The 54,139-nt window shown below is 74.1% G+C and carries 63 protein-coding genes and 1 riboswitch (2 of these 64 running past the window's edge); of the genes, 34 read left to right on the plus strand and 29 right to left on the minus strand.

Features of this window, described 5'->3' with window-relative positions; translation table 11 throughout:
* Positions 1–911 carry the 5' portion of an ROK family transcriptional regulator gene (locus ACN27B_RS24920; RefSeq protein ID WP_099160992.1) on the minus strand. It extends 307 nt beyond the left edge of the window, so the window shows 911 of its 1,218 coding nt (coding positions 1–911); its start codon is at positions 909–911; its stop codon lies off the left edge, out of view.
* A 78-nt stretch (positions 912–989) separates the two neighbouring features.
* Entirely contained in the window at positions 990–3,323 is a 2,334-nt protein-coding gene (locus tag ACN27B_RS24925; RefSeq protein ID WP_422741681.1) for a TIM-barrel domain-containing protein, read from the minus strand.
* Positions 3,324–3,437: 114 nt separating this feature from the next.
* On the opposite strand from ACN27B_RS24925, the gene ACN27B_RS24930 reads away from it, so the two are divergent.
* Positions 3,438–5,447 carry a beta-galactosidase gene (locus ACN27B_RS24930; protein WP_422741682.1) on the plus strand — a complete coding sequence of 670 codons (2,010 nt, stop codon included), beginning with the start codon at positions 3,438–3,440 and terminating at the stop codon, positions 5,445–5,447.
* A 13-nt stretch (positions 5,448–5,460) separates the two neighbouring features.
* Here the strand turns inward: ACN27B_RS24930 and ACN27B_RS24935 are convergent, their stop codons facing one another.
* Positions 5,461–6,111, minus strand: coding sequence for a LysE family translocator (locus ACN27B_RS24935; protein ID WP_091574462.1), 651 nt, complete (start codon positions 6,109–6,111; stop codon positions 5,461–5,463).
* 118 nt (positions 6,112–6,229) lie between these two features.
* Between ACN27B_RS24935 and ACN27B_RS24940 the strand changes: the two genes are divergently transcribed.
* Entirely contained in the window at positions 6,230–6,775 is a 546-nt protein-coding gene (locus ACN27B_RS24940) for a GNAT family N-acetyltransferase (RefSeq protein WP_422741683.1), read from the plus strand.
* 3 nt (positions 6,776–6,778) lie between these two features.
* On the opposite strand, the gene ACN27B_RS24945 is transcribed toward ACN27B_RS24940, so the two are convergent.
* The gene (locus ACN27B_RS24945; protein WP_091574460.1) at positions 6,779–7,174 is read right to left on the minus strand and encodes a YkvA family protein; all 396 of its coding nucleotides are present in this window, start codon (positions 7,172–7,174) and stop codon (positions 6,779–6,781) included.
* Positions 7,175–7,284: 110 nt separating this feature from the next.
* Between ACN27B_RS24945 and ACN27B_RS24950 the strand changes: the two genes are divergently transcribed.
* Both ACN27B_RS24950 and ACN27B_RS24955 read left to right on the plus strand, forming a co-directional pair.
* A complete protein-coding gene (locus ACN27B_RS24950; protein WP_422741684.1) occupies positions 7,285–7,812 on the plus strand; it encodes a DUF1992 domain-containing protein in 528 nt (175 codons plus the stop codon).
* Positions 7,813–7,866: 54 nt separating this feature from the next.
* Complete coding sequence (locus tag ACN27B_RS24955) at positions 7,867–8,223, plus strand: hypothetical protein (RefSeq protein ID WP_422741685.1); 357 nt, start codon at positions 7,867–7,869, stop codon at positions 8,221–8,223.
* A 22-nt stretch (positions 8,224–8,245) separates the two neighbouring features.
* On the opposite strand, the gene ACN27B_RS24960 is transcribed toward ACN27B_RS24955, so the two are convergent.
* The 4 genes from ACN27B_RS24960 to ACN27B_RS24975 all read right to left on the minus strand — a co-directional run bounded on the left by ACN27B_RS24960 (position 8,246) and on the right by ACN27B_RS24975 (position 10,597).
* Entirely contained in the window at positions 8,246–9,025 is a 780-nt protein-coding gene (locus ACN27B_RS24960; RefSeq protein WP_422741686.1) for a class I SAM-dependent methyltransferase, read from the minus strand.
* A 25-nt stretch (positions 9,026–9,050) separates the two neighbouring features.
* Complete coding sequence (locus ACN27B_RS24965) at positions 9,051–9,470, minus strand: nuclear transport factor 2 family protein (protein WP_422741687.1); 420 nt, start codon at positions 9,468–9,470, stop codon at positions 9,051–9,053.
* A 38-nt stretch (positions 9,471–9,508) separates the two neighbouring features.
* A complete protein-coding gene (locus ACN27B_RS24970) occupies positions 9,509–9,994 on the minus strand; it encodes a GNAT family N-acetyltransferase (protein WP_422741688.1) in 486 nt (161 codons plus the stop codon).
* Positions 9,995–10,057: 63 nt separating this feature from the next.
* The gene (locus ACN27B_RS24975; RefSeq protein ID WP_253866448.1) at positions 10,058–10,597 is read right to left on the minus strand and encodes a DUF1062 domain-containing protein; all 540 of its coding nucleotides are present in this window, start codon (positions 10,595–10,597) and stop codon (positions 10,058–10,060) included.
* A gap of 353 nt (positions 10,598–10,950) precedes the next feature.
* Here ACN27B_RS24975 and ACN27B_RS24980 point away from each other — a divergent pair, with 353 nt between their 5' ends.
* Positions 10,951–11,925: a phosphotransferase gene (locus ACN27B_RS24980; RefSeq protein WP_422741689.1), complete on the plus strand. Its 975-nt coding sequence runs from the start codon at positions 10,951–10,953 to the stop codon at positions 11,923–11,925.
* Positions 11,922–12,320 carry an NUDIX hydrolase gene (locus tag ACN27B_RS24985; RefSeq protein WP_422741690.1) on the plus strand — a complete coding sequence of 133 codons (399 nt, stop codon included), beginning with the start codon at positions 11,922–11,924 and terminating at the stop codon, positions 12,318–12,320. The genes ACN27B_RS24980 and ACN27B_RS24985 overlap by 4 nt, the downstream gene beginning before the upstream one ends.
* Positions 12,321–12,333: 13 nt before the next feature.
* Here ACN27B_RS24985 and ACN27B_RS24990 read toward each other — a convergent pair whose 3' ends face one another.
* From ACN27B_RS24990 to ACN27B_RS25010, 5 genes are all read right to left on the minus strand, one after another.
* Positions 12,334–12,792: an HNH endonuclease gene (locus ACN27B_RS24990; protein ID WP_422741691.1), complete on the minus strand. Its 459-nt coding sequence runs from the start codon at positions 12,790–12,792 to the stop codon at positions 12,334–12,336.
* 80 nt (positions 12,793–12,872) lie between these two features.
* Positions 12,873–13,181, minus strand: coding sequence for a hypothetical protein (locus tag ACN27B_RS24995; RefSeq protein WP_091574451.1), 309 nt, complete (start codon positions 13,179–13,181; stop codon positions 12,873–12,875).
* 38 nt (positions 13,182–13,219) lie between these two features.
* Positions 13,220–14,689 carry a hypothetical protein gene (locus ACN27B_RS25000; RefSeq protein ID WP_422741692.1) on the minus strand — a complete coding sequence of 490 codons (1,470 nt, stop codon included), beginning with the start codon at positions 14,687–14,689 and terminating at the stop codon, positions 13,220–13,222.
* A gap of 67 nt (positions 14,690–14,756) precedes the next feature.
* A complete protein-coding gene (locus ACN27B_RS25005; RefSeq protein ID WP_422741693.1) occupies positions 14,757–15,575 on the minus strand; it encodes a TIGR04222 domain-containing membrane protein in 819 nt (272 codons plus the stop codon).
* A 24-nt stretch (positions 15,576–15,599) separates the two neighbouring features.
* Positions 15,600–17,141: an ArnT family glycosyltransferase gene (locus ACN27B_RS25010; RefSeq protein ID WP_422741694.1), complete on the minus strand. Its 1,542-nt coding sequence runs from the start codon at positions 17,139–17,141 to the stop codon at positions 15,600–15,602.
* A 106-nt stretch (positions 17,142–17,247) separates the two neighbouring features.
* On the opposite strand from ACN27B_RS25010, the gene ACN27B_RS25015 reads away from it, so the two are divergent.
* Together ACN27B_RS25015 and ACN27B_RS25020 are read left to right on the plus strand one after the other, a co-directional pair.
* Entirely contained in the window at positions 17,248–17,736 is a 489-nt protein-coding gene (locus ACN27B_RS25015; protein ID WP_422741695.1) for a GNAT family N-acetyltransferase, read from the plus strand.
* 27 nt (positions 17,737–17,763) lie between these two features.
* The gene (locus ACN27B_RS25020) at positions 17,764–18,159 is read left to right on the plus strand and encodes a cupin domain-containing protein (protein ID WP_099160979.1); all 396 of its coding nucleotides are present in this window, start codon (positions 17,764–17,766) and stop codon (positions 18,157–18,159) included.
* Positions 18,160–18,169: 10 nt separating this feature from the next.
* Here ACN27B_RS25020 and ACN27B_RS25025 read toward each other — a convergent pair whose 3' ends face one another.
* The gene (locus tag ACN27B_RS25025; protein WP_422741696.1) at positions 18,170–19,399 is read right to left on the minus strand and encodes an MFS transporter; all 1,230 of its coding nucleotides are present in this window, start codon (positions 19,397–19,399) and stop codon (positions 18,170–18,172) included.
* Between the two features lie 69 nt (positions 19,400–19,468).
* Here ACN27B_RS25025 and ACN27B_RS25030 point away from each other — a divergent pair, with 69 nt between their 5' ends.
* The 5 genes from ACN27B_RS25030 (at position 19,469) to ACN27B_RS25050 (ending at position 22,199) form a co-directional block, all read left to right on the plus strand.
* On the plus strand, positions 19,469–19,984 hold the full coding sequence (locus ACN27B_RS25030) for a MarR family winged helix-turn-helix transcriptional regulator (protein ID WP_216642334.1): 516 nt from the start codon (positions 19,469–19,471) through the stop codon (positions 19,982–19,984).
* A gap of 34 nt (positions 19,985–20,018) precedes the next feature.
* Positions 20,019–20,585, plus strand: coding sequence for a cysteine hydrolase family protein (locus ACN27B_RS25035; RefSeq protein ID WP_422741697.1), 567 nt, complete (start codon positions 20,019–20,021; stop codon positions 20,583–20,585).
* A gap of 74 nt (positions 20,586–20,659) precedes the next feature.
* Entirely contained in the window at positions 20,660–21,184 is a 525-nt protein-coding gene (locus ACN27B_RS25040) for a DUF2087 domain-containing protein (protein ID WP_099160975.1), read from the plus strand.
* The gene (locus ACN27B_RS25045; protein WP_422741698.1) at positions 21,181–21,690 is read left to right on the plus strand and encodes a GNAT family N-acetyltransferase; all 510 of its coding nucleotides are present in this window, start codon (positions 21,181–21,183) and stop codon (positions 21,688–21,690) included. The genes ACN27B_RS25040 and ACN27B_RS25045 overlap by 4 nt, the downstream gene beginning before the upstream one ends.
* Positions 21,691–21,764: 74 nt before the next feature.
* Positions 21,765–22,199: an Hsp20/alpha crystallin family protein gene (locus tag ACN27B_RS25050; protein WP_099160974.1), complete on the plus strand. Its 435-nt coding sequence runs from the start codon at positions 21,765–21,767 to the stop codon at positions 22,197–22,199.
* 7 nt (positions 22,200–22,206) lie between these two features.
* Here ACN27B_RS25050 and ACN27B_RS25055 read toward each other — a convergent pair whose 3' ends face one another.
* Positions 22,207–23,229 (minus strand): helix-turn-helix transcriptional regulator, encoded by a 1,023-nt coding sequence (locus tag ACN27B_RS25055; RefSeq protein ID WP_355526687.1) that lies wholly within the window; start codon positions 23,227–23,229, stop codon positions 22,207–22,209.
* An 81-nt stretch (positions 23,230–23,310) separates the two neighbouring features.
* Between ACN27B_RS25055 and ACN27B_RS25060 the strand changes: the two genes are divergently transcribed.
* Together ACN27B_RS25060 and ACN27B_RS25065 are read left to right on the plus strand one after the other, a co-directional pair.
* Complete coding sequence (locus ACN27B_RS25060; RefSeq protein WP_396822722.1) at positions 23,311–24,297, plus strand: tyrosine-type recombinase/integrase; 987 nt, start codon at positions 23,311–23,313, stop codon at positions 24,295–24,297.
* Between the two features lie 29 nt (positions 24,298–24,326).
* Positions 24,327–25,172 carry an LLM class flavin-dependent oxidoreductase gene (locus ACN27B_RS25065; protein WP_422741699.1) on the plus strand — a complete coding sequence of 282 codons (846 nt, stop codon included), beginning with the start codon at positions 24,327–24,329 and terminating at the stop codon, positions 25,170–25,172.
* Between the two features lie 4 nt (positions 25,173–25,176).
* Here ACN27B_RS25065 and ACN27B_RS25070 read toward each other — a convergent pair whose 3' ends face one another.
* Together ACN27B_RS25070 and ACN27B_RS25075 are read right to left on the minus strand one after the other, a co-directional pair.
* Positions 25,177–25,542: a VOC family protein gene (locus ACN27B_RS25070; protein WP_396822720.1), complete on the minus strand. Its 366-nt coding sequence runs from the start codon at positions 25,540–25,542 to the stop codon at positions 25,177–25,179.
* Positions 25,543–25,577: 35 nt separating this feature from the next.
* Positions 25,578–26,732 carry a PQQ-binding-like beta-propeller repeat protein gene (locus ACN27B_RS25075; RefSeq protein WP_422741700.1) on the minus strand — a complete coding sequence of 385 codons (1,155 nt, stop codon included), beginning with the start codon at positions 26,730–26,732 and terminating at the stop codon, positions 25,578–25,580.
* Between the two features lie 109 nt (positions 26,733–26,841).
* Between ACN27B_RS25075 and ACN27B_RS25080 the strand changes: the two genes are divergently transcribed.
* Entirely contained in the window at positions 26,842–27,300 is a 459-nt protein-coding gene (locus ACN27B_RS25080) for a hypothetical protein (protein WP_099160968.1), read from the plus strand.
* Here the strand turns inward: ACN27B_RS25080 and ACN27B_RS25085 are convergent, their stop codons facing one another.
* The 3 genes from ACN27B_RS25085 to ACN27B_RS25095 all read right to left on the minus strand — a co-directional run bounded on the left by ACN27B_RS25085 (position 27,301) and on the right by ACN27B_RS25095 (position 30,264).
* The gene (locus ACN27B_RS25085; protein ID WP_099160967.1) at positions 27,301–28,020 is read right to left on the minus strand and encodes a thymidine kinase; all 720 of its coding nucleotides are present in this window, start codon (positions 28,018–28,020) and stop codon (positions 27,301–27,303) included.
* A 67-nt stretch (positions 28,021–28,087) separates the two neighbouring features.
* Positions 28,088–29,479 carry an MFS transporter gene (locus tag ACN27B_RS25090; protein ID WP_422741701.1) on the minus strand — a complete coding sequence of 464 codons (1,392 nt, stop codon included), beginning with the start codon at positions 29,477–29,479 and terminating at the stop codon, positions 28,088–28,090.
* 17 nt (positions 29,480–29,496) lie between these two features.
* Positions 29,497–30,264 carry a glycerophosphodiester phosphodiesterase family protein gene (locus ACN27B_RS25095; RefSeq protein ID WP_099160965.1) on the minus strand — a complete coding sequence of 256 codons (768 nt, stop codon included), beginning with the start codon at positions 30,262–30,264 and terminating at the stop codon, positions 29,497–29,499.
* Positions 30,265–30,352: 88 nt separating this feature from the next.
* Here ACN27B_RS25095 and ACN27B_RS25100 point away from each other — a divergent pair, with 88 nt between their 5' ends.
* Positions 30,353–30,799, plus strand: a complete 447-nt coding sequence (locus ACN27B_RS25100) for a helix-turn-helix domain-containing protein (RefSeq protein ID WP_253866443.1) — start codon at positions 30,353–30,355, stop codon at positions 30,797–30,799.
* Positions 30,792–31,160, plus strand: coding sequence for a DUF4180 domain-containing protein (locus ACN27B_RS25105; protein ID WP_422741702.1), 369 nt, complete (start codon positions 30,792–30,794; stop codon positions 31,158–31,160). Before ACN27B_RS25100 ends, ACN27B_RS25105 begins: the two co-directional genes overlap by 8 nt.
* Positions 31,161–31,163: 3 nt before the next feature.
* On the opposite strand, the gene ACN27B_RS25110 is transcribed toward ACN27B_RS25105, so the two are convergent.
* Both ACN27B_RS25110 and ACN27B_RS25115 read right to left on the minus strand, forming a co-directional pair.
* The gene (locus ACN27B_RS25110) at positions 31,164–32,006 is read right to left on the minus strand and encodes an SDR family NAD(P)-dependent oxidoreductase (protein WP_357630141.1); all 843 of its coding nucleotides are present in this window, start codon (positions 32,004–32,006) and stop codon (positions 31,164–31,166) included.
* A gap of 42 nt (positions 32,007–32,048) precedes the next feature.
* On the minus strand, positions 32,049–32,819 hold the full coding sequence (locus ACN27B_RS25115) for a lysophospholipid acyltransferase family protein (RefSeq protein ID WP_099160962.1): 771 nt from the start codon (positions 32,817–32,819) through the stop codon (positions 32,049–32,051).
* 176 nt (positions 32,820–32,995) lie between these two features.
* On the opposite strand from ACN27B_RS25115, the gene ACN27B_RS25120 reads away from it, so the two are divergent.
* Positions 32,996–34,408 carry a cytochrome ubiquinol oxidase subunit I gene (locus ACN27B_RS25120; RefSeq protein WP_218012381.1) on the plus strand — a complete coding sequence of 471 codons (1,413 nt, stop codon included), beginning with the start codon at positions 32,996–32,998 and terminating at the stop codon, positions 34,406–34,408.
* Between the two features lie 13 nt (positions 34,409–34,421).
* Complete coding sequence (gene cydB / locus ACN27B_RS25125) at positions 34,422–35,420, plus strand: cytochrome d ubiquinol oxidase subunit II (RefSeq protein ID WP_422741703.1); 999 nt, start codon at positions 34,422–34,424, stop codon at positions 35,418–35,420.
* Between the two features lie 76 nt (positions 35,421–35,496).
* Here the strand turns inward: cydB and ACN27B_RS25130 are convergent, their stop codons facing one another.
* Both ACN27B_RS25130 and ACN27B_RS25135 read right to left on the minus strand, forming a co-directional pair.
* Entirely contained in the window at positions 35,497–36,186 is a 690-nt protein-coding gene (locus ACN27B_RS25130; RefSeq protein ID WP_099160959.1) for a hypothetical protein, read from the minus strand.
* 65 nt (positions 36,187–36,251) lie between these two features.
* Complete coding sequence (locus tag ACN27B_RS25135) at positions 36,252–36,716, minus strand: peroxiredoxin (RefSeq protein WP_422741704.1); 465 nt, start codon at positions 36,714–36,716, stop codon at positions 36,252–36,254.
* Between the two features lie 90 nt (positions 36,717–36,806).
* Here ACN27B_RS25135 and ACN27B_RS25140 point away from each other — a divergent pair, with 90 nt between their 5' ends.
* Positions 36,807–37,199, plus strand: a complete 393-nt coding sequence (locus ACN27B_RS25140; RefSeq protein WP_422741705.1) for a YciI family protein — start codon at positions 36,807–36,809, stop codon at positions 37,197–37,199.
* A 4-nt stretch (positions 37,200–37,203) separates the two neighbouring features.
* Entirely contained in the window at positions 37,204–38,439 is a 1,236-nt protein-coding gene (locus tag ACN27B_RS25145; RefSeq protein WP_422741706.1) for an RNA polymerase sigma factor, read from the plus strand.
* A 56-nt stretch (positions 38,440–38,495) separates the two neighbouring features.
* On the opposite strand, the gene ACN27B_RS25150 is transcribed toward ACN27B_RS25145, so the two are convergent.
* Positions 38,496–39,329, minus strand: a complete 834-nt coding sequence (locus tag ACN27B_RS25150; RefSeq protein ID WP_422741707.1) for a patatin-like phospholipase family protein — start codon at positions 39,327–39,329, stop codon at positions 38,496–38,498.
* 75 nt (positions 39,330–39,404) lie between these two features.
* On the opposite strand from ACN27B_RS25150, the gene ACN27B_RS25155 reads away from it, so the two are divergent.
* Complete coding sequence (locus tag ACN27B_RS25155; protein WP_422741708.1) at positions 39,405–40,133, plus strand: SDR family NAD(P)-dependent oxidoreductase; 729 nt, start codon at positions 39,405–39,407, stop codon at positions 40,131–40,133.
* 42 nt (positions 40,134–40,175) lie between these two features.
* On the opposite strand, the gene ACN27B_RS25160 is transcribed toward ACN27B_RS25155, so the two are convergent.
* Positions 40,176–40,301 (minus strand): MFS transporter small subunit, encoded by a 126-nt coding sequence (locus tag ACN27B_RS25160; RefSeq protein WP_255292581.1) that lies wholly within the window; start codon positions 40,299–40,301, stop codon positions 40,176–40,178.
* The gene (locus ACN27B_RS25165) at positions 40,298–41,716 is read right to left on the minus strand and encodes an OFA family MFS transporter (protein WP_099160954.1); all 1,419 of its coding nucleotides are present in this window, start codon (positions 41,714–41,716) and stop codon (positions 40,298–40,300) included. Before ACN27B_RS25165 ends, ACN27B_RS25160 begins: the two co-directional genes overlap by 4 nt.
* Positions 41,717–41,855: 139 nt before the next feature.
* Here ACN27B_RS25165 and pdxY point away from each other — a divergent pair, with 139 nt between their 5' ends.
* The 7 genes from pdxY (at position 41,856) to ACN27B_RS25200 (ending at position 48,397) form a co-directional block, all read left to right on the plus strand.
* Entirely contained in the window at positions 41,856–42,707 is an 852-nt protein-coding gene (pdxY, locus tag ACN27B_RS25170) for a pyridoxal kinase PdxY (protein ID WP_099160953.1), read from the plus strand.
* A gap of 240 nt (positions 42,708–42,947) precedes the next feature.
* Positions 42,948–43,475 carry a hypothetical protein gene (locus ACN27B_RS25175; protein ID WP_099160952.1) on the plus strand — a complete coding sequence of 176 codons (528 nt, stop codon included), beginning with the start codon at positions 42,948–42,950 and terminating at the stop codon, positions 43,473–43,475.
* A gap of 109 nt (positions 43,476–43,584) precedes the next feature.
* Complete coding sequence (locus tag ACN27B_RS25180; RefSeq protein ID WP_422741709.1) at positions 43,585–44,619, plus strand: hypothetical protein; 1,035 nt, start codon at positions 43,585–43,587, stop codon at positions 44,617–44,619.
* Between the two features lie 45 nt (positions 44,620–44,664).
* Positions 44,665–45,132 carry a helix-turn-helix transcriptional regulator gene (locus ACN27B_RS25185; protein ID WP_422741710.1) on the plus strand — a complete coding sequence of 156 codons (468 nt, stop codon included), beginning with the start codon at positions 44,665–44,667 and terminating at the stop codon, positions 45,130–45,132.
* A gap of 5 nt (positions 45,133–45,137) precedes the next feature.
* On the plus strand, positions 45,138–45,551 hold the full coding sequence (locus ACN27B_RS25190; protein ID WP_091577623.1) for a VOC family protein: 414 nt from the start codon (positions 45,138–45,140) through the stop codon (positions 45,549–45,551).
* 8 nt (positions 45,552–45,559) lie between these two features.
* On the plus strand, positions 45,560–46,009 hold the full coding sequence (locus tag ACN27B_RS25195) for a pyridoxamine 5'-phosphate oxidase family protein (RefSeq protein ID WP_422741711.1): 450 nt from the start codon (positions 45,560–45,562) through the stop codon (positions 46,007–46,009).
* 27 nt (positions 46,010–46,036) lie between these two features.
* On the plus strand, positions 46,037–48,397 hold the full coding sequence (locus tag ACN27B_RS25200) for an ATP-binding cassette domain-containing protein (RefSeq protein ID WP_422741712.1): 2,361 nt from the start codon (positions 46,037–46,039) through the stop codon (positions 48,395–48,397).
* A gap of 120 nt (positions 48,398–48,517) precedes the next feature.
* Here ACN27B_RS25200 and ACN27B_RS25205 read toward each other — a convergent pair whose 3' ends face one another.
* Positions 48,518–49,384: an aminoglycoside phosphotransferase family protein gene (locus ACN27B_RS25205; protein ID WP_422741713.1), complete on the minus strand. Its 867-nt coding sequence runs from the start codon at positions 49,382–49,384 to the stop codon at positions 48,518–48,520.
* A 97-nt stretch (positions 49,385–49,481) separates the two neighbouring features.
* Here ACN27B_RS25205 and ACN27B_RS25210 point away from each other — a divergent pair, with 97 nt between their 5' ends.
* The 3 genes from ACN27B_RS25210 (at position 49,482) to ACN27B_RS25220 (ending at position 52,662) form a co-directional block, all read left to right on the plus strand.
* The gene (locus ACN27B_RS25210) at positions 49,482–50,480 is read left to right on the plus strand and encodes a tyrosine-type recombinase/integrase (protein WP_099160947.1); all 999 of its coding nucleotides are present in this window, start codon (positions 49,482–49,484) and stop codon (positions 50,478–50,480) included.
* Positions 50,481–50,683: 203 nt separating this feature from the next.
* A complete protein-coding gene (locus ACN27B_RS25215) occupies positions 50,684–51,709 on the plus strand; it encodes a hypothetical protein (RefSeq protein ID WP_099160946.1) in 1,026 nt (341 codons plus the stop codon).
* Positions 51,707–51,788, plus strand: a riboswitch (ZMP/ZTP riboswitch). (Overlaps the previous gene by 3 nt.)
* A 13-nt stretch (positions 51,789–51,801) precedes the next feature.
* Positions 51,802–52,662, plus strand: a complete 861-nt coding sequence (locus tag ACN27B_RS25220; RefSeq protein WP_099160945.1) for a bifunctional 5,10-methylenetetrahydrofolate dehydrogenase/5,10-methenyltetrahydrofolate cyclohydrolase — start codon at positions 51,802–51,804, stop codon at positions 52,660–52,662.
* 1 nt (position 52,663) lies between these two features.
* Here the strand turns inward: ACN27B_RS25220 and ACN27B_RS25225 are convergent, their stop codons facing one another.
* Positions 52,664–53,443: an endonuclease/exonuclease/phosphatase family protein gene (locus tag ACN27B_RS25225; protein WP_091577620.1), complete on the minus strand. Its 780-nt coding sequence runs from the start codon at positions 53,441–53,443 to the stop codon at positions 52,664–52,666.
* 174 nt (positions 53,444–53,617) lie between these two features.
* Between ACN27B_RS25225 and ACN27B_RS25230 the strand changes: the two genes are divergently transcribed.
* A protein-coding gene (locus ACN27B_RS25230; protein ID WP_176558786.1) for a sulfite exporter TauE/SafE family protein crosses the window boundary here: on the plus strand, positions 53,618–54,139 show its 5' portion. It continues 255 nt past the right edge of the window; 522 of the gene's 777 nt are visible here — the first part of the coding sequence; its start codon is at positions 53,618–53,620; its stop codon lies beyond the right edge, outside the window.

The following is a 54,139-nucleotide window of genomic DNA, read 5'->3' on the forward strand; positions in this document are numbered from 1 at the left end:
TGGATCCGCTCGATCTCCGGCAGGTGGTCGGTGATCGGACCGTCCTGCGTGGCGTCCGGCAGCAGGCGGCGCACCACGGCGTCCACGCCGACGAGCGCGGCGAGACAACCCCGACGACCGCACCCGCACGCCGGCCCGTCCGGCAGCACCGGCAGGTGGCCGATCTCGCCGGCGAAGCCCCGGCCGCCACGCAGCAGCCGCCCGCCGCTGACCACCCCGGCGCCGACGGTCGGCCCGCCGGTGAGGTGCACCAGGTCGGCCGTGCCGGCGTACGGGCCGTGTCGCAGCTCGGCCGAGACGGCGAGGTTGGCGTCGGTGTCGACGCCGATCGGGAAACCCGGGTCGCGCAGGGCGCGACGCAGCGCGGCGGCGAGCGGCACATTGCGCCAGCCCAGTGCCGGCGCCGCCGGCACCACGCCGTCGCCGTCCACCGGGCCGGGCACGCCCACGGTGAGCCCCAGCACGGTGCGGCCCGCGCCGGTGACCCGGTTGATCGCCCGCCGGGCCAGCGCGGCGAGCGCCGCCACGGTCTCGTCCGGGCCGGCGGTGGCGGTGGCGAACGCCCGTCGCCAGGTGAGGACCCGTTCGCCGGCCAGGTCGACGGCGACCACGACCAGTTCGTCGGCGCCGATGCGCAGGCCGAGCCCGACGTAGCGGGAGCCGTCGAGCACGAGCATGGTCGCCGGGCGGCCCACCCGGTTCTCGGTCAGCCCGGTCTCGCGCAGCAGACCGTGCTCGATCAGCTCGCCGACCAGGCTGGAGACGGTGGCCTTGTTCAGCCCGGTGCGGGCGGCGACGTCGGCCCGGGAGCAGGGGGCGTGCAGCCGGACGTGCCGCAGCACCGCGGCCCGGTTGGCCACCCGTACGTCGCCCAGGTCGGCCGTCCGCGACGGCCGGTCGATGCTGATCACGAACTGCCCGCCTCCTGCGCCCGGCCCCGGTTTCGGCTACAGCTTAAACTAAATCGGCGACGGTCCGGACCGCCGGAGTCAGCCCCCGAACCACGGCTCGAACGCGGTCGCCGGCACGGTCTCGCCGTCGAGCACGATCCGGCGCGGCGAGTCCGCCCCGACCACCGAGACCCCGCGCACGTCCAGCGGACCGTCCACCCGCACGTGCAACGTGTCGCCGTCGCGGCTGGCGGTGACCGTGGTGTCGCCGGCCTCGTCGCGTACCACCGTGACGGCGTCGGCGCCGCCCCAGGCCACGAGCGTGACGTCGCGGAACGGCCCCTCGGCGACGGTGGGGGCGGCCGGGGTCACCGGGATCAGCGCCCCGCGTCGCACGTACAGCGGAAGGCGGTCGATCGGCACGCGTACCCGCAGGTGTCGGCCGCCGCTGTGGCCCTCCCCGGTGGTCGCGTCCAGCCAGTCGTCGCCGGCCGGCAGGTAGACGGCGCGTTCCCCGGACGGGTCGAGCACCGGCGCGACCAGCAGGTCGCGGCCGAGACGGTACTGCAGGTCGGTGGTCCAGGCGGTGGGGTCGTCCGGGGTGTCGACGAGCAGCGCGCGCAGCATCGGCGCGCCGGTGCGGGCCGCGTCCACGGCCGCCGACCAGAGGTACGGCAGCAGCCGGTACCGCAGCCGCAGCGCGGCCACCGCGTGCCGTTCCGCCTCGGGCGGGAAGTCCCAGGGCAGCCGGCTGGTGGTGCCGTGCAGGCGGACCAGTGGCGAGAGCGCGCCGAACTGGGTCCAGCGCACGTACAGGTCCGCAGCGGGGGTGCCGTGGAAGCCGCCGGTGTCATGGCTCCAGAACGGCACCCCGGACAGGCCGTGGGAGAGCCCGCCGCGCAGCGTGCTGGCCATTCCCGGCCAGGTGGCGTTGACGTCGCCGCTCCACTGGGCGCTGTGCCGCTGCCCGCCCAGGTACGACGAGCGCGCCCAGACCGTGCGGTGCCCGGCCACCTCCTCGGTGACGTCGGCGACCGCGTCGTTGAACAGCAGCGCGTACACGTTGTGCAGCTCGACGCCGGTCATGCCGTTGTGCGCCACGGCGTCGGCGGGCACCGCCTCGGCGAAGTCGGTCTTGAACACCGCGACGCCCTGCGCGAGCAGGGGGCGCAGCAGGCCCTGGAACCAGCGCACCGCCGCCGGGTTGGTGAGGTCCACGATGGCGCAGACCGGATAGCTGCCGTGCCAGGTGTCGGCGACGTACGTGGCGCCGTCCGGGCGGCGCAGGAAGTAGCCGGCGGCCTCGGCGTCGGCGTAGAGCGGGCTGTCGGTCATCAGGTAGGGGTTCATCCACAGGCACACCCGGAACCCCTGCTCGGCCAGGTCCTTGAGCATCGCGGCCGGGTCGGGGAAGGCCCGCTCGTCCCAGCGCAGCTCCGACCAGCGCCCGGCGACCTGCCAGTAGCAGTCCAGGTGCAGCACGTCGCAGGGGATGTCGCGCTCGCGGATCAGCCGGGCCCGCTCCAGCACCCGCTGCTGGCTGTCCGGGAAGAAGCCGGAGGAGATCCAGGCCCCGAACGCCCAGCGCGGCGGCAGGTAGGGCCGGCCGGTCAGCGCGTCCAGCCGGTCGAGCACCTGCGCCGGGGTGGGGCCGGCCAGCACGTAGTAGTCGAGCAGGTCGTCCGGGACGAGCACCTGCACGCTGCTGTGGGTGCTGGCGCAGACGTCGAACTGCACCGGCAGGCCGCTGTCGACGAGCACCCCGTAGCCGCGGTCGGAGAGGTAGAACGGCACGTTCTTGTGCGACCGGTCGGACTCGCCGCCGAAGGCGTCGAAGTTCCACATCAGCGGTCGCTGCCCGCGCTTGTCCAGCGGGGTGAACTTCTCCCCGAAGCCGACGAACCGCTCGTCGCCGGGGGCGACGAAGCTCTCGTGCCAGGCGGCCGGCTCACCGTCCACGGTCGAGCGCCCGAGTGGAAGGGTGCGTCGCCGGCCGCTGATGTCCCGGGTGCCGGTGTCGGCGGCCAGCAGCAGCCGGCCGTCCGGGGTGAGGAACCGCAGCCCCCACGGGTCGAGGCGTACCTCGGCGACCACCGCGCCGGCGTCCACGCGCGCGTACGCGTCGTCGACGCTGACCACGGCCGGGTGCGGGGCGGCCCGGACCAGGGGCAGCGCCCGCGCCGAGCGGCTGCGCACGGCGAGGTCGTCGGCGAGGCGTACCCGCAGGATGCCGTGGCCGGCGGCCTCCACCCGGGCGACCACGGTGCGGCCGGAGGCGCAGGTGGCGGCGAGCGTGACCCCGTGCGCGTCGGTGGTGGCCACCTCGGCCCGCAGCACGTCGTCGGCACCCTCCTCACCGGGGGCGCGCACCGGCAGGTCGGGCGGGTCGGCCACGAACGTCTCGAACGGGACCAGGGGCGGGCGGTACGGCATGGGCGTCTCCTCGCGGCGACACGGGCGGTTCCGCCAGTTTCTTTGGGATCACAACTAACTGTCAATGAGTCCTCGCATTGACTTTCGCTCTCACCTGTTCTTACTTTGGCTTGGATGACAACTAAAGGACTGTGGGCCGACGGTCGACTCCGGTACGGCGGCGACTGGAACCCGGAGCAGTGGCCTCAGGCGGTGTGGCGCGAGGACGTCGCGCTGATGCGCGCCGCCGGCGTCGACCTCGTCACCGTCGGCGTGTTCGCCTGGTCCCGCCTGGAGCCCGCACCCGGCCGCCACACCCTGGACTGGCTCGACCGGGTGCTGGACCTGCTGCACGACGCCGGCATCCGGGCCGCGCTCGCCACCCCCACCGCCTCGCCGCCGCCCTGGTTCTCCCTCGCCCACCCGGACGCGCTGCCGGTCACCGCCGACGGGGTACGCCTGCACCACGGCAGCCGGGACACCTACTGCGCCGCCGCGCCCGCCTACCGGACCGCCGCCCGGAGCATCACCGAGGTGCTGGCCGCCCGGTACGCCCACCACCCGGCGCTGGCACTGTGGCACGTGCACAACGAGTACGGCACCACCTGCCACTGCGCGCACGTCGAGACGGCGTTCCGCCGCTGGCTCACCGACCGGCACGGCGACCTCGACGCGCTCAACGACGCCTGGGTGACCAGCTTCTGGGGCCAGCACTACACCGACTGGGCGCAGGTCGCCCCGCCCCGCGCCACGCAGTACCTGGGCAACCCCGGGCAGCTGCTCGACTTCCGCCGGTTCTGGTCCGACACGCTGCTGTCCGCGTACACCGCGCAGCGGGACCTGCTGCGCGCGGCGAACCCGGCGGTGCCGGTCACCACCAACTACGCGCTCGGCGACTGGGTGCCCGTCGACCACGCCCGCTGGGCACGGGAGGTGGACCTGGTGGCCGTCGACCACTACCCGTCCCGCACCGACCGGGGCGCCGAGGAGCAGACCGCGCTCGCCGCCGACCTCGCGCGCGGCTGGGCCCGCCACGGGGCCGGCCGGCCCGTGCCGTGGCTGCTGATGGAGAGCGCGCCGAACCAGATCCACACCGCCCACCGCATGCACACCAAGGAACCGGGCCGGATGATCCGGCACAGCCTCGCGCACGTGGCCCGCGGCTCCGGCGGGGTGATGTTCTTCCAGTGGCGCGCGCCGGCCGGCGGCGCGGAACGGTTCCACTCCGCGGTGGTGTCGCACGTCGGCAAGGACACCCGGGTGTTCCGCGAGGTCACCCGGCTCGGCGCCATGCTCAACCGGCTCGCCGGCACCGCCTCCGGTGCGGTGCCGGCGGGCGTCGCGATCGCCCACGACGCCGCCAGCGGATGGGCGCTGCGCCACCCCGGCATGCCCCGCTACGGCCTCGACCACCCGGGCGAGGTGGCCGCCGCGCACCGGGCGCTGTGGCACGCCGGCATCACCGCCGACCTGGTGACGCCCGGCGACCCGCTCGACGGGCACCGGCTGCTCCTGCTCCCCGCGCTCTACCTGGCCTCCGACGCCACCGTCGACTGGGTCCGCCGCCACGTCCACGCCGGCGGGCACCTGCTGGTCACCTGGCTCAGCGGGGTCGCCGACGAGCACGCCCGCGTGCGTCCCGGCGGCTACCCGGGCGCGTACCGGGACCTGCTCGGGGTGCGGGTGGAGGAGTTCCACCCGCTCGCCGACGACGAACGGGTGCCGCTGACCAGCGGCGGGATCGGCCGGATCTGGTCGGAGACGGTGCACCTGACCGGGGCGGAGGCGGTCACCGCCTACATCGGCGGGGTGCTGGACGGCCGGCCGGCGGTGACCCGGCACCGGGTCGGCGATGCCCACACCTGGTACGTCTCCACCCGCCCCGACGACGACACCTACCGGCGGCTGCTCACCGACGTGGCCCGCCGCGCCGGCGTCGGCCCCACCTGCCCCGAGGCGCCACCGGGTGTCGAGGCGGTACGCCGACACGCCGGCGACCACACCCGCCTGTACCTGTTCAACCACACCGACCGGCCGCAGCGGGTGCCGGCCGCCGGACACGAGCTGCTCACCGACGAGCCGGTCGCGGAGGTGCTCACCCTCGCGCCGGGCGGCGTGGCGGTGCTGCGCGAGGCGCGGCGCTGACGCGCGTACCGCCTCAGGGGGTGGCGACGGCGGCGCGCGAGCGGTCGGCGGCGATGCGCACCGCGAGCCCGGCCAGCACGGTGCCCATCACGTAACGCTGGACGCGGGCCCAGCCCGGCCGGCGGGTGAGGAACGCCGACACCGATCCCGCGCTGAGCACGATCAGCGCGTTCACGGTCAGCGCGATGCCGATCTGGGTCAGCCCGAGCAGCAGGCTCTGCACCGCCACGTGTCCGCGCGACGGGTCCACGAACTGCGGCAGCAGCGACACGTAGAGGATGGCGATCTTCGGATTCAGCAGGTTGGTGACCAGACCCATGGTGAACAGCCGTCGGGGCCGGTCCGGCGGCAGCGGCGCCGGGGTGAACGCGGACCGACCGCCCGGGCGCAGCGTGCGCCACGCCAACCAGAGCAGGTAGGCCGCGCCGGCCAGCTTCACGGCCGTGTAGAGCGGCGGCACCAGCACGAAGACGGTGGCGATGCCGGCGACCGCGGCGGCCAGGTAGACGCCGAACCCGACCGCCACCCCGAGCAGCGACACCAGGCCGGCCCGCCGGCCCTGGGTGACCGACCGGGACACCAGGTAGACCATGTTGGGCCCGGGTGTGAGCACCAGACCGAGCGCCACCAGGGCGATCCCCACCACCGCACCGAGCGTGACCATGTTGCCCTCCCGCCGTCGGTCCTGCCCGGACCCTACGCCGCCGGCGGTGACGCCACGGTCCTGCTCCGGCCGCCGCGCGGGGTGACGCGCGCCACCCGGACGACGCCATACTGACCGGATGTCGATCGTGTTGTCCGCCGACGCCACCCCCACCGCGCCCGGTCTGCTGCTGCGTCCGTGGCGGGACGGCGACGCCGACGCGCTGCTCGAGGCCTACCGGGACCCGGTGCTGCGGGCCTGGACCAGCCGCCCGGTGACCACCCCGGCCGAGGCGCGGGACTACGTGCGCCGCAGCCGGCAGGGCTGGGCCGCCGACCGCCGGTTCAGCTTCGCCGTGGTGGAGGACGCGCCGGGGGAGCGGCTGGTGGCCTGCATCGTGCTCAAGGAGGTCCGGCCGGGCCGCCCGGACGCCGAGGTCGGCTACTGGACGGCGGCGCCGGCGCGCGGGCGGGGCGTCGCGCCCCGGGCGGTCGAGGCGGTCACCGGCTGGGCGTTCGCCCGGTTCGCCGCCGGTGGGCTGACCCGCCTGGAGCTGCTGCACCAGATCGACAACCCGGCCTCCTGCCGGGTGGCGGAGAAGAGCGGGTACGCCTTCGTCGAGGTGCTGCCGGCCCGTCCACCGTTCCCCCGCGACGGGCACCGGCACGTCCGCCGGCTGACCTGACCGTCAGTCCGCCGGGGCGCCGAGCAGGCGCAGCAGCAGGCGCGGTTCGCCCGGCCACGCGTCGAGCAGCACCTGCCGGGGCACCTGCCGGCCGGCGTAGCGCAGCGCGAGGGCGACCACCACGACGTCGTCCAGCGGGCCGATCACCGGCAGGAACTCCGGGATCAGGTCGATCGGGCTGGCCACCCAGACACCGGCGACGATGATCGCGATCCGGGCGCGGCGCGGCACCCTCGGGTCCCGGCGCAGCCGCCGCACCGTGGTGGCGCAGTCGGGCAGGAACGCGGCCAGGTCACGCAGCGGCCCGGGCGGCAGCCGCCGGGCCAGCAGCACGAGCACCGCCCAGCTCACCACCAGGCAGGCCAGCGCCACCCCGAGCCCGATCAGCCAGTCGCGCATGCCGGGCACGCTACGCCTGCTCCCGGCACGGCCGGGAACAACCCCAGGCCCGTCCGACGCTGACCCTGGTCGGAGATTGGCGGATACGGTGGGTACGGGAGGTGACGGCGGTGACGACAGGCTGGGAGGCCGCGGTCGAGGCGCAGATCCGCTCGGCCCAGGAGCGCGGCGAGTTCGACAACCTGCCGGGCGCGGGCAAGCCGATCCCGGGCCGGGACCTGCCCTACGACGAGGGCTGGTGGATCCGCAGCTTCATGGAGCGCGAACAGATCCCGTCCGACCTGATGCTGCCCACGCCGTTGCAGTTGCGCCGCCGCATCGAGCAGCTGCCGGCCGAGCTGCGCGACCTGCCCACCGAGGAGGGCGTGCGGTCGTACGTGGCCGCGCTCAACACCGAGGTGGTGGCCTGGCTGCGCACCCCGACCGGGCCGCGGGTGGTGGTCCGCCCGGTCAACGTCGACGAGGCGGTGCGCCGGTGGCGGGCCGACCGGGAACGCGTCGCGGCCGAGCGGTCGGCGCCCGCGACGGTGGAGCCGCAGGACACCGGTCGACCCGCGGCGCGTCCCCGCCGCAGCTGGCGCTGGTGGCGCCAGCTGACCGGGCGCCGCCGCACAACCGTGTGGCACGCCGATTCCTGACCGGCCGCGCCCGGCGTGGCCCGAACGCAGGTCACCAGGGCCTATTCTGGGGACATGGATCCGAGCGGTTTCGTCCGCAGCTCGCGTCGACCGCACGAGGCGCGGCCGGGACGACGGCCCGCCGTGGTCGCTGATCTCGGCGAGTTGAGAGGCCCGACCACCGGCGTCGTCGAGCTGCCCCACCGCCTGTTCTGGCAGCCTGACCGGCACGTCGACCTCGACCGGCCGGGCCTGTTGACCTGGATGTACGAGACCGTGCTCACCGAAGCCGTCCGATCCGACGAACTACGCACCTGGTTGCACGGCCCCACCCTCGTCCGACTCTGGCCCCAGCTCTACCTTCCCCGGGGGGTGCGGCACGCCTGGGAGGAGCGCCACCCGGTCCTGCGCTCCCAGGAGGCTGCCGCCTGATGTCGTCCACATCCGCGTGGGTTCAGCACCGCCGCACGCGGAGCACGCAGGTCAGCATCGGAAGCGTGAACTCGCCGGCCGCGGTCTCCGGGCGGCTCGCCAGGAACGCGCGGATCCGACCGAGCGTGGCGTCGCGTTCCTCCGCCGGCATGACCAGCATCCCGGCGCGGGTGGCCAGCGTCGCCACCAGGGAGTCGGCGGTGCGACGCTGTCCATGCGGGAATTCGGCCTGCTCCGGCCGTTCGAACCGGGCTGCGGCGCCGTTGGTCGGGACGTGCATCCGCGCCGTCTCGACGCGCCAGGAGGCGGGCGTGTCCCGGGGGCCGACGGCGGCGCTCCCGCTGACCCGCGCCAACTCGGCGACCCAGTCCACCCGGTCGTCCAGCACGTTCCACAGCCCCGCCAGGGTGCCGCCGGGCGCGAGCACCCGGGCGATCTCCGGACCGGCGACGGCCATGTCGAACCAGTGCATCGCGTTGCCGGCCAGCACGGCGTCGACGGACGCGTCCGGCAGTGGGATCGCCTCGGCGCTGCCCGGCAGCGCGCGGACGTCCGGCACCGCGCGGCGCAGCTCGGCCAGCATCGCCGGATCGGGTTCGACCGCGCTGACGTCGACGCCGGCCGCGCGCAGTCCGGCGGTGAGCTTGCCGGTGCCGGCGCCGAGGTCGAGCACCCGCGGGCCGGGCGCGTGTGCGAGCGCCCACCGCACCGCGTCGCGCGCGTAGTCCGGGCGGTGTTCGGCGTACGCGGTCGCCGCCGCGCCGAACGACGAGGAGTGTCGGAGCTGGTCGTCGTGTCCCATGGACCCGGCCTTTCCGTCGTTCGCCTCAGCGGTTTCCCGCGCCGCCTGCCAGCGCCTGCATCAGCGGCAGCGGGTTGATGTAGTCGCGGTAGGACACGACGAGTCCGTCCTGCACGCGGAACACGGCGATCACCGTCTGCTCGAACGGCTCTGCGGTGGCGACCACGCTGCCGACGGCCTCGTACTCCACGACGACCACCTCGGGGTCGAGCGTCTCGTGGATCACCACGTCGCGGTACTCGTCGAACGTGATCAGGGTGCCGGCCGTCTCGATTAGGTGCCGGCGGACCTCGGCCCGCCCCCGCACCCGGCCGGGCACACCGGCGGGGCGGAACGGCCACTCGATGTAGCCTTCCGGGGCCATCAGCTCCACGAACGCCCCGACGTCGCCCTTCCGGCCGGCGCGCAGGATCCGCTCGACGACCTCCCGTGCCCGATCCGCCATCGTGCCTCCCGAGATGGATCCGCATCGACGGGACCAGCCTAGGTCGTGTCTCCTGGATCTTCCGGGGTGGGGTCGAGGCGGAGATTGAGGAGTTCCAGGCCGGTGACGGGCCGGAAGCCGGCCCGGGTGTAGAGCGTCAGGGCCGGGACGTTGTCGGTCTCGGTCTGCAGCGACAGGCGAGAGGCACCGGCAGCGCGCGCACTGCGGATGACGTGCTGCAGGAGTGCGTGCGCGATACCGCTACGGCGATGGCGCGGGGCCACGTACAGGTCACGGATCGACCATGCGGTGCCCAGCATGAGCGATGCGGGCATGACCATGGCCGTGACGAAACCGCAGACCTGATCGGCCTGGATGGCGGCAGCAGCGGAGATCCGGTGCTGTGCGAGCTGGTCGTGCAGCCAGGAGCGGGTCGTCTCGGGAGATGACGGTAGGCCGTAGTGCACCCGGTAGGCGTCGAACAGGGCAGCGGTGCGGTCGAACGCCGGATGAGCACAGGTCATCGGCACGATCGTCGTCGTCACTCCGCAAGTGTCGCCCACGCGCCGGTCGCGGCGGGCGGGGTGCCCGCCACGACCGGCGCGTCGCTAACCCTCGGCCAGCACGGTGAAGGTGAAGTCGGTGCTTCTCGGGCGGCGCAGCGGCACGTCGCCCTTGACCCGGCGCAGCACCTCGTGGCGGCTGAGGCCCAACCCGTGGGCGATGAGCCGATCCGGGCGCACCGGCACCGGATCCTCGAAGGTGACCTCGACCCGCAGCGGCCACGCCTCGGCGGGCCGTTCGGTCGGGGTGTCCAGACGCCAGACGCCGGTCCAGTCCAACGTGAAACGACCGCGCCGGGCCAGCGCCGGGTCGACCAGTGTGGCGGCGACCAGGACCGGGTCGTTGAGGTGGTAGCCGTGGAGCGTGACCGGGTCGAGCGAGCTGACCGGCGCCCGCTCGTGCACGGTCAGCTTGCTGGTCCGGTCGCACGAGACGCACCGGACCAGCAACCAGACGTCGAGCAGTTTGCCGTTGGCGTTGACCCGGAACCGGCCGTCGCCGGTGGTGGCGGACTCCGATCGGCAGTCCACACAGCGCAGTGACAGCAGCGGAAGCCTGGTCCGGCGGACGAACCAGGGCAGCACGATATGGGGTGATGAAGACATGAGGACGGGAAACCTGATCTCTGTAGACCTGACACGAGGCCGATGACGCGGCCTCGATCGCCGTGTGACCGGGCGCGTGGAGGCAGCCCGGCGGAGCCGACGGGGGAGCGTCGGCTCGGGGTGGGTGGAAGGCGTGTCAGGTTCAGAGAGCGGGCGGGGTCACGCGGGTTCGTCCTCTGTCCTCAGGGGTGCGGGGTCGCGGCGACCGTAAGCGAGGGCCGAGGCATGCCTCAAGCGCTTTACCGGCGACCCACGTCTCAATTAACGGATTACCGGTAACGGCAATCCGTTAATTGGCACCGACATAACGGACGAAAGGACGGTGCATCATAATGACAGTTCTTGTGCGTAAGGATTCGCGCTGGTGTCGCCTGGCCGACGTCGACGGCAGGCACGCGGCGAAATGCGGCTGCCCCGCGCCGAGGCCTGAACTACGGTGCTCCGGTGCGGACAGACGAGACTCGGCAGGCGACACGGGCCGCCATGTCGAGCGCGTCCTCGCTCGGCCTGACCGCCCACGACGCCGTCGTCCTGCACAACTCCAACGTGCTCACCCTGCGCCTGCGGCCCTGCGACGTGCTCGCCCGGGTGGCCCCGGCCGCCGCGCACCGGCCCAGTTCGAAGTGGAGGTCGCGCGGCGGTTGGCCGAGGTCGGGAGCCCGGTGGCCGCGCTGGAATCGCCCGAGGTCCTTGCCCGGGACGACCACGTGGTCACCTTCTGGACCTACTACGAACCGGTGCCCACCCCGCCGATCCCGGACCGGGACTACGCCGGCGCGCTCGAACGCCTGCACGCCGGAATGCGTGTCATCGACCTGGCCACCCCGCGTTTCACCGACCGGGTCTCCGCGGCCCAGACGCTGGTGGCCGACCACACCCGGACGCCGCAACTGGCTGACGCGGACCGGCTCCTCCTCGCCAGCACGTTGAGCCGCATGCGGGAAGCGGTCAGCGGGAGCGGCCGGCCCGAGCAGCTCCTGCACGGCGAACCTCATCCGGGAAACCTGCTCTCGACCCGCACCGGACCACTCTTCATCGACTTCGAGACGTGCTGTCGGGGACCGATCGAGTTCGACCTGGCCCACGCTCCCCCCGGCGTCGGAGACCACTACCCGGACGTCGATCCTCAGGTGCTCCGCGACAGCCGGGTTCTGGTGCTGGCGATGGTCACCGCGTGGCGCTGGGATCGCGACGACCAGTTCCCCGACGGCCGCAGACTCGGCATCGAGTGGCTGAGCCGCCTCCGGGAAGCAGTGGCCGATCCGGACGTCTTCGACGAGTCAGCCACCACCGGGAGGGCGCCGTGACCGTCATCGACAAGGTCGCGTGGATCCGGCTGGAGAGCGGCGTGATCCTCAGTTCGCGCTCACGCGGCAAGGACGTCTACTACCTGCCGGGCGGCAAGCGGGAGGCGGGCGAGAGCGACCTCGACACGCTCGTCCGCGAGATCCGGGAGGAGATGAGCGTCGTCGTCGACCCCCGCAGCGCCTCGCCGGTGGGTGTCTTCGAGGCGCAGGCGCACGGGCACCCGTACGGCACCGTGGTGCGGATGCGCTGCTACACCGCTCACTACCGGGGCACCCTCCGGCCGGCGAACGAGATCGAGGAGATCGCCTGGCTCGGCTACGCCGACCGTCATCGCGTCTCCCCGGTGGACCAGGTCATCTTCGATCACCTACGGCGAGGCGGTCGGCTCCGTTGACGACCGCTTCGGCTCAGGGCCGGTAGCCCGCCCGGGCGTCGGCCACCTCGGCCGCGCGTCGCTCGCGCCACCGCCGCTGCGCGTCGCTGTTGCAGCGTCGGCACACCCTCCGCAACCGGCCGGTTCCGGGGTCGACCTCCCGCGGGTGCCCGTTGCGGCACATCGGCGGCTGCTGCCGCTGGCGGCAGTTGTCGGCGTGGCTGAGCTGACGCAGGTGGGTCGGCTCGATGCAGTCGGGCACGCCGCAGTCGTGACCCACCTCCAGCTCCGGTCGGTAACCGCCGACGAAGACCACGTACGCCGCGACGTGCGCCCACGCGCGCCCGGCCACCTTCTGGTGAACCCCGCGCCGGCTGCCGTAGCCGCGCACCAGGAGGCAACCGCCGGGCGTGCGCTCCGACCGCGCCAGCAGGTAGGCGCGCAGGGACTCCTGGGTGAAGTGTCGGGACAGCCCGGTCACCTGGGACAGCATGCGCTGAGCATAGGCAGGCCAGGACCGTCCGGTTCACCGACGCGAGCCGCCCCCGTGACGGGGGCGGCTCGCCGGTACGGTCAGCGTTCGGTGCGGTCGTCGATCTCGGTGCCGGACTCGCCGGGCCGGGCGCCGATCGCCTCCTCGGCGGCACGACCGCCGGTGCTCTCGTCACCCTGCCGCAGCGAGCTGCGGGGCAGCCCGGCGAGGTGCGCCGGATCCTCGATCGGCTGGTCCGGCCAGTCGTCCTGGCTGCCGTCGGCCAGCCCGGCCCGGCGCAACACCTCCACCAGGTCGTCGTGGGACAGACGCTCGGCATCCGGAATCCCGGCCCCGCGCGCCATCGACTGCAGCGTCTTCAGGTCTTCGCTCACGAATGTCTCGGCCATACCGGAGCCTTCCCGGCGCCCAAGACAAGGAAACCCGCTCAGGTCCGGGCCCCGCCGAGGCCCAGCAGCACCGCCAGGCCGAGCGCGCTCCGCGGGGCGTACGGCACGCGCCACAGTCCGCCGTGTGCCGCCGCGTACGTTTCGTCCCGCCACGGGTGCTCCTGCGCCGGTCCACCGCCGGTGCGCAGGTCGTGCACGAGCAGCGCGGCCATCAGGGTGTTGCTGGTGGCCGGCTCGAACACCTCGACACCGAAGCGGTGCGCCCCGGCGTACGCGGCGGCGAGCGCGCGGTTGCGCAGCACCGACCGGGTGCGGGTGGGCGGCGCGACGGTGAACGACACCGTGGCGCCGGCGTCGCGGGCCACCGCCGCGCGCCAGCGTTGCAGCCGCTTGGCCAACGCGTAGTTCGGCCCCTGCTGGGGCACCAGGCTGTCGTTGATGCCCGGGTCGGCGCCGGGCGGGTAGTTGCGGTGCAGCAGCCGGCCGCCGGAGATCAGCCGCAGGGTCCGTCGGGCCGGGCCACGGGCGGCGTACCCGCGCTCGGCGTGGGCGACCGCGTCGCCGGGGACCGCGTACACGTCGGTGGGGGTGGCCAGGAACGCCAGCGCGGCGTCCGGACGCTGCCGGGTCAGCTCGACGGTGAGCGCGTCGACGGCGGTGGCCACCCGGACGTTGGTGGCGCCGTCGGCGTAGACGTAGTTGCCCAGCACGAGCCGGCCGTCGAGCCCGGCGAGCCAGCGGGCGGCCTGCGGGAGGCGGTGCAGCAGGTCCGCCCCGGCGGCGGCGGTCAGTGCCGCGTCGTCGTCCCCGGTGTCCGGCGGCACGGGCAGGTGCAGCCGGCCGCCGTGGCGGCGGGCGGTGTGCAGGACGCGGCGCCAGATCTCCGGGCGGGGCAGGTCGACCGCGACGACGTCGCCGCCCCAGCGCAGCACCGAGGGCAGCGGGCCCATCTCGGCGCCGGCGCCGAGCACCACGATCCGTTGGTCGCGCAGGTCCAGCCAGTCCGGGTTGGCCAGCACCCGGCCGACCGCCTCGGCGCAGCTGGGCTCGATGACCCCGGCGTCGACCCACGCGTCGAGCCGGCGGCGCAGGTCGTCGCCGCGCAGGCGTCGCCCCCGGTACGGCAGGGACAGCTCCCGCTCCACCGGCCCGGCGCCGGTGACCGTGGCGGTCCGCAGCGGCGACTCCCGGTCGTCCGACGCGAACGCCTCGGCCGGCGTGGTCTCGGGGCCGCCGTCCGGCGGGGCGTACCGCATGCGGGTGTGCAGCGCGGCGAGGCCGTCGCGGGCGACGGTGAGCGCGGCGTCGCGGGAGAGCAGGCCGGCCTCGACCAGTCGACGGAAGTGGCCGACGTAGCCCCGCCGCCAGTCGGTCTCGTGCTCGGCGGAGCGCGCGCCGATCGGGTCGACCGCGCGCAGCGCGTCGGCGACCACGGCGCGTCCCAGCGCGGTCGTGCTGCGCCGGCCGTCGGCGGTCGCGGGGAACACCACCCCGGTCGGGCCGTCCACGGTCACCTCCTGCTCGCGGTCGTGGGGCCACTCTGCCGCATCGGCGTCGCCGCCGCCCGTCGAGGGCTCAGCGGCGGGCGGGTTTCGGCTCCGGGCGGGGTCGGCCGCGGTCCGGGTCGACGCCGACCTGGACGGCGAAGGCCGGGTCGACGGCGAGCAGCGGGCGGGGACCGAACAGCGCCATGGCGGTCAGCAGCGCGTCGGTGTCCCGTCCCTGCCAGGTGGGGCGGCGTTCGGGGTCGAGATCGGTGTGCTCGCGTCGGAGCCGGCGCAGCAGGCGGCGGGCGGCGGCGCCGGTCTCCGGCACCTCGGTCAGCCACCAGCCGCCCAGCGTGGTGGCCAGGCAGCACAGCAGCAGCCCGGCGACCGACGCGGGGCCGCCGGCGGAGCGTCCCTCGACGGCGCTGTCGACGAGCCGGGTCACGCCGACGGCGGCGACCGCGAACAGCGGCAGGGTGCCCAACGCGATCCGGCGGCGTTGGGCGCGGGTGAGCAGCCAACCGTCGCGGACCAGCCGGCCGACCATCCGGCGCAGCGCCCGACCGACGTCCGGGTCGGCGAGGACGGCGGCCCAGGTCTGCGGTCGGCGCAGCCCGGTGTGCAGGGCGCGGACCAGACCGGGTGGCCGGGCCGGTGGGGGGCCGTCGGCGCGCAGGGTGGCGAGTTCGCCAGTGCTCACCCCGCCGGCGCGGCGCAGCGCGGCGATCCCCACCTGGCAGGCCAGCAGCGCGCGGTCGGTGAGGTAGGCCAGTTCGACCCGGTCGGGCGTCGCGCCGGCGGCCCGCCGGCCGGTCAGTTCCCGTACGGCCAGGGCGATCGCGGCGGCCACGGCGACCGCGCCCAGGTAGTCGAGGAGGAAGAGCGGCCCGCTGACACCCCAGAGCATGGCGACAAGTATGGCCCGCCGGCCTCAGGAGGCGTGCCGGACCTCGCTGTCCCAGATCTGCGACCAGGGGCGGCGCGGACCGCGGGCGACGAAGATCGGCCCGCCGTTCTCCTCGTTGTCGACGTCGACCCGCTGGTCGACCCGGCCGGCCTCGGTGACCTCGGTGAACCAGGCGCGCAGCCGGTCGGGTCGGGACCAGCCGACGGCGATCACCACGTCGGCGCCGTCGGGCGGCCGGCCGAACGTGACCATGCTGTTGTGCCCGGAGTACGCGCGGGGCAGGCCACGCGCCGGGCCGTAGCGGGCCAGCGCGCCGGCCTCGCCGTAGTTGGCGGTGAGCACGACCGCCCGGTCGCGTTCGGCGGGAGGCAGGCCCCGGTGCACGGCGGCGACGGAGTCCGCGAACTCCGGCCACCCGATGGTCTCGCCGGCGTCGTAGTTGGCCGCGACGACGAAACCGGGCAGCCGGTCGGCCGGCAGCGTGGGCAGCAGCAGCACCGCGCTGCTGGCCGCCATCAGCACGGCGGCGGTGGCGAGCGCCGTCTGGCGGGCCCGGGCGGCGCCGCGCCGCGCCCAGTCGAGGGTGGGTGTCACGCCGGCGGCGGTGAGCACCAGCAGCAGCGGCGCGTCGTAGTAGCCCTTGCCGCCGGCCAGCACGACGACCGCGACCACCACCAGCCACGCCCAGCCGAACGCCCGGTACGCCGACCAGGCCGGGCGGCGCAGCAGCGCCACCAGCCCGGCCACCCAGACCGGGACGGCGAACGGGCTGATGATGAGCAGGTGCAGCACGAGCGCGTCGAGCCGACCGCTGTAGGAGCTGCCGCCGTCGGCGATGGCCGAGGCGACGGAGAGCTGCGGGAAGCCGTGCGCGGCCTGCCACGCCCCGTACGGCACGGCGAGCAGCACGGCGATCACCGCCCCGGCCAGGACCCACCGGTCCCGCAGCAGGCGACGCGGCCCGGCGATCACGACGCCGGCGACCAGGCCGACGCCGAGCAGGGCGGGCAGTGGCTTGTTGAGCATTCCCACGCCGAGGGCGAGCCCGGCGCCGAGCGCCCAGCGGGTGTCGCCGGTGCGCAGCATCCGGGCCACGCAGAACGCGGCGACGAGCCACACCAGCAGGTCGACGCTGGTGGTGCTGAGCAGGTGCCCGCCGGCCAGGACGATGCCCGAGGCGGCGGCGAGCACCGCCGCCGCCGACTGGGCGACCCGGCCGGCGCCGAACTCCCGGGCGGTCGCGGCGACCAGCACCACCGCGGCGCCGCCGATGACCGCCGACGGGGTGCGCAGCAGCACCAGGTTGCCCGGCGCGACGGTGTCGGCCAGCCGGGCCAGGGCGGGCACGAGCGGCCCCTGGTCGACGTAGCCCCAGTCGAGGTGCCGGCCGCACAGCAGGAAGTAGAGCTCGTCGCGGTGGTAGCCGTAGCGGCCGGCGAGCAGCAGCAGGACGACGGTGAGGGCCGCGCCGACCAGCCACGGGACCGCCGTGCGTGGCCCGGGCGGCGGCGGCCCGGCGGGCGTGGCGGCCTCGCGGCGATCGACGTCGGCGACTGATTCGGCCACCCGCCCATGATGGCCCGGCGGGGCGGTCCGACGTCGTCCCGCCGGCCTCGGCCGGGTGGGCGGAATCCGGTGGCCGGACGGTCGGGTCCCGACTAGCGTGCCCGCCGTGCGCATCCGTGACTACACCGACGCCGACTGGGGCCAGGTCTGGCCGATCTTCTCCGACGTCGTCACCGCCGGGGACACGTTCCCCTACGACCCGGCCTGGCCGGCCGAGGTGGCCCACGAGGTGTGGGTGGAACGCCCGCCGGGGCGTACCTCGGTGGCGGTGGACGACGACGGCGCCGTGCTCGGCACCGCCAAGATGGGCGCGAACCGGCCCGGGCCGGGCTCGCACGTGGCGACCGCGAGTTTCATGGTGGCCGCCGGTGCGCGGGGTCGCGGCGTGGGCCGGGCGCTGTGCGAGGAGGCGTTGGACTGGGCCCGCCGGCAGGGTTTCGCCGCGATGCAGTTCAACGCCGTGGTGGAGACCAACGCGGCGGCCGTGGCGCTGTACCGGCGGTTGGGCTTCACCGTGATCGGCACCGTGCCGGAGTCGTTCGCCCACCCGACGCGGGGGCGGGTGGGCCTGCACGTCATGCACCGTCCCCTGTGACCGCCGCCGGTGCGCGAGGATGGTCGGATGAACCCTGAGCCGATCGAGCTGGCCGCCGCCCTGGCGCGCTTCGACCAGCTGTGGAGTCCGCGGATCGTGACCACGGTCAACGACTACGACGTCCGGGTCGCGAAGGTGGCCGGTGAGCACGTCTGGCACGCCCACGACCACACCGACGAGTTCTTCCTGGTGCTCGACGGGGAGCTGCGCATCGCCCTGCGCGACGGCGCGGACGGGGCGCAGCGGGAGGTGACGCTGCCGCGCGGCGCGGTGTTCGTGGTGCCGCGCGGGGTGGAGCACCGGCCGTACGCGCCGGACGGCGCCTCGATCCTGATGTTCGAGCCGTCCGGCACGTCCAGCGTGGGGGACCGGCACGACGCCGTCCCCGACAGCGTCGACGCCACCACCGGGCACCGGCTCTGAGCCAACCGGGTCACCGCCGCGCCGGCTCCGGCTGGGCCGGCGCGGCGGCGACGGTCCAGCCCACCCGGCGTACGCCGGGCACGGCGGCGGTGCCGGCGCAGGCGAGCAGCACGAGCACCCCGGCGACCGCGAGGGGCGTCGAGGCGCCCCAGGTTGACGCGGCGAGCGGCGCGAGGGCGTAGCCGAGGGGCATGGCGCCCAGCGACATGAGCCAGTCGTAGGAGGTGACCCGGGCCAGCACCTGGGTGGGGAAGCGGGCCTGGACCACGGTCTCCCAGACCGGGTTGAGGAAGCCCAGGGCGCTCAGCGCCAGGCAGTAGGCGGCCACGGTCAGCGCGGCGGGCGCGGCCACGGCGAGCAACAGCAGCGGCGCCGCGTACGTGGCCAGCGCCAGGTTGCCCACCAGCACCGGGCGGCGGGGGCGGGCGCGGGTGGCCAGCAGCGAACCGACCAGCAGCCCGACGGCCCCGGCCTGTTGCAGCAGCACCCAGACGCCCTCGCCGCCGAGCCGGGTGACGGCGACGGCCGGGCCGACGGTGAGCAGCACGGCGGCGGCCCCGTTCCAGACGGCGTGGGCGACCAGGCTGCTCCAGTACCAGTCGCGGGCACGGACCTCCCGCCACCCGAGGACCAGGTCGGCGCGCAGCGAGCGGTGCTCGACCGGCACGTGCCGGACCTGGATGGCGGCCAGCAGCACGGCGCTGACGCCGAACGAGGCGGCGTCGATGACGAACGCCCAGCCGGGGCCGGCGGTCCAGACCAGCAGGCCGGCCAGGGCCGGGCCGGCGAGCCGGCTGGCGTTGGTGGTGGCGCCGAGCAGGGCGTTGGCCCGCTGCCGTCCCTCGGCGCCGACGACGCCGGCGACCAGCGGGGACGCGGTGGGCATGGCGAAGGCGGAGGCGATCCCGCCGACGGCGGAGGCCACGGCGAGGTGGGCGAGGGTCGGCGCGCCGCCGAGCAGTTCGACGCCGACGACCAGTTGGGCGGCGCCGCGGATCAGGTCGGTGGCGAGCGCGACGCGGCGGGCGGCGAACCGGTCGGCGACCACGCCGCCGAGCGGGAGCAGCAGCAGCCGGGGCACCATGGCGCAGCCGAGCACCAGGGCCAGCGCGGCGGTCGAGCCGGTGGCCCGCAGCACGGCGAGCGCGAGCGCGGTGGGGACCACGGCGTCGCCGAGGGCGGACACCGTACGGCCGAGGAAGAGCAGACGGAAGGCGCGGAGCCGGAGGGGATGCGTCACCGCCGAAGACTACTTCGACGTCGAATATTTCGACAACGAATATTTCGGGTTCGACGTACCGTGGTTGCCGTGACCGACCCCGACTCCGTGGACCAGCACGTGGCGCGCTGGCAGCCCGTCCTGCCCGACCTCGATCCCGACGTGGAGGGCGCGGTGGTGCGGATGATGCTGCTCACCCGGCACCTGCGCGCGGTCAAGGACCGGGTCCTGGCCGACCTCGACCTGCAGGAGAAGGAGTACGGCACGCTGCACGTCCTCGCCGGGCGCGGCGGGCGCGCCGCCCCCTCGGAGATCGCCGACGCGCTGCGGATGGCGCCCGCCTCGATCACCGCCCGGGTGGATGCCCTGGTCCGGCGTGGCTTCGTGCGCCGGATCCCGTCCGAGGTCGACCGGCGGCGCGTCGACGTGGCGCTCACCGAGGCCGGCGAGGCCATCTGGCGGCGGGCCCTGGACGTCGTCGGCGACGAGGAACACCGGGTGCTCGGCACACTGGACGCGGCGGAGCGGCGGACGCTGGCCGACCTGCTGCGCCGGGTGAACTCAGCCGCCGAGCGACCGACCGGACATGTCGGGGGCCACGGCTAGGTTGAGCCCGACCGCAGCCGTCGAAGGAGCCGCCATGACCACGCTCACCGACCGCCCGCACACCGCCCTGCTCGTCATCGACGTGCAGAACGGCGTGGTGCGCGACGCCCACGACCGCGACCGGGTGCTCGCCAACATCGCCGCCCTGGTCGACCGCGCCCGCACCGCCGGCGTTCCGGTCGTCTGGGTGCAGCACCACGCCGACGACCTGCCCGCCGGCAGCGAGCCGTGGCAGATCGTGCCGGAGCTGACCCGCCGCGACGACGAGCCGTTGGTCCACAAGGCCTACGGCGACTCCTTCGAGGACACCGACCTGGAGCAGGTGCTCGCCGCCGGCGGCGTGGGTCGACTCGTCGTCACCGGCGCCCAGACCGACGCGTGCGTGCGCTGCACGCTGCACGGCGCGTTCACCCGGGGCTACGACGCCACGCTCGTCGCCGACGCCCACACCACCGAGGACCTGTCCGCCTACGGCGCGCCCCCGCCCGCGCAGGTGATCGCCCACACCAACCTCTACTGGGGCTTCCAGAGCGCGCCCGGGCGCACCGCCGGCACGGTCGACACCGCCGACGTCGACTTCGCCACCACCGTGACGGCCTGACACCGCCGCCGGGCACCCCCGCGCGGGCCGAAAACGCCTGGCCGTCCGCGTCCGGTGCTGACAGGCTGCCGGGCATGACCGCACAGGCCCTCGCGGGGGCGCTCGCCGACGAGCGCCGCCGCGCCGTGTTCGCCGCGATCGTCCTCGGCGCCCGGGACGTACCCGCCGTGGTGGCCCGCACCGGGTTGCCCGCCCGCGACGTGGCCACCGCCGTGCGCCGGCTCACCGACACCGGCGTGCTCGTCGACGACGACTCCGGGCTGCGCATCGACGACGGGTGGCTGCGCGACGTCGCCCGCTCCGGCGCCACGCCGTCCGCCCCGCCCGCCGACCGGCGCGAGTCGATCCTGCGCACGTTCCTGCGCGACGGCGCGCTGACCCGGCTGCCCGCGCAGCGCGGCCGCCGCCGCGTGCTGCTGGAACACATCACCACGCACACCTTCGAACCCGGGCTGCGCTACCCGGAACGGGCGGTGGACGACGCGCTGCGCCCCTGGTGCGCCGGCGGCGAGGCCGACCACGTGACGCTGCGCCGCTACCTGGTCGACGACATGCTGCTCACCCGCGAACACGGCGTCTACTGGCGGACCGGCCCGTGACCGGCTGGCACACCCGCCTCGACCCGCCCGACGGTCCGCTCGCGCGGGTGCTGCTGCGGGAGTACATGGCGGAGATGGTCCGCCGCTGGTACGGCCGCCCGGAGCGGCCCGGCGAGGTCGACGCCGCGCTGACCGAGATGCCCAGCCACGACCTGGCCCCGCCCACCGGCCTGCTGGTGACAGCCCACCACGACGGCCTTCCCGCCGGGTGCGCCGGGCTGCGGTGGCGGCCGGGCTGGGCGGAGTTGACCCGGCTGTACGTGCGCCCGGCGCACCGCGGCACCGGCGGTGGCGCGGTCCTGCTCGCCGCGGCCGAGGCGTACGCGCTCGACGCGGGGGCGCACCGGATCCGCCTGGACACCCGCTCGGACCTGGTCGAGGCGCGCGCCCTGTACGCCCGGCACGGCTACCGCGAGATCCCCGCCTTCACCTCCGGCCCGTACGCGCAGCACTGGTTCGAGAAGTCACTGCCGGCGCGAGTTGACGACACCGCGACGCCGCGCTAAAACAGAAATCGGGAAGTTGAGTCGACCAGACTCAACGTGAGACCTTGGGCCAGGAGAACCGAGGAGGCACTGCCATGTTGATGCGTACCGACCCGTTCCGCGAGATCGACCGGATCGCCGAGCAGTTCTTCGGCACCACCACCCGGCCGGCCGTGATGCACCTCGACGCCTACCGCGACGGCGACCACTTCTACGCCGCCTTCGACCTGCCCGGCGTGGACCCGGACAGCATCGACTGCACGGTCGAGCGCAACGTGCTGACCGTCCGCGCCGAGCGGCGCCGCCCGACCGGCGAGAACGTCGAACTGGTCGCCGCCGAGCGCCCGATGGGCACCTTCACCCGCCAGCTGTTCCTGGGCGACACGCTCGACACCGACCGCCTCGAAGCCGGCTACGACAACGGGGTGCTGACGCTGCGCATCCCGATCGCCGAGCGGGCCAAGCCGCGCCGGATCACCGTCACGTCGACCGCGGAGGGCAACGGCCACCGGCAGCTCACCACCGCCTGAGCGGGGGTCACGCCGAGGCGGGGGAGGCCGGAGCGCCGGCCGACCCCGCCTCGGCGTCGGCGGGATAGAGCCGGGTCAGCGCGTGCGCCGTGGCGGTGAACCGGTCCCGCAGCTCGGCCGGCGACAGCACCTCCACCTCGGCGCCGAGCTTGAGCAGCTCGGCGTGGGCGTGCCGGGCCGACTCGATCGGCACGGTGGTCTCCAACCAGCCGTCCGGGCCCGGTTCGCCGGCCGCCGCCCGGGCCGCCCGGCTCATCTCCGGCGGGAAGACGTACGGCATGAACTCCAGCGCGGCCACGGTGAGCCGGATCCGCGCCTCGCCCCGGTAGACGTCGCGCTCGTAGCGCGCGGTCCACTCCCGCCAGTAGGCGGCCAGGTCGAAGTCGTCCGGGCGGTCGTGGCGCTCCTCGGTGACCACCGCGTCGAGCACCGCCCCGACCCGGTAGGTGCGCACCTGCTCCCCGCATCGGGCCACCAGATACCACCGGCCCGCCTTGAGCACCACGCCCAGCGGGGCGACCGTCCGGCTCACCTCGCGCGGGGCGCGCCAGCGCCGGTAGCGCAGCCGCACCAGCCGGTCCTCCCACACCGCGCCGGCCAGCGTCTCCAGGTGCGGCACCGGCTCGGGGTGCCGGAACCAGCCGGGGGCGTCCAGGTGGAACCGCTGCCGGATCCGGCCGGTGCGGTCGGCGAGGTCCCCGGGCAGCGCGGCGCGCACCTTCAGCTCCGCGGCGGCCACCACCGACGCCAGACCCAGCTCCGCCGCCGGCCCGGGCACGCCGGCGAGGAACAACGCCTCGGCCTCCGGCCCGGTCAGGCCGGTCAGCCGGGTACGCCAGCCCTCCAGCAGGCGGTAGCCGCCGGCCGGCCCGCGATCGGCGTACACCGGCACGCCCGCGGCGCCGAGTGACTCGATGTCGCGGTAGACGGTTCGCACCGACACCTCCAGGGCGTCGGCGAGTTCCTGGGCGGTCGTCCGCCCCCGGGTCTGCAGGAGCAGCAGCAGGGAGACCAGCCGGCTGGCGCGCACCCGGTGACGGTAACCCGCGGGGCGAATCCGCCCGGGCGCGCCTCGTCGCGAAACGCCCCGCCGACTGAGAACCTTTCTCACATGCTGCGTCCCGAGGTGCTGTCCCACGCGCGTCCCGCGCTGCCCGGCGGTCCGGCCGACTTCACCGAGGCGTGGTTGCGCAACCGGCGCCTGTCCGAGCACACCCGCGACGCGTACCGGCGGGACGTCACCGGCTGGCTGACCTGGTGCGCCGAGCGCGGGCTGGACCCGCTGCGGGTCACCTTCCTCGACGTCAACGCCTACGGCCGGGACCTGGAGTCCACCCCTCGGGGCCGCGACGGCCGGCCGCTGACCCCGGCCACCGTGGCACGCCGGCTGTCCGCGCTGTCCAGCTGGTACGACTTCCTGGCGAAGCTGGGCGCGGTGCCGGCCAACCCCGTCGCGGCGGCGGACCGCCCCCGGGTCGACCGGGACCACTCCGCCACCGTCGGCCTGAGCCCGGAGGAGGTCGACGCGCTGCTCGCGGCCGCCGACGCCGACACCGGCCCGACCGCCGCCCGTAACCGGGCCGCGCTGGCGCTGCTGGCCGACCTGGGGCTGCGGGTCGGCGAGCTGGTCTCGCTGAACCTGGCCGACCTGGGCAGCGAACGCGGCCACCGCAGCGTCCGCTTCGTCGGCAAGGGCGGCAAGGCGCGTCGCCGCGCGCTCACCCCCGGCACGGCGTACGCGCTCGACGCCTACCTGGCCGCCCGGGCCGCCGCGCAGGGCGTCACGGTGCCGGAGCTGACCGGTCCGCTGCTGGTCACCGCGACCGGGGGCCGGCTGGACCGGCACGCCGTGTTCCGGCTGGTGCGCCGGCTCGCGCAGACCGCCGGGATCGCCGCCTGGGCGCGGTTGTCGCCGCACTCGCTGCGGCACGCGTTCGCCACCACGGCCCGCTCCGAGGGGGTGCCGCTGGAGGACGTGCAGGACGCCATGGGCCACGCCGACCCGCGCACCACCCGCCGTTACGACCGCGACCGGCACAACCTGGACCGCGACCCGGCGTACGCGATCTGGGCGGCCCGCGCCCGCCGCCGCGGGTGAGCGTCGTACCCGGGCCGTAGGGTGCCGGCGTGCGACACGGGTTGGAGATCTGCTGCGGCGGCGCCGCGGTGACGGTGGCGGAACTGGTGGCGCTCGGTGAGCTGGCCGAGCGGTCCGGCTGGGACGGCGTGTTCCTGGAGGACTACCTCATCCACCACGCCGGGGACGAGCCACCCACCTGGGACCCGTGGCTGGTGCTGGCGGCGGTGGCCGGGCGCACCGAGCGGGTGCGGCTGGGCACCACGGTGACGGCGCTGCCCCGACGCCGCCCGGCCAAGCTGGCCCGGGAGGTGCTCACCCTCGACCACCTCAGCGGCGGGCGGGCCGGCGTCGCGGTCGGTGTCGGCGACCCCGGCGACCGGGGCCTGGCCGCGTTCGGCGAGCCGACCGACCTCCGGACCCGCGCCGCGATGCTCGACGAGGGCCTCGACCTGCTGGTCGGGTTGCTCAGCGGCGAGCGGGTCACGCACCGGGGCGCCCACTACCGGTCCGAGGGCGTGGCCCTGCGTCCCGCGCCGGTGCAGTCGCCGCGGGTGCCGGTCTGGGTGGGCGGCAGCACCCAGGCCGGGGCGGTGCTGCGGCGTGCCGCCCGGGCCGACGGCATCGTGCCCTACAAGTTGACCGACACCGACGACTGGTCCGACTTCACCCCGGACGAGGTCGCCGAGCTGGTCGCCGCGCTGCCGGCGACCCGGGCCGACGGGCAGCCGTTCGACGTGGTGGTCGGCGGCCGGCGTCGCCGGGCCGACGAGCGGGCCGAGCGGGCCTACCTGGCGGAGTTGGCGGGGGCGGGCGCCACCTGGTGGCTGGAGTACGTTCCGGCCGGTGACCCGGCCGCGATGCGGGCCGCGGTCGCCCGCGGCCCGCTGCGCTGACCGGTCAGCGTCGGGGGCACAGGCAGAACGGCTGCCCGATCGGGTCGAGCAGCACGGTCCAGTTCTCGCCGCCGGGCTGGAACTCCGGCCGGGTCGCCCCGGCCGCCACCAGGTCCTTCTCCGCGACCGCCACGTCGTCGACGGTGAGGTCGAGGTGGTAGCGCTTGGCGCCGGTTTCGTCCGGCCAGGCCGGCGGCGTGTATCCGGGCACCCGTCCGAAGCCGATCGAGGTCCCGTCCTTGGTGATCATGGCGTACTCGGTCTCGCTGTGGGTGATCTCCCAGCCGAGGGCGTGGGCGTAGAAGGCCGCGTGGGCGGCCGGGTCGGAGCTGTCGAGGTTGACCATCGCGAGGTCGGCGTGCGTCGTCATGCCGGCAGTGTGTCGCCGGTACCTGTCACCTGCTGTCAGGTACGTCCGGCGGATCCCCACGGCCACACCGCCAGCCGGCCGTGCGGCCCCCGGCAGGCCAGCGCGTCGGCCACCGGGTGACAGTCGCGGGTGCCGGGGGGCAGCACCGGCCCCGCTCGGGGACCGTCGCGGCCGATGGTGACCACGAGCGTGGGTCCGTCGGCGCGGGCGGGGCGCAGCAGCACCTGCCGGGACGGGTCGCCGTCGTCGGCGCCGGCCCGCCAGTCGGCGCCGCCGGGCCAGCGCCACACCTGCTCACCGGTGGCCGGGTCGAGCGCACGGCGGTCCCGCACGCCGCTCAGGCAGAGCACCGCGGCGCAGCCCGCGGAGGGTGTCTCCCCGGCGGGCAGCAGCCGGCGCCAGCGTGGGGTCAGCGCCGGCAGGTCGTAGCCGCTGAGGGCGGCGCCGGCCGGTGCCGGGTGCCGCAGCACCAGGTGGTCGCCGACGACGAGGGGGTTGTCCGGGGCGTAGCCGGCCGGGGGCAGTCGGGTCTCGCCGAGCCGGGCGCCGTCGCGCACGTCGTGCACCCGGGCCAGCCCGTCGTCGTGCACCACGACGACCCGGCCGGGCGTGGTGGCCAGCACGGCCGTCGACGGCACCGGCACCGACCACCGGTCGACGCCGGTGGCCAGGTCGACGCCGCGCACCGCGCCCTGGATCCGCTGGCCCGGGTCGGCGACGCTGCGGACCTCGGTCACCGCCACCGCGCCGTCGCCGGCGGGGCGGACGCGATCGGGCCGGTACCAGCGCACCTCTCCGGTGCCGACCGCGTACGCCCAGGTGCCGGTCACCTGCCGCGCGCTGTCGCGGCCGGTGACCAGGATCAGGTCGCCGGTGGCCGCCGCGGACCAGGCGCCGACGGGAGCCGTACCCCGCCACCGCACCCGGCCGTCGCGGCCGTACGCGGTCAGCGCGGGCGGATCGGCCACGAGCAGCAGCCCGCCGGCGCCGAGCAGGGCGACCCGGGCGGGCAGCGGGGGACCGGTGACCGGCCCGGAGCGCGGCGGCGCGGCGGCGGCGCCCAGCAGCAGGCATCCGGCCAGTGTCGCCGCGGTCCGCCACGGGCGGCGGCGAGGCGGGCGGAGCCGTGGTCGCGCGGGCGGCCGGTCCAGTTCGATCACGGCCGTCTCCGGGCGCCCGTCACGCGTCATCCACCGCTCCTTGAGGGGTCGTGCGCCGACGGTAGACGATCCGCCGTCGCGGTACGACAGCGGCGCAACCGGCTGCGCGCCGGTCGCCGGTTGCCTACCGTCGGTGGTGATGGGCAGGGAGCAGGGATGGCATCGGCCGGCCCGGCGTCGCCGGCCGGTACGCGCCGGTGTGCTGGTCGCCGTGCTCGGGCTGGGCACCTGCCTGGTCGGGGTGGCCGGGTTGGCGGTGTGGAACGCCCAGGTGGTGCTGCAGGCCGACGGGCCGGTGCGGGAGACGGCGGACGGGTTCTTCCGCGACGTCGCGGCCGGCGACACCGACCGGGCGTACGAGCGGCTGTGCCGGGAGACGCGCGGCCGGTGGAGCCAGGTCGGGTTCGGCAGCTGGGTGCGTACGCCGCCGGTGGTCAGCGGCTACGAGATCGTCGACGTGTCGGTGGCGACCCGGGGCGGTCGGCCGCGCGGCACGGTGGTGGTGCGGATCAACCGCGACGGCGGCGGCAGCGAGGAGCGGGAGCTGTCGGTGGTGCCGGAGGACGGGGGCTGGCGGGTGTGCGGGGACCCCTTCTGATCAGGCGCGCGGCCCGAGGTCGCCGGAGCGGTAGTGCCGCCGGCAGAGCACCTGGTAGCGCACGTCGGCGGTGTCGACGGTGTCGCCGATGACCACCTGCGCGCCCTCGCGGACCACCTCGCCGCACACCACGCGGGCGTTGAGCAGGCCCTCGCGCCCGCACCAGCAGAGCACCTCGACCTGGATGCGGGCCACCTCGTCGGCCAGTTCGAACAGCCGCTGCGCGGCCGGGAAGAGGCAGGAGCGGAAGTCGGTGGCCAGGCCGAAGGCGTAGACGTCGACGTCGAACTTGTCGACCAGTTCGGCCATCTGCTCGACGTGCTCCAGGTTGTAGAACGACGCCTCGTCGCAGATCAGGTAGTCGACCCGTACCCCTTCGGCCCAGGCGTCGCGGACCAGGTCGCGCAGGTCGAGGTCGTCGGTGACCTCGACGGCCTCGTGGGCCAGGCCGATGCGGGTGGTGACCTGCGGGCCGAGCGAACGGTCGATGCGGGTGGTGACCAGGCCGCGGCGGCCCTGCCGGGCGTGGTTGTGGTTCATCTGCAGCGCCATCGTCGACTTGCCGCAGTCCATCGGGCCCCAGAAGAACTTCAGCGCGGCGGCGTGCAGCGGGCGGCCGTCCACGCCCCGGGCGGCGGCGCAGCCGCCGGCGCGGTCGTCGCCGGGCCCGGGCAGGGGGCGGGCCAGGCAGGTCGGGGCGGCAGCGGCGTCGTCGGTCACGTCGGGGCAGCCTAGCCGATCGACGCCGCTGCATCGGTCGGCGATGATCCACCGATCGGCGTCCGGGTCAGAGGACCCGGGGCGGGGTGTTGCCGGCCGCGATGATGGCCCGGCGCATCGGCACGGCGGCCAGCAGCGCGAACCCGACCACGAAGAAGATCAGCAGCGACACCAGGCCGACCCGGTACGACGAGGTCAGCTGGAAGACCAGGCCGAAGGCGAGCGGGCCGAGCCAGCTGGTGCCCTTGTCGCTGATCTCGTAGAAGCCGTAGTACTCGCCCTCCTTGCCGGCGGGGATGAGCTGGCTGAACAGCGAACGGCTCAACGCCTGGCTGCCGCCGAGGACCAGGCCGATGCAGCCGCCGAGGATCATGAACGGCACGGGCGCCTCGGCGGGCAGCCGGAACGCCGCGATGATCACGCCGGTCCAGAGCACCAGCGACAGCAGCACGGTCTTCCACGCGCCGATGCGCCGGGCGAGGGCGCCCAGGGCGAGCGCGCCGCCGAAGGCGAGGAACTGCACCAGCAGGATGGTCACGATCAGGGTGCTCTGCTCCAGCCGGAGTTCCTCGGTGCCGTACTGGCTGGCCAGCGTGATGACGGTCTGGATGCCGTCGTTGAACACCAGGAACGCGAGCAGGAAGAACAGCGTCAGCGGGTACGCCTTGATCTCCCGCAGGGTGCGGCCGAGCTGCCGGAACCCGTCGGTGAGCACGTTGGCGCCGCCGTGCAGCGCGGCGGCGGTGGGGTGCTCGCGCAGCCAGCGCAGCGGCAGCAGCGTGAACGCCGCCCACCACACGCCGGCCGAGACGATCGACCAGCGGGCCAGGTCGAGGGTGCGCTGCGCGTTGCCCTCCTCGCTGAGCATGGTGACCGCGACCAGGTTGAGCGCGAGCAGCAGCCCACCGCCGAGGTAGCCGATGGCCCAGCCGCGGCTGGAGATGCCGTCGCGGTCGTCCGGGCCGCCGAGCTGCGGCAGGAACGAGTTGTAGACGACCACGGCGGCGCCGAAGGAGATGTTCGCGATCAGGAACAGCGCGCCGCCGAGCAGGTACCGCTCGCCGGTGACGAGCGCGAAGGCGATGGTCGCGCCGGCGCCGGTGAACGCGGCGGCGGCGAGCAGCCGCTTCTTGTGCACGGAGCGGTCGGCGATCGCGCCGATCACGGGCAGCACGAACACGGTGAGGAAGACCGACAGCGAGATCAGGTACGGGTAGTAGGAGCCGGCGGCGACCCGGATGCCGAGCGGGTGCACCACCCCGTCGCAGCTGTCCGCGCCCAGCTCGCAGCCGGCGGCCAGCTCGGTGACCGTGGTCAGGAACGGCCCGAGGAAGACCGTGATGACGGTGGTCTGGAACGCGGAGTTCGCCCAGTCGTAGAAGTACCAGCCGGTGCGCTCGCGGCGGGTGCTGCCCGGGCGCGCGGGCTCGGCGACGGCGGGGGTGACCGTATCGGCCATCGGGTGGTCCTCGGGGCTCAGGCGGCCCAGTGGCCGCGGCTGCGGTAGACGTCGCGGAGCACGCCGACGTGATCGGTCATGATGCCATCCACACCAAGATCAAGTAAGTGGTGCATCTGGGCGGGTTCATCGATCGTCCAGACGTGCACCTGCAGCCCGATCCGGTGGCAGTAGGCCAGCAGACGGCGGTCGACCACGGGGATCCCACCGTAGGAGACCGGGACCTGGGCGGCGACCACGGACGGGGGCAGGCGCATCGGCCGCCCGTGCAACGAGGCCATCCGCAGCCGGGCCACGCCGCGCATGCCGAGGCTGCTGGCGACCTTCGGCCCGGCCAGGGCCCGCAGCCGGGTCAGCCGGGCGTCGCTGAACGAGGCCAGCAGCACCCGGTCGGCGGCGCCGGCGCGGGTGACCGCCTCGACGGTCGGCTCGACGCCGCCGTCGGCCTTGACGTCGACGTTGAACCGCACCTGCGGCCAGGCGCCGAGGACGTCGTCGAGGCGGGGGACCAGGGCGGCGCCGCCGACGCGTACCGAGGCGAGGTCGGCCCAGCGCAGGTCGGCGATGCGCCCCGCCTCGCCGGTGACCCGCCGCAGCGTGGGGTCGTGGAAGACCACCGGCACGCCGTCGGCGGTGGCGTGCACGTCGGTCTCCACGTACCGGTAGCCCAGGGCGACGGCGCGGGCGAACGCGGCGGCGGTGTTCTCGTCGCCGTCGGCCGCGCCGCCACGGTGGGCGAAGGCCAGCGGCGCGGGCGCGTCGAGGTAGCCGTGACGGGGCTGCACGCGGGCAGTATGCCGGGCCCAGGTGGCAGCACAGTGACCGGGCGATGAAATTACTTATCGTTCCCTCAGGCCGCTAGCATAGGGTGCGATGGGTAACGACATGTACTCGGTGGAGCAGGTAGCGGAGCTGCTCGGGCTGCACGTACGCACGGTGCGCGGCTACATCCGGGCCGGGCGGCTGCGGGCGGTGCGCATCGGCAAGCAGTACCGGATCGCCCGCGCCGACCTGGACGCGCTGACCGGCCGCCCGGCGTCGCCGGCGCCGGCGGCGGAGGTGTCGAGCATCGTGCAGCTCGACGGCGTCGACCGGGCCGCCGCCGACCGACTCGCCACGCTGGTGCTCGCCGGCGTGAACACCCACCACGACCCGGACCGCCCGCTGCGCGTGCAGACGGTCCACGACGAGGAGCGCCACCGCATGAAGATCGTGATCCTGGGCGACGTGGCCGCCACCGCCGACCTGCTGCGGCTGGTCGACGCGGTGCTGGGCGGCGACAACGGCCTGCTCGCCGGCGAGGGGGCCGACCGTGGCTGACGAGTTGCGTGACCTCGGCGGCGCGACCGTGCTGGTCGCCGACCCGGACGGCCGGCCGATCGCCACCGAGCGCGACGCGCTGGACCTGATCGGCGCGGCGTTCCTCGGCGCCACGGTGGTGGCGGTGCCCGCGGCCCGGTTCGATCCGAGCTTCTTCGCGCTGGGCACCCGGTTCGCCGGCGAGATCATGCAGAAGTTCGTCAACTACCGGCTGCGCCTGGTGGTGGTCGGGGACATCTCGGCCCACCTGGCGCGAAGCGGCGCGCTGCGCGCGCTGGTGGCCGAGTCCAACCGGCACGACCAGGTGTGGTTCCTGCCCGACCTGGACGCGCTCGACGAGCGGCTGCGCGCCGCCGGCTGACCGCTACCGCAGCCAGCCGGCGGTCAGCGCGGTCACCCCGAGACCGTCGGTGTCGGCCAGTTTGACCGCGACGAACTGCCGGGCGGCGGCCGAGGTCTGCACCCGGGGCGCGGGCTCCGGGTCGGTCAGCGTCGCCACCACCGCCGCGGCGGCCTCGGCCGGCGACTGCGCGGCCGCGAACGCGGCGGCGCTGCGATCGAGGTACGCCCGCAGGGCCGGCCCGTACGGTCCGGCGTCGGTCACCGCCGCGTCCCGGTCGATCCCGACGTTGGCGACGAACTCGCTGGCCACCGCGCCCGGCTCGACCACGCTGACGCTCACCCCGACGGTGGCCGCCACCGGCGTGAGGGATTCCATGAACCCCTCGACGGCGAACTTGGCCGCGCAGTACGCCTCGTTGAACGGTTGGCCGACCACGCCGCCGACGCTGGTGACGGTGATCAGCCGCCCGCGCGCGGCGCGCAGGTGCGGCAGCGCGGCGCGGGTGACGTGCAGGACGCCGAAGAAGTTGACCTCGAACACCGCCCGCACGTCGTCGACGGTCTCCTGTTCCAGGGTGCCGACGTGTCCGGCGCCGGCGTTGTTGACCACCGCGTCGAGCCGGCCGTGGCGGGCCACCACGTCGGCGACGCAGGCGGCGACCGAGGCCTGGTCGACCACGTCGAGCCGGCGTACCTCCAGCAGGTCGCCGACCCCGGCGGCGTCGGCGGCGGCGCGCAGCCGACCGGCGCGGTCGGGGTCGCGCAGGGTGGCCACGGTGCGCCAGCCGGCGCGGGCGGCGCCCACGGCGGTCTCCAGGCCGATGCCGGTGGACGTACCGGTGATCAGCACGACGGGTGCGCTCACGCCTGCCACGGTCTCACCTCGCCGGGGCGCCGGGGGTGGGTTTCAGCCGGTCCGGGGGCGGCGGTGCGCGCGGCTGGGGTCCACCGGGCGGCCCGGGTCGACGTGTCGCGGCCGGTCGGGTTCCTGCGGACGCAGCGCGACCAGGTCCTCGGTGATCGCGTCGATGATCCGGTCGGTGGCGCGGCGGGCCGCGCCGGGCGTGGCGGGGTGCAGGTCGCGCAGCGTCACCGGCGCGCCGAAGTGCACCCGGATCACGGGCCGCCGGGCCACCGCCCGGGCCAGGCCGCGCAGCATCCCCTTCGGCGCCCGGTAGGGCAGCACCTCGTGCGAGCCCCACTGGGCGACCGGGACGACGGCGGCGCCGCTGGCGAACGCGAGCCGCGCCGCGCCGGTCTTGCCCCGCTCGGGCCACATGCCGGGGTCGAGGCCGATGCGTCCCTCCGGGTAGACCAGCACCACGGAGCCGCCGGCCACCGCGTGGGCGGCGACCTCCAGCGACCGGTGCACCGCGGCGGTGCCCCGGTCGACGCGGATGTGCCCGGCGCGGCGCATCAGCGACCCGATCAGCGGGGCCCGGAACAGCCCGGCGGTGGCCATGATCCGGGGGGCGACCCGCCGGACCCGGCACGCGGCGGCGAGGACCACCGGGTCGAACGGACTGATGTGGTTGGCCGCCAGGATCAGCGGCCCGTGCCGCAGCGTCTCCGGCACGTCGCCGGTGACCTCCAGCCGGCCGACCAGCCCGACGGCGGCGCGGGCGAGCGTCTGCGCGCCGCGCCACAGCAGCGGCGCGCGCCAGGGGGTGCTGTTCATCAGTGCTGGATGGTCGCACGTGCGGGGGTGACCGTGCGCCCCGGCACGGGCCACCCGGCCGAGGTGATCAGGGTCATTGGTCCCGGGACCGTTCGGGCCGTGCGGCCCTGCCGCTTTCTCTACGACGCCGAGTAGTATTTACTACGTCTCGTAGTATGCACAGCTGGGGGTTTCAGGTGGACGCGTTGGACGTCGCCCGCTGGCAGTTCGGTGTCACCACCGTCTACCACTTCTTGTTCGTGCCGCTGACCATCGGCCTGTCCGTGCTCGTCGCCGTCCTGCAGACGATGTGGCACCGCACCGGCAACGAGCGGTACCTCAAGCTCACCAAGTTCTACGGCAAGCTGTTCCTGATCAACTTCGCCATGGGCGTGGTCACCGGCATCGTGCAGGAGTTCCAGTTCGGCATGAACTGGAGCGACTACTCCCGCTTCGTCGGCGACATCTTCGGCGCGCCCCTGGCCATCGAGGCCCTGGTGGCGTTCTTCCTGGAGTCGACCTTCATCGGCCTGTGGATCTTCGGCTGGGACCGGCTGCCCAAGCGGCTGCACCTCGCCGCGATCTGGGCCGCCGCGATCGGCACCAACCTGTCGGCGTACTTCATCCTCGCCGCGAACTCGTTCATGCAGAACCCGGTCGGCTTCCGGATCAACCCCGACAGCGGCCGGGCCGAGCTGACCGACTTCGTCGCCGTGCTCACCAACAAGGTCGCCCTGGTCACCTTCCCGCACACCCTCGCCGGGTCGTTCCTGGTCGCCGGGTCCCTCGTGGTCACCGTCGGGCTGTGGCACGTGATGCGTAACCGGGGCAGCGCCGACACCGGCGCCTACCGCTTCGCCACGAAGTTCGGCTCCTGGGTGGTCCTGGTCTCCTCCGCGCTGGTGGTCCTCACCGGCGACATCCAGGGCAAGATCATGACCGAGGTGCAGCCGATGAAGATGGCCGCCGCCGAGGGCCTCTACACCACCGAGAGCCCCGCCTCGTTCTCCGTGCTCACCGTCGGCAGCCTCGACGGCAGCCGCGAGGTGTTCGCTCTCAAGATCCCCTACCTGCTGTCGTTCCTCGGCACCGGCGACCCCCACGGCACCGTGCAGGGCATCAACGACCTGCAGGCCCAGTACGCCAGCCAGTACGGCCCCGGCAACTACGCCCCGATCATCCCGGTCACCTACTGGAGCTTCCGCTTCATGATCGGCTTCGGGCTGGCCGCCGCCGCGATCGCGCTGCTGGTGCTCTGGAGCCAGCGCAAGGGCCGCACCCCCACCAGCCGCTGGCTGCTGCGCGCCGGCCTGGTCATGCCGGTGCTGCCGCTGCTGGCCAACTCCTTCGGCTGGATCTTCACCGAGATGGGCCGCCAGCCGTGGATCGTCTTCGGCGAGATGCTCACCCGCGACGGCGTGTCCCGCAGCGTCTCCCTGACCGAGGTCCTCACCTCCTTCACCGCCTTCACCCTCATCTACGCCACCCTCGCGGTGATCGAGTTCAAGCTGCTGGTCCGCTACGCCCGCGCCGGCGTACCGGACCTCACCCCGGAACCCACCGACGACGACACCGACGACGCCGAGCGCCCGCTCGCGTTCGCCTACTGACCCGGAGCCCACAGTGGAACTGACGACCGTCTGGTTTCTCCTCGTGGCCGTGCTCTTCACCGGCTACTTCATCCTCGAAGGCTTCGACTTCGGCGTCGGGATGCTGCTGCCCGTGCTCGGCCGCGACGACCGGCAACGCCGCGTCCTGATCAACACCATCGGCCCGGTGTGGGACGGCAACGAGGTGTGGCTGATCACCGCCGGCGGCGCCATGTTCGCCGCGTTCCCCGAGTGGTACGCCACCCTCTTCTCCGGCTTCTACCTGCCGCTGCTGCTCATCCTGCTGGCCCTGATCGCCCGCGGCGTGGCGTTCGAGTACCGGCACAAGCGGCCCGAGGCGTCCTGGAAGCGCCGCTGGGACCAGGCCATCTTCTGGGGCTCGGCCGTGCCGGCCGTGCTGTGGGGGGTGGCGTTCGCCAACATCTTCCGCGGCGTGCCGCTGGACGCCGACCACGAGTACGTCGGCGGCCTGCTCGACCTGCTGCACCCGTACGCGCTGCTCGGCGGCCTGACCACGCTGGGGCTGTTCCTCACCCACGGCGCGGTGTTCCTCGCGCTGAAGACCACCGGCGACATCCGCCAGCGCGCCGGCGCCCTCGCGGTCAAGCTCGGCGTCGGCACCGCCGTGGCCGCCGTGGCGTTCCTGAGCTGGTCGCTGACCATCCGCTCCAGCGCCGCCGCCGTCGTGCTCGCCGCCGGCGCCGCCCTCGCGCTGCTCGGCGGCCTGGCCGCCGCCCGGGTACGCCGGGAGGGCTGGGCGTTCACCGGCACCGCCGTGGCCATCGCCCTGGCCGTGGCGACGCTGTTCGCCGCGCTGTTTCCCAACGTGCTGCCCTCCACCCTCGACGCGGCCGGCACGCTCACCGCCAGCAACGCCGCGTCCACCCCGTACACCCTGAAGATCATGACCTGGGTGGCGGTGGTGTTCACGCCGATCGTCCTGGCCTACCAGGGTTGGACGTACTGGGTGTTCCGCCGCCGGATCGGGGTACAGAACATTCCGCAACACTGATGGACCTGCGGGCGCAGGGGTGACGCGGGGCCGGTGCGAGGGGGTCGCACCGGCCCCGCGGGGCGTCCGGACCCGCTCAGCGGGCCTCGCGCAGCTCCGCCAGCCGCGCCTCGATCTCGGCCAGCTCGGCACGCAGCTTCTCCGCCTGCTGCTCCGCCTCGGCCCGCTCCGCGGCCAGGATCTGCTCCACCGCCTCCTGCACCCCCGGCACGTCGACCAGCGCCACCATCCGCAGCGCCTCGGCCGGCTTCACCACGTACGGCCGGGCCAGCGCCTTCGCGCCCTGCTGCGCGGCGACCGTCCACTCACCCTCGGCGTAGGCAAGCGTCACCGTCAGCCCCGGCGGAGTCTTCGGTTTCGCGGCCTTCACCGCCCGCTTCGCCGGCTTCGGCTCCGCTGTCGGCTGCTCCGCCTTCGGCTCCTCCCGCCGAGGCGCCGGAACCCGCGGGGTGTCCAGCACGAACTCCGGCTCCGGCGGGGCGGCCGGCGCCTGCTCCGGTTCCGGCTTCGCCTCGGCCGCCGGACGCCGCCCGGCGCCCTTGGGGGCGATCGCCACGTCGGCGGGGGAGAAGGGCAGCTCGTCGCGGCCGAACCGCACCACCACGAACTCCTCCGACTCCGCCGGGTCGGTCAGAGCCACCACCTGCCCGAGCTGCCCGGCCATCTGCCCGGCCGCCTCGGTGAACACCACCCGGGGCTTGCGGCCCGCCGCAAGGGCCTCCCGGATTCCCTGAACCTCGTCAGTGGACAAACCCTGACCCGCCATCACGCCCTCTTCCGTACACCTGTTTGACGCAGCCTTGATACCAGCCGGCTGCGACACCGCGATGATCAGCCCCCAAGGGCCCGCAGCGCCGCGTCGGCGTGCTCGTTCATGCTCAGCTCGCTGTGCACCACGGCCAGCACCCGCCGGTCGGCGCCGATGACGAACGTCATCCGCCGGGTGCTCAGCGCGCCCAGCGGCAACCGCCGCCGCACCCCGAACGCCCGCGCCACCTCGCCGTCGACGTCCGACAGCAGCGGAAAGTCGAACCCGTGCCGGCGGGAGAACTCCGCCTGCCGCGGCACCGGATCCCTGCTGACCCCCACCCGCTGCGCGCCCACCGCCGCGAACTCCGCCGCCAGGTCCCGGAAGTGGCAGCTCTCCGCCGTGCAGCCCCGCGTCAGCGCCGCCGGGTAGAAGAACAGCACCACCGGACCGGCCGCCAGGAACTCCGACAGGCGCCGTGGCGTGCCCGTCTCGTCCGGCAGCGTGAAATCCTCGACCAGGTCACCGACACCCACCGCGTCACTCATGACGCGAGGATATGTAGACATCGGCGATCCCGCTCCGTCGTACCGGGCGAGCGGCGGGGAGACACCGCCGCACGACGCGGAGGACAAACAGTGAAGTACGTGATCATGATCCATTCCAACCCGGAGCCGTGGGGCCACCCCACCTCCGACTACCTCGCCGCCCACCAGGAGCTGCCCGCCGAGGTACGCGACCGGCTCAACGCCGACTTCGAGCAGGTGATGACCGAGCTGCACGCCAACGGTGAGCTGGTCGTCGGTGAGGCGCTCGCCGACCCCCGCACCGCCCGGCTCTACCGGTGGCGCGACGGCGCACCCCTGGCGACCGACGGCCCGTACTCCGAGGCCAAGGAACACCTCGCCGGTTTCTTCCTCATCGACGTCGAGGACCAGGCCCGCGCCGAGGCCGTCGCCGCGACGTTCGCCGGCCCCGGGGAAACCGTCGAGCTGCGGCCCTCGATGTGGCCGGGCGGCTCCGATCAGTGACGTCGTGGCGCTCGCGGACGTGTGGCGCCGGGAGGCGCCGCACGTCCGCGCCGCGCTGCTGCGCCACCACGGGCACCCCGACGCCTGCGAGGACGCCCTGCAGGACGCGGCGGAGGCAGCAGCCGCCCGGTGGCCGCTCACCGGTGTCCCCGACGAACCCCGCGCCTGGCTCATCCGGGTCGCCTCGCGACGGCTGATCGACCGGGTGCGCGCCGAGACGGCCCGCACCCGCCGCGAACGGCTCGACGCGGCCCGGCAGCCCGACGCCGGTGTCGTGCCGGCGGTCGACGACACACCCGTCACCGACACGGACGACACGCTGTGGCTGCTGTTCCTCTGCTGCCACCCGGCGCTGAGCCGCCCTTCCCAGGTCGCGCTGACCCTGCGCGCGGTGGCGGGGCTGCGCGTGGAGCAGATCGCCGCCGCCTACCTGGTGCCGGCCCGGACCATGACCCAGCGGCTGAGCCGGGCCCGCGCGACGCTGCGCGATGCGGGCGCCCGGTTCACCATGCCGCCGCCGCACGCGCTGCCCGACCGGGTGGCCGCCGTGCTGGACGTGTGCCACCTGGTGTTCAGCGAGGGCTACACCCGCACCTCCGGCGACCAACTCGTCGACGTGGAACTCGCCGAGGAGGCGATCCGGCTCACCCGGCAGGTCCACGCCGCGCTGCCCGACCACCACGAGGTCACCGGCGCGCTGGCGCTGATGCTGCTCACCCACGCCCGGTCGCCCGCCCGCACCGACGCCGCCGGGGACCTCGTGCCGCTGGCCGACCAGGACCGCTCCCGCTGGCGCCACGACCTCATCGACGAGGGCGTCACGCTGCTCGGTCGGGCCCTGCCCCACGGCCCGGTGGGCCGCTTCCAACTCCAGGCGGCCATCGCGGCCGTCCACGCCGAGGCGCCGGCCTTCCCGGACACCGACTGGCGGCAGATCAGCGTCCTCTACGACATGCTGAGCCGGGTCGCTCCCAGCCCGTTCGTCATGCTCAACCAGGCCGTCGCCGTGGCCATGGCGCACGGCCCCGGCCTCGGGCTGGCGCTGCTCGAACCGCTGCTGGCCGACCCGGTGATGCGCGGCCACCACCGGCTGCACGCCGTCCGCGCCCACCTGCTGGAACTCGACGGCGATCCGCGGGCCGCAGCCGACCACTACCGGTTGGCGGCGCGGCTGTCCGGAAGCCTGCCCGAACAGCGCTACCTCAACCGACGCCTGGCCCGCCTGACCGGTGCCTCCTGACACCGCCGGTGGCAGCGGCGCGGCCGGTCAGGCCGCGTCGTGCTCGGCGCCCCCGGTCAGCGCCACACCGCGCCCACCTCGTGCGCCACCGCCTCGGCCTGCGCGAACCCGGCCCGCGCCGACGCCGCCCGCCGCGCCGGGTCCAGCACGTTACGACCGATCGCCGTGCGCGCCGCCCGGTCCGGCGACACCACCGCCACCCGCGCCCCCGCCTTGCGCAACGCCACCACCTGCGCCGCCAACCGCGGCATCGGCCCCACCGCGGCAGTCGTCGGCGCCAGCACCACCACCTGCCCGCACCCGGCCGCCAGATCCGCGTTCACCGGCGAACGGACACCGCCGTCGACGTAACGCCGGCCACCGACGGTCACCGGCGGCCACACCCCCGGCACCGCGCAACTCGCGCCGACCGCGTCCACCAGCGGCACCCCGCTGTCCGCGTCGAACACCACGAACTCACCCGACGCCGCCTCCACCGCGGTGACCAGCAGCCGCGCCGCCGGCCACTCCGACGACGGCAACCGCGCCGCGATCACCGCCCGCCGTGACTCCTCCGACGGGGTACGCGCCGCCAACGCCAACGCACCCACCCGCGCCCGGGCCCGCGCCGCGTCCCGACCCCGCGCGCCGGCCCACGCCCACCGCGCCAGCACGCCCAGCCCGAGCCGCGCCGGCACCTCGTCGCGCGGCGGCCGCAGCTGCGCCTCGTACAGCTCTGCCAGGGGCGTACCCGAACGCACCTGCGCCCCGACCACCGACCCGGCCGACGTGCCCACCACCAGGTCCGCCTCGTCCAGCCGCAACCCGTGCCCGGCAAACCCGGCCAGCAGACCCAGTTCCCAGGCCACCCCGGTCACCCCGCCGCCACCCAACACCAACGCGCGCCCCATGTGACAGTCCTCTCCACCCCGGGTGGTCCCGCTCACGGTAACGTCGCCCCCACCACCAGGCAGGGGAGAAGGGCATTGACCTCCGTCACCATCGTTACCGGGGGAGGGCGCGGCATCGGCGCGGCCACCGCCCGACGACTCGCCGCCGACGGCCACGACCTGGTGATCGGCTACCGCACCGACCACGCCGCCGCCGAATCCGTGGCCGCCGACGTGCGCGCCGCCGGCCGCCGCGCGGTCACCGTCGCCGCCGACACCTGCGACCCCGAGCAGGTACGCCGCATCTTCGACGCCGCCGACCGGCTCGGCCTGCTCACCGGCCTGGTCAACAACGCCGGCGTCACCAGCCCGATCGGCCCGTTCACCGACCTGCGCGCCGAGGACCTGCGCGAGGTCGTCGACGTCAACCTCATCGGGTACGTCCTGTGCGCCCAGCAGGCGGCCCGCCGGATGAGCGCCGGCGGCGCGATCGTCAACGTCTCCTCCGCCGCCGCCACCCTCGGCAGCCCCGGCGAGTACATCCACTACGCCGCCGTGAAGGCCGCCACCGACACCCTCACCGTCGGGCTGGCCAAGGAACTCGCCCCGCGGGGCATCCGGGTCAACGCGGTCGCGCCCGGCATCATCCGCACCGACATCCACGCCCGCTCCGGCGTGCCGGACCGACCCGACACCGCCGCCGGCCGGATCCCGCTGGGCCGCGCCGGGGAACCCGACGAGGTCGCCGGCGCCATCGCCCACCTGCTCGGCCCCGACGCCTCGTACACCACCGGGGCCGTCCTGCGCGTGGCCGGCGGCCTCTGAGCGGCGCGGCGGCCCGGGGGAGACCCGGGCCGCCGCCGACCCTCACTGCGTGAACAGCTTCGCCGCCGTGATCAGCGTCTGCACCACGCCGTAACCCAACAGCACCGACACCACCAGCCACGACACCACCAGGCGGACCCGCTGCCCGCCACCGACCCGCTCGTTCACGACCCGCTCCTCTCCGCCGCCACCGGCCGCTCGTCCGCCCTCTCCTCCCGGCCCGACGCCGGCTCGTGGAACCGCTGCGGCACCGGCCGGATCAGCAGGTTCGCCACCAACCCCACCGCCAGCACCCCGACCATCGTGAACAGCGCCGGCCGGTACGCCGCCGCGGTCAACGTGCCCGGCTCGCCCTGCGCGTCGAGGAACGCGTTGACGATCAGCGGACCCGCCACCCCCGCCGCCGACCACGCGGTCAGCAGCCGACCGTGGATCGCGCCCACCTCGAACGTGCCGAACAGGTCCCGCAGGTACGCCGGCACGGTGGCGAACCCACCGCCGTAGAACGACAGGATCACGCACGCCAGCAGCACGAACAACGCCGTCGCGCTCTGCCCCACCAGCGCCAGCAGCAGGTACAGCACCATGCCCACACCCAGGTACACCATGTAGATCGGCTTCCGGCCGATCACGTCCGAGGTCGAGGACCAGACGAACCGGCCGGCCATGTTGAACAACGACAGCAGCCCCACGAACCCGCCGGCCGCCGCCACCGACACCGCCGACGTGCCACCCTCGCGGAAGAAGTCCTGGATCATCGGGCTGGCCTGCTCCAGGATGCCGATCCCGGCGGTCACGTTGCAGAACAGCACCACCCACAGCAGCCAGAACGAACGGGTCTTCACCGCGTTCGCCGCCGACACGTTCGCGGTGGTCACCAGCGGCTTCGCCGCCACCCTGGCCGGGTCGAAGCCGGCCGGACGCCAGTCCGGCGCCGGTACCCGCACGTTGAACACCCCGAACATCATGATCACGAAGTAGCCGACGCCGAGGGTGACGAACAACCACACCAACGCCGACCCCGACGCCGTCGAACCGCTGTTCGACGGGTCGTACCCGGAGTCGAAGAACGACAGCAGCTGCCGGGACAGGGGAGAGGCCACCATCGCCCCACCACCGAACCCCATGATCGCCAGACCGGTCGCCAGACCCGGCCGGTCCGGGAACCACTTGATCAACGTGGAGACGGGGGAGATGTAGCCGATCCCCAGACCGATCCCGCCCAGCACCCCGTACCCCAGGTACAGCAGCCACAGCTGCGACGTCGCGATCCCCAACGCGCCCACCAGGAACCCGGCCGCCCAGAAACACGCCGAGACGAACATCGCCTTACGCGGCCCGTTCGCCTCCACCCACGTACCGGCCACCGCGGCCGACAACCCCAACATCACGATCGCGATGCTGAAGATCACCCCGATCGCCGTCTGCCCGGTGTCGAAGTGCGCGATCAGAGAGTTCTTGTACACGCTGGTCGCGTAGACCTGCCCGATGCAGAGATGGATCGCCAACGCCGCCGGGGGGATCAGCCAACGGCTGTAACCCGGTGGCGCGACGGTGTGCCGACGATCGAGTGCGGAAAGCATCAGTGCTTCCTCCGTCCGGATGACGAGAACACCTCGCTTCATGCCCCCGCCGCACGCTGCGCCCAAACCCGCCCCGCGCCCGACGGTCGAAACCCTGAGCCGAACGGTCACCACCGGCGCCGGATGCGACGATGAGCGGGTGAAGATCCTGTCCATCCAGTCGTCGGTCGCCTACGGCCACGTCGGCAACTCCGCCGCCGTGTTCCCACTGCAACGCCTCCGCCACGAGGTCTGGCCGGTACTGACCGTGCACTTCTCCAACCACACCGGCTACGGCGCCTGGCGCGGCCCCCTGCTCGCCCCCACCGACGTCGCCGACGTCATCGCCGGCATCGCCGACCGCGGCGTCCTCGGCACCGCCGACGCCGTGCTCTCCGGCTACCAGGGCGACCCGGCCGTCGGCGCGGTCATCCTCGACGCGGTCGCCCAGGTCAAGGCCGCCAACCCCGACGCCCTCTACTGCTGCGACCCGGTCATGGGCGACGTGGGCCGCGGCATGTTCGTCCGCCCCGGCATCCCCGAATACCTCCGCGACACCGTCGTCCCCCGCGCCGACATCGTCACCCCCAACCAGTTCGAGCTGGAGTTCCTCGCCGGCCGCGCCACCGACACCCTCGACGACCTGCTCGCCGCCGTCGACACCGTCCGCGCCACCGGCCCCCGCCACGTCCTGGTCACCAGCGTCCTGCACGGCGACCTGCCCGCCGACCACCTCGACGTCGTCGCCGTCTCCGACACCGGCGCGTGGGCGGTCACCACCCCGCTGCTGCCGATCAGCCCCAACGGCGGCGGCGACGTCACCGCGGCCCTCTACCTGGCCCACCTCGCCACCACCGGCTCACCCCAGACCGCGCTCGAACGCACCACCAACTCGATCTTCGCGATACTCGAGGCCACCCTCGCCGCCGGCACCCGCGAACTGCAACTCGTCGCCGCCCAGGACGCCATCGCCGACCCACCCACCCGCTTCACCGCCCGCCGACTGCGCTGACCAGCTATCTCGAAACAGACCCATCCTTCTCTATAAATATTGACGCCTCTCGAATAGGCTCGGGGGACGTCACTCACACGGGGAGAAGGAATGACCACCAGGAACAGACGACGCACCCGACTGTCCGCATCAGCGCTGCTCGCTCTCGCACTCGCCACGGCAGGTGTCCCGGCCCTCACGACCCCGGCTGCCGCGGCAGCCGCACCACCCGGCGCCGTCGCCAAGACCGACCGTCTCGGCATGGGCCTGGTGGGCTTCGACGCGAAGGTCGCCGAGGCGCACGGCTACCGGGTCGTGACGCTGCCCGACGGCTCCCAGGCGTCGGTGCCGGCCGACAAGGCAACGGCAGCGACCGAAGGGCGCTACGTGCCCGAGCACGGTGTCCTCAAGCCGGGCAGCTCGATGTCCGCCAACAGCTACGGCGCGGCAACCGGCGAGTGCGGCAGCTCATGGGTCGGCCTCGACCCCAGAGGCGGCGGCCGGGCGACATTGACGACGGGCATGACCCTCGTCCAGGCCTCGGGCGGCCCATGGGACATCCACTGGCACGTCGACATCAGCGACAACGGCGGCCACTCCACCCAGAACTACGACGAGTACGACGGCTACTACTCCGGCCTCGGCCTGTCCTGGGCCGCCAGCGCCCGCACCCTGAACCTGACCCGCGGCTGGGCCAACGCCACCGTCACCTGGGGCAGCTTCACCATCACCGAAGCCGGCTGGCTCTGCTACTCCTACTCGCCGACCACGTCCACGACCATCACCTGACCGCGACCGACACCGCCGCCCGGCCGCGCAAACATGCCTGACGCGACCGGGCGGCGACCCGCGCGAGTACCGTCGCAGCCGGAAACCCCGCGCGGAGGAGGAGGTCGCGGTGGAACACGACCCGAGAGCCCACGTCGACGAGCGCCTCGCACGACAGACCGAGCACCTGCGCCGTGAACTGCGCGACAGCGGCCTGCCCGTCGTCGCGCTCACCGGCCCCGGCCTGCCCACCACCGCGCGGTTCGCCGGACTCGAATCCACCGACGGCACGATCACCCACGTACGGGTCGCGCACGGCGACGCGACGACCGGCCCGTGGGCGACCGTCGACACCGCGCGCCGCACCGACAACCGGGACGACCCCCTCCGCCACCGACTGGAACACGCGATGCGCATGGCCGGCGCACACCTGTCCGACGTCGAATGGACCGAGGACGACGCCACGATGCACCTCGACGGCCGACCCGTCACCGGACGCACCGTGCGAGCCGGCGACCGGTGGACGGCGACCCGCTGCGCCGACGCCCAGATCGACGCCGAGATCACGGTCGTGACCAGCGACTGGCCCGCGGCCACCATCCAGCTCCGCCTCGTCGCCGACCCGGCACCCCTGCTCGACCGCACATGGCGTCGACCCGACCCACTCCCGCAGCCACCCCCACCGCCCGTGCCGCAGGACCTCGCCCGGGAACCGCACCGGGCGCTGATCGACGCCGCCCTGACCCACCGCCGCCAAACCCTGGCCTGGATCGCCGGCGGGGGAGCACACCCCGAACTGCCGGCCCACTGGTCCGGCCTCTGGCGCGCCGCAGTGCAACGCCAGCAGGAACTGACCGACCAGAGCGAACCGGCGGCCAACCGTGCGGTGTCCGACGCGATCGCCCACCTCACCACGCTCGCCGGGCACGCCGACTGGTTCGACACCTCACCCCGGCTACGCGAACGCGCCATCACCGAAACCCTCCTGCACGTCACCGGCCTCGCCGACGACCTACCCAGCGGCCCAGCCCACCGAGCCTGGCGACACCACCAACGACTGGTGCCGGACCCCACGGCCGACTTCCACCGACGCGCCGCCGCAGACCAGGCCTGGCGCGACGCCTGGACCGCCTGGGCCACCGGGTCGACCGACACGCCGCCCTGACCGAACAGGTGGACGACCCCGCCGCCGAGCAGGGAAGATGCACAGGTGCACGCCCACCAACCGGCCACCGACGACCCCGCGTTCGCCCAACGACTACGCGACCTCACCCGGCTGCGCCGCGTCCGCGACCGCATCGACCGCGAATACGCCCACCCCCTCGACGTCGAAGCCCTCGCCCGCGGCGTGCACATGTCCGCCGGCCACCTCAGCCGCCAGTTCCGCCAGACCTACGGCGAATCCCCCTACGCCTACCTCATGACCCGCCGCATCGAACGCGCCATGGCCCTGCTACGCCGCGGCGACCTCACCGTCACCGATGTCTGCTTCGCCGTCGGCTGCCAGTCCCTCGGCACCTTCAGCACCCGCTTCACCGAACTCGTCGGCGAACCACCCAGCGCCTACCGCGCCCGCCACACACCCGGCGCCGCCGAACCACCCCCGTGCCTGACCAAACAAGCCACCCGACCGATCAGGAATCGAGAAGCCCGCACCGGCACGCCCCCACTAGCGTGACCACCATGACGATCACCATCCACTACGCCTTCCTGCCGCACACCGACGCCGACGCCGCCATCGCCTTCTACCGCGACACCCTCGGCTTCGACCTGCGCAACGACGTCGGCCAGGGCGACACCATGCGCTGGCTCACCGTCGGCCCGCCCGAACAGCCCGAGACCGGCATCGTCCTGCACCCCCCGGCCGTCGACCCCGGCATCACCGACGACGAACGCCGCACCATCCACGAACTCATCGCCAAGGGCAGCTACGGCGCCCTCACCCTCGCCACCGACGACCTCGACGGCCTGTTCGACCGCCTCCAGGCCAGCGGCGCCGACGTCGTCCAGGAACCCACCGAACAGCCCTACGGCGTCCGCGACTGCGCCTTCCGCGACCCCACCGGCAACCTCATCCGCATCAACGAGCGGCGCTGAACCACCCGATGACCGACGCCCCCCGCACCCGCGCCCGACGCCGGCAGGACACCACCCACCGGCTCGACCACGACATCGACTGCTGGGTCGCCAGCGCCGACCCCGACGGCACCCCCCACCTCGTGCCCCTGTCCTTCGACTGGGACGGCCACACCCTGCTGCTGGCCACCGCCGCGCACAGCCCCACCGGCCGCAACCTCGCCACCGGCAGCGCCCGCGTCGGCCTCGGCCACACCCGCGACGTCGTCATGATCGACGGCGACGTCGAAACCCTCGACATCCACGCCCTACCCACCGACCGCGGCGACCGCTTCGCCACCCGCACCGGCTTCGACCCCCGTACCCTGACCGAGCCCTACCACTGGTACCGCATCCGACCCCGCCGCATCCAGGCCTGGCGCGAGGTGAACGAGATGACCGACCGCACGCTCATGCGCGACGGCGCCTGGCTCGACTGACACCCCGCACGACCGGACGGAGACACCATGACCACGGCCACCGCCGACAGCCACGACGTCATCCGCGTCCACGGCGCACGCGAGAACAACCTGCGCAACGTCGACGTCGACCTCCCCAAACGCCGCCTCACCGTCTTCACCGGCGTCTCCGGCTCCGGCAAGAGCTCCCTGGTCTTCGGCACCATCGCCGCCGAGTCCCAACGACTCATCAACGAGACCTACAGCGCCTTCGTCCAGGGCTTCATGCCCACCCTGTCCCGACCCGAGGTCGACATCCTCGAAGGCCTCACCACCGCCATCATCGTCGACCAGGAACGCATGGGCGCCGACCCGCGCTCCACCGTCGGCACCGCCACCGACGTCAACGCGATGCTACGCATCCTGTTCAGCCGCCTCGGCAACCCCCACATCGGCCCACCCAACGCCTACTCGTTCAACGTCCCGTCCGTCCGCGCCGCGGGCGCCATCACCGTCGACCGCGGCCCCGGCAAGACACAGACCAAGAAGGGCACCTTCCACCGGCTCGGCGGCATGTGCCCCCGCTGCGAGGGCCGCGGCGCCGTCACCGACTTCGACCACACCGTCCTCTACGACGAGAAGCTGTCCCTCAACGAAGGCGCCATCACCATCCCCGGCTACAGCATGGACGGCTGGTACGGCCGCATCTTCCGCTCCAGCGGCCTGTTCGACCCCGACAAGCCCATCCGCGACTACACCAAGCGCGAACTGGACGACCTGCTCCACAAGGAGCCCACCAAGATCAAGGTCGACGGCATCAACGTCACCTACACCGGCCTCATCCCGGCCATCAGCAAGTCGATGCTCGCCAAGGACGTCGACGCCATGCAGCCCCACATCCGCGCCTTCGTCGAACGCGCCGTCACGTTCACCACCTGCCCCGACTGCGACGGCACCCGGCTGGCCCCCGAAGCCCGCTCCTCGAAGATCAAGGGCATCAACATCGCCGACGCCTGCGCCATGCAGATCAGCGACCTCGCCGGCTGGGTACGCGACCTGCGCGAACCCTCCGTCGGCCCGCTGCTCAAGGCGCTGGGGGACACCCTCGACTCGTTCGTCGAGATCGGCCTCGGCTACCTCAGCCTCGACCGGCCCGCCGGCACCCTCTCCGGCGGCGAGGCGCAGCGCACCAAGATGATCCGCCACCTCGGCTCGTCCCTCACCGACGTCACGTACGTCTTCGACGAACCCACCATCGGCCTGCACCCGCACGACATCGCCCGCATGAACAACCTCCTGCTGCAACTGCGCGACAAGGGCAACACCGTCCTGGTCGTCGAACACAAACCCGAGACCATCGCCATCGCCGACCACGTCGTCGACCTCGGTCCCGGCGCCGGCACCGCCGGCGGCACCATCTGCTACGAGGGCACGGTCGCCGGCCTGCGCGCCAGCGACACCACCACCGGCCGCCACCTCGACGACCGCGCCACCCTCAAGGACAAGCCGCGTACGCCCACCGGCGCCCTGCCGATCCGCGGTGCCCGCACCCACAACCTGCGCGATGTCGACGTCGACGTCCCCCTCGGCGTCCTGGTCGTCGTCACCGGCGTCGCCGGCTCCGGCAAGAGCAGCCTCATCCACGGCTCCCTGGCCAAGCGCGAGGACGTCGTCAGCGTCGACCAGACCGCCATCCGTGGCTCCCGCCGCAGCAACCCGGCCACCTACACCGGCCTGCTCGACCCCATCCGCAAGGCCTTCGCCAGGGCCAACGGCGTCAAGCCCGCCCTGTTCAGCGCCAACTCCGAGGGCGCCTGCCCGACCTGCAACGGCGCCGGCGTCATCTACACCGACCTCGGCATGATGGCCGGCGTCGCCAGCACCTGCGAGGACTGCGAGGGCAAGCGCTTCCAGCCGGCCGTCCTCGAATATCACCTCGGTGGCCGCGACATCAGCGAGGTCCTCGCCATGTCCGTCGACGAGGCCGAGACGTTCTTCAGCGAAGGCGAGGCCCGCACGCCGGCCGCCCACACCATCCTCGACCGGCTCGCCGACGTCGGCCTCGGCTACCTCACGCTCGGTCAGCCCCTCACCACGCTGTCCGGAGGGGAGCGGCAGCGGCTCAAGCTCGCCACCCGGATGGGGGACAAGGGCGGCGTTTACGTCCTCGACGAACCGACCACCGGCCTGCACCTGGCCGACGTCGCCCAGATGCTCGGCCTGCTCGACCGGCTCGTCGACGCCGGGAAGTCCGTCATCGTGATCGAGCACCACCAGGCCGTCATGGCGCACGCCGACTGGATCATCGACCTCGGCCCGGGCGCCGGCCACGACGGCGGCCGGATCGTCTTCGAGGGCACGCCGGCCGAGCTGGTGGCCGCCCGGTCGACGCTCACCGGCGAACACCTCGCCGACTACGTCGGGTCCTGACCCGACGTACGCGGGGCGGCGGCGTCCGGCACCGACACCGCCGCCCCGCACTCCGTTCCGCTCGATTCGATAATCTACATTATGTCAAGTAAGGCGGATCGGGGGCCTCCCCGCGCCCGTTCACACCACCGGATCGGCGAGGACCTCCGCCACCACCCGCAACGGCTCCTCCGGAGCCTCGCCGCCGTACGCGACCGAGATCAGCGCCTTCCACAACGCCCACCCACGGGCCCGACGCCAACTGTCGGCGTCCAGAGCGACCGCGTCGCGGAACACCGCGCGTTCGGCGCCGACGCACCACGTCCACGCCGGCACCAGATCGCACGCCGGATCACCCACCCCGCACGTGCCGAAATCGATCACGGCAGCGAGCCGCCCGTCCACGACCAACAGGTTGCCCGCCGAGACGTCACCGTGGAACCACACCGGCGCGCCCGGCCAGGCCGAGGTCAGCGCGCGCGCCCACACCTCGCGGCAGGCGTCGCCGTCCACCCGGTCACCGAGGCGCTCCAGGGCCTGCTCGACGTCGTCGCCGTACACGCTCGGGTGGCACCCGCGGAACGCGGAGTGCCGTCCCGCGGCCGGCCCGCCGGCCGTCGGGACCCGCCGCAACGCGGCCAGCAGGGCGCCGAGCCCGCGCGCGACGGCCGTGCGGTCGACGTCGTCGGCGGCGGCCAGGGTGTCGCCGGGCAGCCAGCGGCGGACCGACCACGGGTACGGGTAGCCGGCGCCGGGCGCGCCGGTGGCTACCGGTTCGGGTACGGGCAGCGGCAGGCGGCCGGCCAGGATCGGCAGGCAGCGATCTTCCTTGGCGATTGCCGACGCGTAGCCCTCGGCGCTGGGCAGGCGGACCAGCAGGTCGCCGCCGACACGGAAGGTCCGGTTGTCCCACCCCTGTCGCGCGACGGCGGCGACCGGCAGGTGCGCCCACTGCGGGAACTGCGCGGCGACGAGGGTGCGGACGAGCGCGGCGTCGATCTCCACCATGCGGTCCAGTCTCCGGGCGTCCACAACGGCATTTCCGTCCACTCTCCCCCGGGAACGCCTGCTGGCGGGAACGCGAGAATCGTGCATAATATCCCTTATGCACGACAAAGTGGACGAAATGGTCGAGGTGTTGATCGAGGAGTTCCTGACCGCGCGGGCAACCCGAAAGCCCTCCCCCCACACCCTGGCCGCCTACCGCCGGGACCTGACCACGGTGACGGCCCTGGTGGCGGCCGACGACGGCGGCACTCCCCTCCCCCTGAACCGGCTCCCGGTGACCGCCCTGTCCCCCCGCGTGATGCGGGCGGCGTTCGCGCGTTTCGCCGCTCCCCGCGCCGCCGCGTCCGTCCACCGTGCCTGGTCCACCTGGAACAGCTTCTTCACGTTCCTCGTGGCCGAGGGTGTCGTGCCCGGGAACCCCATGCCGGCGGTGGGGCGGCCCCGCACGCCGCTCCCCCGGCCGAAGCCGCTGCGGGGCGAGGACACGCCGGAGGAGCTGCTGGCGGCGGTGGCGCGCGCGGAGGGCCGGCAGCGCGATCCGTGGCCGGAGCGGGACCTTGCGGTGCTGGCGCTGGCGCTGTGCGCGGGGTTGCGTCTGTCGGAGCTGTTGGCGTTGCGGGTGTCGTCGGTGGCGGGCCGCGCCGGTGAGCGTCGGGTGGACGTGGCGGGCAAGGGTGGGCGGCCCCGCACGGTGCCGATCGAGGCGGGGGTGGACCGGGTGCTGGTCGGCTACCTGGACAGTCGTCGGTTCCGGTTCGGCGCCCGCAGCGTGCGTCCGGACGGGCCGTTGCTGGTGGACCGGCAGGGTGAGCCGTTGCGCCGGGGCGGCCTGCAGTATCTGGTGGAGTCGTGTTACCGGCGGGCGGGCATCGGGGACCGGGTGCCGCGGGGGGCGCGGTTGCACGCGTTGCGGCACACGTTCGCCACGCGGTTGGCCGAGGACGGGGCGAGCGCGGCGGAGATCATGCGGCTGCTGGGGCACGCCTCGTTGGCGTCGTCGCAGACGTACATCGAGGTGACGGCGGGTCAGCAGCGGGCGGCGGTGGCGGCGAACCGCACCAACCGGGCGTTGTCCGGGCTGACGACACGGAGCTGACCGGGCGTCGGGCGTCGGGCGTCGGGCGTCGGGCGTCGGGCGTCGGGCGTCGGGGCAGTGTCCCCCTTCTTGGCGATATACCGCTGGGTCATATTTATGACTCAGCGGTATATCGCGTTGTGGGGTGCCCTTTCACCGAGCGGTCGCGCGACGCGGTGTCACGTCGATGGTCCGGTGGATCGGACGCTGGCAGGATCGGGTCGGTGCGGGTGGGTGCGGCGCGGGCGGTGGCGGTCCGCTGGGTGCGGGAGCGGATGCGCGTGGATCCGTCGGTGCGGGGTGCGGTGTTCAGCGGGTCGACGCTGGGGATGCCGGAGGACGCGGAGCTGCCGGCGTGGTCGGACGTGGACGTGGTGCTGGTGCGTGACTCCCCCGCGACGAAGCTGGGCAAGCTCACCCACCGGGGGGTGCTGCTGGATGTCGGCACGGTCACCTGGGCAGAGTTGGGTGGCCAGGAGGACGTGTTGGGGTCGTGGGTGTTCGCGCCGATGTTCCGCGGTGACGGGTTGATCGCGGACCCGTCGGGTCGGTTGGCGGTGATCGGGCGGCGGGTGGCTGCAGGGTTCGCGGATCCGGTGTGGGTGCGGCGGCGGTGTGCCGGGGTGCGGCGGCGGGTCGAGGTCGGGTTGCGGGTGCTGGACGCGGAGGCGCCGCTGGCGGAGCAGGTATTGGCGTGGGTGTTCCCGACGTCGCTGGTGGCGGTGTGGCCGGCGGTGGCGGGGTTGGTGGATCCGACGGTGCGGCGGCGGTACGTGCGGGCGGCGGAGGTGTTGGAGCGGTTCGGTTTCGCCGGGAGGTATCCGGAGTTGTTGACGACGCTGGACGGCGGTGGGGTGGGCGCGGGGCGGGTGCGGGAGCACCTGGCCGGGTTGGCGGTGGTGTTCGACGAGGTGGCGCGCCTGCCGCGGGCGGGGTTCGTGTTCGGCGCGGATCTGGGTGCGGCGGGGCGGCCGGTGGTGTTCGACGGGGCGGCGGAGCTGGTGGCGGCGGGGCGGCACCGGGAGGCCATGTTCTGGGTGCTGGTGACGTACGCGCGCTGTCATGCGGTGTTGGGGTCGGTGGCGCCGCGGCGGGAGCGGGCGTTGCGGCCGGCGTTCGCGGCGGTGTTGGCGGATCTCGGGGTGGCGTCGGCGGCGGATCGGCGGCGGCGGGCGGATGCGCTGCTGGCGGCGTTGCCGGGGTGGCAGGCGGTGGTGGATGCGGTCGCGGCGCGTGCTGTGGCAGGGTGAGGGGGACGCGACTGGCGGCACGGGGATGGGTTGACCATCGGGGAGCTCGTCGCGGGGGTCGACCGCCTGGGCCTCCGCGGGCGGGGTGTCGTATGTCTTCTGCGCGGTTGTTGCCGGGTGGGCCGGTGGCGGAGCGGGTGTTGGCGGAGGTCGCCGCGTCGGTGGCGGAGCTGCGTGCGGCGGGGGTGACGCCGGCGTTGGCGACGGTGCTGGTGGGTGACGACGACGCGAGCGCGGGTTACATCCGGATCAAGTCTCGGCAGGCGGCGGAGTTGGGTTTCGTGTCGCCGCACGTGCATCTGCCGGCGTCGGCGTCGCAGGCGGATCTGCACGCGGTGCTGGCGGACTTCAACGCGGACAAGGGTGTGCACGGGGTGTTGGTGCAGCATCCGATCCCGGGGCACCTGGACTACGACCGGGCGTTGGCGGAGCTGGACCCGGACAAGGACGTGGACGGGATGCATCCGGTGAACATGGGCCGGTTGGCGTTGGGGTTGCCGGGTCCGTTGCCGTGTACGCCGGCGGGGATCGAGGCGTTGTTGGCGTTTCACGGGGTGCCGGTGGCGGGCCGGGAGGTGGTGGTGCTGGGTCGGGGTGCGACGTTGGGTCGGCCGTTGGCGATGTTGTTGGCGCAGAAGCGGCCGACGGCGAACGCGGCGGTGACGGTGGTGCACACGGGGGTGGCGGACTGGCCGCGGTACACGCGGCGGGCGGAGATCCTGGTGGCGGCGGCGGGGGTGCCGGGGATCGTGCGGCCGGAGCATGTGCGTCCGGGTGCGGTGGTGGTCGGTGGTGGGGTGCGCTACGAGGGGCGGCGGTTGCTGCCGGACGTGGACGAGTCGTGTGCCGAGGTGGCGGGGGCGATCACGCCGCGCGTCGGTGGGGTGGGTCCGACGACGGTGGCGATGTTGTTCCGCAACGCGGTGCGGGCGGCGGCGCGGCAGACCGGCTAGGTCAGCCGAGGTCGACGACGAGAGGCCGGTGGTCGGAGATGGTGGCCAGGGGGGTGTCGACGGCGGTGACCGGTGGGAGCCGGTCGAGGTGCTGCCGGTCGGCGAGGATGTGGTCGAGTTGGACGCGGGGTTGCCCGGCCGGGTAGGTGGGGCGGCGGGCCAGGGGTCGCCAGCGGGACAGGGCGGCGGCGGGTCCGGCGGGCAGGTTGAGGTCGCCGAGCAGGATCCGGGGTGCGGGCAGGGCGCGCAGGGCGCGCACGACGCGGCGCAGTTGCCACACGTTCCAGCCGGGGACGAAGGACAGGTGGGTGGCGGCGACGGTGAGCGGGCCGTGGGGGGTGTCGAGGACTGCGGCGAGCACGACGCGGGGTTCGTCGCGGAGCAGGACGAGTCCGCCGCCGGGGCCGGGTACGTAGATGGGTGAGCGTACGGGTGCGGCGCGCAGTCGGGTGACCTGCCAGGAGCGGACGGGGTGGCGGCTGATCAGGCCGATGCCGTAGAGGGGTTCGCCGTGGCCGTCGTCGTCGTGGGTGAGGGGGCGGAACTGTTCGCCGGGGGTGCCGACGACGGCGGCGGCGAAGCGGTGGTGTTCGGCGTGCAGGGCGCGGGCGGCGAGGGCGGTGAGGTCGAGTTTGCCGCTGCGGCTCTGGTCGCGGTCGACCTCCTGCAGGGCGAGGACGTCGGCGTCGAGGGCGGTGACGGCGGCGGTGAGCCGGTCCGGGTCGACGAGCCCGTCGGTGAGGGAACGGCCGTGCAGCAGGTTGAAGGTGGCCAGGCGCACCTGCACACCCTACGTCGCCGTGGCAGGCTTGCCGGGTGCTGAAGCTGCTGTGCTGTTCGATGCTGGTGTTCGTGGCGGTGGCGTCGGTGGGGATGTGGTTGCGGCGGCGTCGGGGCCGGTGAGGCTGGCCACAGGTGGTCTCGTCGCCGGTGGCGGGGTGGGAAGAATGCGGCCGTGGATGCCGTGTCGCTGACGACGTTGTTGGGCGCTGCCGCGCTGGCCGGGTGGGTGGACGCGGTGGTGGGCGGCGGTGGGCTGTTGTTGTTGCCGGCGTTGTTGGTGGCGGCGCCGGGGCTGCCGGTGGCCACGGCGTTGGGGACGAACAAGCTGGCGGCGATCTTCGGGACGTCGACGGCGGCGGTGACGTACGCGCGGCGGACGAAGCTGGACTGGGCGGTGGCGGGTCCGGCGGCGGGGCTGGCGGTGGTGACGGCGGGGTTGGGTGCGGCGTTGGCGGGGTTGGTGCCGGCGGGGGCGTACCGGCCGGTGGTGCTGGTGGTGTTGGTGTCGGTGGCGGTGTTCGTGCTGACCCGGCCGCGGTTGGGGGTGGTGGCGTCGCCGGCGCGGCGGACCCGTGGGCGGGTGGTGGCGGCGGTGGCGGTGGCCGGGGTGGGCATCGCGTTGTACGACGGGTTGATCGGTCCGGGTACGGGCACGTTCCTGGTGTTGGCGTTCACCGCGCTGGTGGGTGCGGAT

This window comes from Micromonospora sp. WMMD754 (genome assembly GCF_049315235.1).
In the GTDB taxonomy this organism is placed as follows: domain Bacteria; phylum Actinomycetota; class Actinomycetes; order Mycobacteriales; family Micromonosporaceae; genus Micromonospora; species Micromonospora sediminicola.

What these genes read in the sequence shown, in the direction of transcription:
- ACN27B_RS24925 (WP_422741681.1), bottom strand. Translation starts at nt 3,323, where the DNA reads ATGCCGTACCGCCCGCCCCTGGTCCCGTTCGAGACGTTCGTGGCCGAC.
- ACN27B_RS24930 (WP_422741682.1), top strand. Translation starts at nt 3,438, where the DNA reads ATGACAACTAAAGGACTGTGGGCCGACGGTCGACTCCGGTACGGCGGC.
- ACN27B_RS24935 (WP_091574462.1), bottom strand. Translation starts at nt 6,111, where the DNA reads ATGGTCACGCTCGGTGCGGTGGTGGGGATCGCCCTGGTGGCGCTCGGT.
- ACN27B_RS24940 (WP_422741683.1), top strand. Translation starts at nt 6,230, where the DNA reads ATGTCGATCGTGTTGTCCGCCGACGCCACCCCCACCGCGCCCGGTCTG.
- ACN27B_RS24945 (WP_091574460.1), bottom strand. Translation starts at nt 7,174, where the DNA reads ATGCGCGACTGGCTGATCGGGCTCGGGGTGGCGCTGGCCTGCCTGGTG.
- ACN27B_RS24955 (WP_422741685.1), top strand. Translation starts at nt 7,867, where the DNA reads ATGGATCCGAGCGGTTTCGTCCGCAGCTCGCGTCGACCGCACGAGGCG.
- ACN27B_RS24960 (WP_422741686.1), bottom strand. Translation starts at nt 9,025, where the DNA reads ATGGGACACGACGACCAGCTCCGACACTCCTCGTCGTTCGGCGCGGCG.
- ACN27B_RS24965 (WP_422741687.1), bottom strand. Translation starts at nt 9,470, where the DNA reads ATGGCGGATCGGGCACGGGAGGTCGTCGAGCGGATCCTGCGCGCCGGC.
- ACN27B_RS24980 (WP_422741689.1), top strand. Translation starts at nt 10,951, where the DNA reads ATGACAGTTCTTGTGCGTAAGGATTCGCGCTGGTGTCGCCTGGCCGAC.
- ACN27B_RS24990 (WP_422741691.1), bottom strand. Translation starts at nt 12,792, where the DNA reads ATGCTGTCCCAGGTGACCGGGCTGTCCCGACACTTCACCCAGGAGTCC.
- ACN27B_RS24995 (WP_091574451.1), bottom strand. Translation starts at nt 13,181, where the DNA reads ATGGCCGAGACATTCGTGAGCGAAGACCTGAAGACGCTGCAGTCGATG.
- ACN27B_RS25005 (WP_422741693.1), bottom strand. Translation starts at nt 15,575, where the DNA reads ATGCTCTGGGGTGTCAGCGGGCCGCTCTTCCTCCTCGACTACCTGGGC.
- ACN27B_RS25020 (WP_099160979.1), top strand. Translation starts at nt 17,764, where the DNA reads ATGAACCCTGAGCCGATCGAGCTGGCCGCCGCCCTGGCGCGCTTCGAC.
- ACN27B_RS25035 (WP_422741697.1), top strand. Translation starts at nt 20,019, where the DNA reads ATGACCACGCTCACCGACCGCCCGCACACCGCCCTGCTCGTCATCGAC.
- ACN27B_RS25040 (WP_099160975.1), top strand. Translation starts at nt 20,660, where the DNA reads ATGACCGCACAGGCCCTCGCGGGGGCGCTCGCCGACGAGCGCCGCCGC.
- ACN27B_RS25050 (WP_099160974.1), top strand. Translation starts at nt 21,765, where the DNA reads ATGTTGATGCGTACCGACCCGTTCCGCGAGATCGACCGGATCGCCGAG.
- ACN27B_RS25060 (WP_396822722.1), top strand. Translation starts at nt 23,311, where the DNA reads ATGCTGCGTCCCGAGGTGCTGTCCCACGCGCGTCCCGCGCTGCCCGGC.
- ACN27B_RS25070 (WP_396822720.1), bottom strand. Translation starts at nt 25,542, where the DNA reads ATGACGACGCACGCCGACCTCGCGATGGTCAACCTCGACAGCTCCGAC.
- ACN27B_RS25075 (WP_422741700.1), bottom strand. Translation starts at nt 26,732, where the DNA reads ATGACGCGTGACGGGCGCCCGGAGACGGCCGTGATCGAACTGGACCGG.
- ACN27B_RS25080 (WP_099160968.1), top strand. Translation starts at nt 26,842, where the DNA reads ATGGGCAGGGAGCAGGGATGGCATCGGCCGGCCCGGCGTCGCCGGCCG.
- ACN27B_RS25090 (WP_422741701.1), bottom strand. Translation starts at nt 29,479, where the DNA reads ATGGCCGATACGGTCACCCCCGCCGTCGCCGAGCCCGCGCGCCCGGGC.
- ACN27B_RS25100 (WP_253866443.1), top strand. Translation starts at nt 30,353, where the DNA reads ATGGGTAACGACATGTACTCGGTGGAGCAGGTAGCGGAGCTGCTCGGG.
- ACN27B_RS25115 (WP_099160962.1), bottom strand. Translation starts at nt 32,819, where the DNA reads ATGAACAGCACCCCCTGGCGCGCGCCGCTGCTGTGGCGCGGCGCGCAG.
- ACN27B_RS25130 (WP_099160959.1), bottom strand. Translation starts at nt 36,186, where the DNA reads ATGGCGGGTCAGGGTTTGTCCACTGACGAGGTTCAGGGAATCCGGGAG.
- ACN27B_RS25135 (WP_422741704.1), bottom strand. Translation starts at nt 36,716, where the DNA reads ATGAGTGACGCGGTGGGTGTCGGTGACCTGGTCGAGGATTTCACGCTG.
- ACN27B_RS25150 (WP_422741707.1), bottom strand. Translation starts at nt 39,329, where the DNA reads ATGGGGCGCGCGTTGGTGTTGGGTGGCGGCGGGGTGACCGGGGTGGCC.
- ACN27B_RS25165 (WP_099160954.1), bottom strand. Translation starts at nt 41,716, where the DNA reads ATGCTTTCCGCACTCGATCGTCGGCACACCGTCGCGCCACCGGGTTAC.
- ACN27B_RS25175 (WP_099160952.1), top strand. Translation starts at nt 42,948, where the DNA reads ATGGGCCTGGTGGGCTTCGACGCGAAGGTCGCCGAGGCGCACGGCTAC.
- ACN27B_RS25190 (WP_091577623.1), top strand. Translation starts at nt 45,138, where the DNA reads ATGACGATCACCATCCACTACGCCTTCCTGCCGCACACCGACGCCGAC.
- ACN27B_RS25195 (WP_422741711.1), top strand. Translation starts at nt 45,560, where the DNA reads ATGACCGACGCCCCCCGCACCCGCGCCCGACGCCGGCAGGACACCACC.
- ACN27B_RS25200 (WP_422741712.1), top strand. Translation starts at nt 46,037, where the DNA reads ATGACCACGGCCACCGCCGACAGCCACGACGTCATCCGCGTCCACGGC.
- ACN27B_RS25205 (WP_422741713.1), bottom strand. Translation starts at nt 49,384, where the DNA reads ATGGTGGAGATCGACGCCGCGCTCGTCCGCACCCTCGTCGCCGCGCAG.
- ACN27B_RS25210 (WP_099160947.1), top strand. Translation starts at nt 49,482, where the DNA reads ATGCACGACAAAGTGGACGAAATGGTCGAGGTGTTGATCGAGGAGTTC.
- ACN27B_RS25220 (WP_099160945.1), top strand. Translation starts at nt 51,802, where the DNA reads ATGTCTTCTGCGCGGTTGTTGCCGGGTGGGCCGGTGGCGGAGCGGGTG.